The following is a 57671-nucleotide window of genomic DNA, read 5'->3' on the forward strand; positions in this document are numbered from 1 at the left end:
AGGCAGAACCCGAAGGGCAGCGCATGTTTGGCATTTATGCTGCGTTATCGCCTATTTATGGGGAGTAACCACACTTCATAGGCTCTGCCTTGCCTAAAAGCCAAACATACTGCTGCAAATTCAACCATCAAAGATCAACACGCCCTAAAGCCTAAAGACCGTTAATTACTAGATTAGACTTCACAAGCCTTAACATTTTAAGCGCAAAATTTGATATAGATCATAAAAAGTCGCAATTATAGTAACATTATTATTCAGTGCGTTGCCTTTACTTCACCTCATTAAGTTTACCCAATACAATAACAAGTTAATTAAAAAGGATGATTAAAACTAACATGCGTCATAATCAAAGCTTAATAAATGAAGAAGTCCACTTTAGTGATTCTCAACAATTAGTCTCTACTACCGACTTACGGGGAGTTATTACCTATTCAAATAAAGCATTTTGCGATGTAGCAGGCTTTAGTGAACAGGAACTCATTGGTAAAAATCATAATATTGTACGCCACCCTGATATGCCCAAAGCAGCATTTAAAGAAATGTGGAGTACGTTAAAAAGTGGCCATTCATGGCGAGGGATAGTCAAAAATCGTTGTAAGGATGGCCGGTATTACTGGGTTGATGCTTTTGTAACACCTATTTTTGAAGGTAATCAATTAGTTGGATATCAATCTGTACGTACAAAGCCAGATAAAAAACATGTTTTAACAGCCCATAAACTATACGAGAAATTAAATAACGGTAAAGCCACTTTTAATTTTAAAGAGCACACAAGCTTACGCCAGATGCTTACATTAGCTGTTGTATTTAGTTGGGTAATTATGAGTGGGTTTGCTTTTTCGATTCTGGCAGCAGCTATCAACGTATTAATTTGCGTGCTTATTTTAGCCTTAAATTATCAAGAGCTTGTGGCAACCCCTGCTAAATTAAACGCCTATAAACAGCATTCTGACTCTATCTCGCGCTATGTTTTTTGCGATAACTCGCCGCTAAGTGTGAGTGACTATAAAGAGCAAATGTTACTTGCTAAGCTCAGAACCGTATTGGGGCGCGTAAAAGATGCCACCTATGCCTTTAATAACATTGCTGAAAATCTCGATGATAAATCGACGCTCACCGAAAAAGGTATTGAGGCACAAAGTACACAACTTGAACAAATCGCTACCGCTATGGCGCAAATGACCGCTACGATTGGTGATATTTCAACTAGTACAACAAATACTGCCGATAAAGTTAACTCTACTCAACATAGTTGCGCAGATATAAAACAACATATTGTTGATAACAAAAAAATGGTGTCTGAGCTGGCTACTCATGTAGATCACGCCGCTAATACCGCAAACAACCTCGCACAAGAAGCGGATAAAATAGGCCAAGTAATGAATGAGATTGAAGGCATTGCTGAGCAAACTAATTTATTAGCACTTAATGCAGCAATAGAAGCCGCAAGAGCTGCAGAGCATGGCCGTGGTTTCGCCGTGGTAGCCGATGAAGTACGTGCACTGTCGTCTCGTACGCAAACTGCTACAGGGCAAATTCACAGCTCGATTAAGGATATCCAAGATACGTTAGTTAATTGGTCTAAGGTAATGCAAAATACAAGACTTCAAGCAGAGGGCTGCGTTCAAACAACCGAGCAAACACACCATGAGCTCGATAGTATATTCAATCAAATTAGTGAAATAGCATTACTTACAAACAGTATATCAACGGCTGCAGAGGAGCAGCAGATGGTGAGCCATGATATTGCTAATAATGTAGATAATATAAAAGAGGTAAGTAACGACAACTTAGCGTTGAGCTTTGACGTTGCTAAAGATGCCGCAGAATTAGTTGCCGGCTCACAAAAAGTAAACAACTTGCTTTATACATTTAAAGTATAAAGCAATAAGCCGCCTGCTTGGCGGCTTATTGTGCGCCTATATTAGCGTTTTGAAAAAATCAGGCCTTGCTCGTTTGCATCTATCACAACAATATCGCCAGGGTTATAATCGCCCCCTAATAGTTGCTGCGCCAATGGGTTTTCGATTGTTTGCTGAATAGCTCGTTTTAATGGCCGAGCACCGTAAACAGGGTCAAACCCGCTGGAGGCAATTTTTTCAAGCGCCGCATCACTGATCTCTAATAAGTAGCCCATTTCTGTTAAACGCTCACGCAATTTAACAAGCTGAATATCGGCAATTTCTTTAATATGCTCATTGGCAAGTGGATGAAATACGACGGTTTCATCAATACGGTTTATAAATTCTGGCCTAAATTCGTTAACAAGCACATTCATAACCTTGCTCTTAAGCGTTGCGTAGTCGTTTGTGCCCGCTTGCTCTTGAATAATGTCTGAGCCTAAATTTGAGGTCATAATAATAACCGTATTTTTAAAATCAACCGTACGCCCTTGCCCATCAGTAAGGCGGCCATCATCGAGTACTTGCAATAAAATATTAAATACATCGGGATGCGCTTTTTCTATTTCGTCAAGCAAAATGACAGAGTAAGGCTTACGGCGAACGGCTTCGGTTAAATAGCCGCCTTCTTCGTAACCAACATAACCGGGAGGTGCGCCCACTAAACGTGCTACAGCGTGTTTTTCCATAAACTCAGACATATCGATACGCACCATGGCATCTTCTGTATCAAACATAAAACCTGCAAGCGCTTTAGTAAGCTCTGTTTTACCCACCCCAGTAGGCCCTAAGAATAAAAACGAACCTATGGGCCGATTAGGATCGGCAAGCCCTGCACGAGAGCGGCGTATCGCATTTGCTACTGCAACAACTGCCTCATCCTGCCCTATCACTTTGCTGTGTAGTTGCTCTTCCATTTTTAGCAGCTTTTCTCGCTCACCTTGCAACATGCGCGATACTGGGATCCCAGTCCAACGAGAGAGTATTTCTGCAATTTCGTCTTCGCCTACTTGGTTTTTTAGTAAGCTCATTTCTTGCATTTCAGCTTGCGAGGCTAAATCAAGTTTTCGCTCAAGCTCTGGTATTCTTCCGTATTGCAGCTCCGACATACGCTGTAAATCGCTTGCTCGGCGGGCAACCTCTAAATCAAGGCGCGCTTGTTCAAGCTCAGCTTTAATTACTTGCGTGCCTTGTAACGAAGCTTTTTCTGCGTTCCATACTTCATCAAGCTCTCGATATTGCGCTTCTAAATCGGTAATAAGCTGCTGCATTTCGCTGCGCCGTTTTTGGCTTGCATCATCTTTTTCTTTGGCTAAAGCGTTATCTTCAAGTTTTAATTGAATAATACGGCGCTCAAGCTTATCTAAAGACTCAGGCTTAGAATCTATTTGCAGACGAATTGACGAGCCAGCCTCATCAATTAAATCAATGGCTTTGTCGGGTAATTGTCGGTCGCTAATATAACGATGCGATAAATGCGCAGCAGCAACAATGGCTGGGTCAGTAATATCCACCGAATGATGTAACTCATAGCGCTCTTTTAAGCCGCGTAAAATGGCAATCGTATCTTCAACTGAGGGCTCTTCAACCAATACTTTTTGAAAACGACGCTCAAGTGCAGCATCTTTTTCTATGTATTGGCGGTACTCATCAAGCGTAGTGGCGCCCACACAGTGTAGCTCGCCTCGAGCCAGCGCTGGCTTTAACATGTTGCCAGCGTCCATAGCGCCGTCGGTTTTACCGGCGCCCACCATGGTATGAATTTCATCAATAAACAAAATCACTTGGCCTTCTTCTTTGGCCAGTTCGTTAAGCACCGATTTTAAACGTTCTTCAAATTCACCGCGGTATTTAGCACCCGCCACCAGCGCGCCTAAATCTAGCGATAAAACACGCTTACTTTTTAGGCCCTCTGGCACTTCACCATTTATAATGCGCTGGGCTAACCCCTCAGCAATGGCCGTTTTACCTACCCCTGGCTCACCAATAAGCACGGGGTTATTTTTGGTACGGCGCTGCAAAACTTGAATCGTGCGGCGAATTTCGTCATCGCGCCCAATAACGGGGTCGAGCTTACCTTGTTCTGCGCGCTCGGTTAAATCAATGGTGTATTTTTCAAGTGCTTGTCGGGTTTCTTCGGCGTTAGGGTCATCGACCTTTTGGCCACCGCGAATTGCTTTTATGGCACTTTCTATTTTAGTTGCAGTGATATTAAGCGCTCTAAAAATATCACCTAAAGGGCCTTTGTCGTCACAGGCCGCTAGTACAAATAATTCGCTCGAAATATACTTATCTTTACGCTTTTGCGCGTACTTATCACATAAGTTAATAAGCGAAGCCATATTATTAGAAAGCTGTACGTCGCCTCCTACTCCTTCAACTTTAAACAGCTTTTCTATTTCTTGAGAAAGCTTGGTGTTGAGCTCATCTGCACTCACGCCTGCTTGAGCAAGCAAAGCACGCACACTAGAGCCATTTTGCTGTAAAAGCGCATACATTAAATGTACAGGTTCAATAAATTGATGATCGCGCCCTAATGCTAGCGACTGAGCATCTGAAAGCGCAGATTGAAATTTACTTGTGAATCTATCTAGACGCATGAGGGTTTACCTATTTAATAAACTAATTGCTTAATAAATGGGTATGTTAATAGAATTGTTCAAGGTGTTAAGATGAATATTGTGGGGAAATAGTGTTTATTTGCGCCAGATCAAACTTGCCATGCGCCCTGTTTTGCCTTCTCGCCGGTAAGAAAAAAACAGTGACCGCTGAGAAACAGTACAATAATCGCCACCGCTAATATTTATAACGCCTAATTGCTCAAGTTCGATGCGAGCGATTAGGTAAATGTCGCACAAATATTTTTTATTGCTTTGCAATTTAAACGCCTCTTTAAACAGCGGGGATTTTGCAATAAACCGCGAAGCGACCTCGTCGCCAACTTCAAATCGCTCAGCACCAATAGCAGGCCCAAGCCACGCATATATTTGCTTACTAGGCGCGCTAAAACAGGCAAGCGTATTTTTTATGATCCCTTTTTCGAGACCACGCCAACCACCATGCACTGCTGCAACTTCACGGCCATCATGGCTTGCAAGCAAAATAGGTAGGCAATCTGCACTCATAATAGCAAGAGGCTGATTTTTAACTTGGGTATACAACGCATCAGCAGTGTGTAATGTTTGAAAATCAAAATCTGCATCAACACAGAGCACATCGGCACTGTGCACTTGATTAAGCCAAAGTGCCGGTTTTGGGAGGGATTGCTCTACCAAAGCACGGTTTTTTAGTACGTGCTCTGGAGTATCATCAACATGTAAGCCTAAATTTAAGCTGTTAAAAGGCGGCTTTGACACGCCGCCTTCTCGGGTGGTACTGCACGTACCTACCGAGGTTAAATCAGGCCATGGTGCTGACAAAAAAGTCATTAATACTCTATGTCAGGGTTAGCTTTTGTATCTTCTCTAAGCACCTGAGTCATTGCCACCATGTCATCTGGAATAGGCGCTTGCCAGGTCATCATTTCGCCCGTAATAGGGTGCGCGATACTTAATTTTACTGCATGTAGAGCTTGACGATTAAATGTACGTAACATTTCAAATAGCTCTGGCGTAGCACCTTTAGGTGGACGAGGACGGCCGCCGTAGGCTCTATCACCAATTAACGGGTGGTTTATATGCGCCATATGAACACGAATTTGGTGTGTACGTCCGGTTTCTAGGCGGAGGCGTAAACGTGTATGAGCACGGAATTTTTCAGCAACACGGTAATGTGTAATGGCAGGCTTACCCATTTCGTGAACTGCCATGTGTGTACGCTGCGTAGGATGGCGGCCAATCGGCTTTTCAACCATGCCACCTGCTGTCATAGTGCCATTACATAGAGCTTCGTATTCACGCGTGAAGTTTTCACGTTTTTGCAGTGCTTTAACTAGATGTGTTTGCGCCTGAATAGTTTTAGCCACCACCATTAAGCCTGTAGTGTCTTTATCTAGACGGTGCACAATACCAGCACGCGGTACGTTAATAATATCCGGAAAATGATGTAACAGTGCATTTAACACTGTGCCATCTGGGTTACCTGCACCAGGGTGGACGACTAGGCCCATAGGTTTGTTGATAACCAAAATATCGTCATCTTCATAAACAATGTTTAATTTGATATCTTGTGCTTCGTATTCGCGTGGTGCTTCAATGCTGGTTTCAACATTTACAACTTCACCTCCGAGTAGTTTTTCTCGCGGTGTGTTATAGATTTCACCGTCAACGGTGATTTTATCATCCAATATCCATGTTTTTATACGTGAACGTGAATAATCAGGGAACAATTGCGCTAATACTTGGTCTAGACGTTTACCACCTAACTCGGTAGGAACCTCGGCTTGAAGTGAAATTTGTTCTGACATTAGTAACTTTACCCAATTTACCAGTGCAAGCTGTGCCTGACTGGGTTAGAATCGCTTTTAATAAAAGCATAATATAATACGCATAGTTTACTCGGTTTTACCGCCGTGGCCTAGCCGAAGACATCGAAGGTAACAAATAAAATGATAAATAAAATAGGGAAACGTGCATTCGCCATTGTTTTTTCAGCTTCTGTACTTACTTTAGGGGCCTGTTCTTCTGCGCCTGACCAAGAAGATATCCAACGCGTTCCTAACAAATCTGCACACGCTTTGTATGAAGATGCAAAACAAACACTTGACTCTGGTTTATACGCCCGAGCAATTGAGTTATTAACCGCTATTGATTCACGCTACCCATTTGGGCCTTTCTCAAAGCAAGTACAAATGGATTTAGTGTATGCCCATTACCAATCAGGTAATACAGAACAAGCATTAGCGACTATCGACCGCTTTATTCGTTTAAACCCAAATCACAAAGATTTAGATTACATGTACTACATGCGTGGTTTGGTTAATATTAAAGCTGATAAAAATGCTTTCCAAGAGTATTTTGGCATAGACAGAGCTGACCGCGATGCCAACCGTACCCGTGTTGCATTTACCGATTTATCAACGCTTGTAAAACGCTTTCCAAAAAGTGATTACGCACCAGAGGCTAAACGCCGCTTAGTGTGGCTATTAAACCGCATGGCGCGCTACGAGCTAAAAGTAGCAAACTACTATTACGAACGTGAAGCTTACCTAGCGGCCGCTAATCGTGGTAAGTACGTTGTTGAGCATTACTCGCAAAGCAGCTATTTAGATCCAGCCCTTGAGATGATGGAAAAAAGCTACGAAAAGCTTGGCTTGAAAGATTTAAGTGAGCACGCAAGACTAACGCGTGAATACAATAAGTCGAATAAATAAGTTTGATAGCGGTTTTTAATCAAACCTAAATTGTTTAAAGCCCTCACTGAGGGCTTTTTTATTACCTAAAAACAAGGTTACCTGATGCTAATAGTGCTTTATATTACTTAGTGGTTAGCCTTCGCACCACACCGGTCATATCAATAGCACAGCACTACACGCATGTTACAAAGAGGTGCACCGTGTGGCCCTAAGCTTGACTTTTTACTGGCGCAAAAACAAAAAAGGTAAGCCTAAGCTTACCTTTTAGTTAACTCATTATGGGTTATTAAAGTTCAAAGTCTTTTTTGAATTTTAAACCAAACTCGCTACGGTCATTACTGCGCATTACACCAACAAAACCTGACTGCTGCAAACGACCTACATCGTAAACCTCATTTAATACGTTTTCACCGTATAAGGTTACTTCCATATCGCCATACGGGTTAGTGTAAGAAACATTAAAACCAACTAACTCACGCGAATCAATAGTTTCACTTTCATTGTAAACTGACTGGCCTTGCATTTCACTTCTGTAAGAATAGTTAGCATTAAATGCAACGGTTGCACCGCTGTCTAAATCCATAAAGTAAGAAGGGGCTACCATTACAGTCCAACGTGGCGTTAATGCTGGCGAATCACCTTTACCAATACCTTGTACGCCTGCATCAACTTCTGTGATTTCAGAATCTAAGTAACCGACAGAGCTGCGAATTGTAAAGTCGTCTGTAATGGCAACAGTGGTTTCAAGCTCAATACCTTGCGCTTTAGACTCACCGGCATTTTCAACAATCGTTACAAAACCACCGCCTGCAGTAGGGTCTGAAAATGGTAAAGCAAGGTCAGTATAATCTGTTACAAATACAGCCAACATCATAGATACATTTTCATGTACTTGGCCTTTTAAGCCCATTTCGTAGTTAATCGCTTTGGTTTCATCAAACGATACAAACTGATCTGGGCCACCAAAAGGACGCGGAGGGAAGCCACCGGTTTGGTATCCTTTTTGAATTTGACCATATACATTCATGTTATTGCTGATTTGATACGATGCGTTTACATCCCACGTTACAGCGTCAAACTCTGCACTTACGTATTTACGTTCAGCAAATGTAGGGAAAATCGCATCGGCATCTTTCTCATCTTTTGAATAACGAAGTCCACCGCCAATACTTAAATCATCTGTTAAATCATAACTTGTATTAAAGTATACAGCGTATGAGTTTGTTTCTTGGTTAATTTCAAATTCGCCATAACCACCAAATGAAGGTGTTACACCATCGTTTAATAAACTATTTGGTGTATTAAATGGGCTAAATACAAATGGACCTGAACGTGTAAAGCCATCCTCATTAAAGAAATAAAGGCCTGATACAAAGTCCATATTGTCATAGGTAGCATTTAGTTGAATTTCAAACGAGTATTGGTCTGCACCACCCTCTTCTGGGAACTCAGATAAGTTAAGTGGTGACGCATCATCATCAAGTCCACCTTCGTATTCAGAAGTACGGTAACTTGAAATAAATTTAGCCGTGTACGTATCATCAATTGCCCAATCAGCGGTAAATGACGTCCCCCACCCTGAGTAAGAGGTAGATTCAATACCCGCAACAGTAGTGCCTAAATCATCTGGGTCAGAAGGAATTAGATCCTGTGTTAATAGTGGGAAGTCACCATTAAATACATCGTTTGCATCAAGCGGCTCAGTTAACTCAATAGTGTAAGGTGATTGACCTGATTCGTTATCAACACCGTCAAGTGAAAAAGTTAACGCTAAATCACTAGTGGCCTGCCATTTAAGGGCTACGCGGCCACTAAACTCTTCTTCTTCACCAATTTCTTTTTCTGGGTTAGCTAAATTAACTGCTTCACCCACACCGTCGCGTGTTTTGTAAGATGCACTTGCAGACATGCTCACGTCATCAGTCAACGAGTTATTAAAGTAAACATCGCCAGCAATACGTCCGCGACTACCAATTTTAGCCGAGGTTGTAACAATCCCTTCGTCACCGGGCTGCTTAGTAATTACATTTACTGCGCCACCTAATGTATTACGACCATATAATGTACCTTGTGGACCACGAAGAACTTCAACACGCTCTACATTTGGTAACGATAAGTTTGACCCCATTTGACGGCCTAAGTAAACACCATCTAAATAAACACCTACACCCGGATCGGTTGTAATTATGTGATCTTGCAGACCAATACCTCGAATAAACACAGAGGCATGCGCCGCATTACCTACACCGTAGCGAGTAATATTTAAGTTTGGAACGTATTTACCAATATCTTCTAGGTTGCTCATATTGGCTTTATCAATTAAGTTAGCACCAATTGATGTGATAGCGGTTGGAGATTCAAACAAGCTCTCTGTACGTTTACGAGCTGTAACTTCAATTTTTTCAAACGCGTCTTGTTTTGCTGTTGTTTTAACTTCTTCAGCATTTACAGAGGTAGTGAGTGCAGCAACAATTGCTAGGCTTAACTGTGAGAGTTTGCGTAGTTTCAAAATATTCTCCAAAGGATACCGTATAATTTAATTATGCGAACTTATTGGCTAAGGCAATAAGTTTTGGGCATAAAAAAAGACGCTTAATAGCATCTTTCCTCTGGAAGGGCATTATATTACATATTTGTGAAGAAATGTATAAAACTTTTCATTTAGTAAACATAAAAGTACTAATTAATTATAACTTTTGATTTTTATTGGATAACTTACGTGAAAAAACTCCCTCTATAAAATGTAGACGCTGCTATTTTTTATATTAACTATGTTACCTCTGCTGTTCACATACAAAGCCTTCATTATTCCATAAAATACACCAATCTACGCTAGGTATAGCTTATCGGACTATGCACTATGATTGATATTAACCAAAAATAGCAATATAGTATTACTATTGCATCTATGGACAGAAATTATGGATATTAAAAATACTCCAATACACTATATAAAGTGCTTTAATAGTCCAGACTATACTTCACTTTTCTGTGTAGCAGCTAACTACAATATTTTATTAGTTAATTACCAAGCACTTAACGTAATAACGACCTATGAACTTATCAACAAGTTTATGCAGGACAACGGATATAAAAGTTTAGTTATATTTGATGTACCTAAAAATAGTGACGTATTAGCTTTAAAAGAATGGCCTAATTTAAAGGGCCTTTTCTATGAAAGTTCAGATGATTCACTTTTTCAACAAGGTCTTGAAGCCATTGAACAAGGTAAACTTTGGTTTCCACGTGATGTCACTGACAGCTGGATGAGGCAAATGTTAGCCTCTGAACAACAAACCACCTTGCAATCTAGTAATCTCACTTGTAAGGAAATTAAAGTATTAAATTTGCTTTTCTCCGGTTTACACTCTAGCGCCATTGCAGATAGTCTATTCATTAGTGAAGCCACTGTAAGAGTGCATTTACATAAAATTTATCAAAAAATATCTGTAAAAAATAAGCAACAAGCATTACTTTGGTGTCAAAAAAACCTAAGTAAAGTCAATAGTTAAGCGGGCTTATTTGAAAGCGTATTACATCTGAATACTCACCAGCAGCTTGACGTGTAAAGTCCTCCAACTGAATACTAAGCGGTATAAAAAACTCCGTCTGCCCAGAGTAAGAGAAGTTTAAACTTGAAGGCTTTGCTAAGTTAATTTCTTCTGCGCCTAACTGCAATGTATAGTTAATACCATATTTAGTACTATAAATAGCATGTATTAAACGACTTTTATTTTCTGAAGCTACATTAAGTTGGACATCAGTGTTGGTTACTATTTGTAGACTGGGTAACATTGAATAGGTTTGTGCAGGCTTTAACTCCCCCAAATAAACTGTGTTAGAAAAAGTGTTATAGCCTAATAAAGATAAACTAGTACGTGGTTGGATGTTCGTTTCAATTTCAATCTCTTTCTCATCCATAATTTGTTTACTTTCGTCATAGAGTATCAACTGAAGCCTATCATTGTAGTTCCCCGCTTTCACGGGGGTCCCTGCAGGTATTACCAAGCTAATATCAACTACGTTATTGCTTAATTTCACATGACTAATTGTCCTGCTTAATAACTGGTTTTCTAATAGAATTTGATAATCGATAACTTGAGAGTTACTTTTGAAGTAGCCTTGATTTTGAGAAGAAATACCAAAATACAAGGTACAACCCGCTGTATTTACTGTACTTATTCGAATTACTTTCTCAGCATCGACTCGTGATCTTATGTTGTAAAAAGACAAGTCATCAAACAAATATTCAACTTCACCAATACTTGCATCACACTGAGCATTAACTCTACAAGCTAAAGATAGCGTAAATATACTTATTGCTAAATACACAATTTTAATGAACATAAATAACCCCTTTTCTTTGAAGTTGTTCTGCATCACGAACGTCTATAAAAAATTTAGTATTGACTTTATTTTGCAAGGTTACTTCATAGCGACAAGGAGCAAGGCCTGTTATAGCAAAGCGGCCTCGCTTATTTGTGAAAAAGGTATACTCTTTACCAGATGCATCACTTGAACAAATGGCCTTTCCAACCATTAAGGCTAAGGGAGCCTCGTCCTTGCTTCGAAGAGTTGCAATAACAGAAATATTTGCTGCAGTGCCAATTATTGCTTTGTGCCCAGTTTTATACTGCGGGTAAAAACTAAGCATGCCAGAGCCTATGTCATAGCCGGGGGCTAAATCATCAATATCAACAGGAATGTTTATGCTGTCATATGAGCTCAAGTCATTGAGCAATATAGTTTTAAAGTCGCTATTATCGGCTCTATACTCGTCCTCAACTCGGCCTAATGTAATTACTTTATTTTCTAAGCTTTTATGGGCGTTAACGAGTGCAAAACTATCGTATATAGGTTTTCCGAATGCCCACATATCGTCTGCAAAAGCGACGCTCGATGCTACACTTAAACGACTTTGATGATAAGCAGAACGGGCATTTAAATCTTTGTAAAAACTTGCATGCTCTAGGTTAGCAGCAAAACGATTTGCGTTATATTGCATGTTTAGATCAAAGATAGTTTTATTTAAATCATTATTTTCGAGCCCTGCTCGTAAGTTCAACGCACCAACAAACCGTTGGTTACTATCTTGAGTAAACTCTAGTCTTGTTTTATCACGTTTGGAGCGATGAGATAATTTAATCCTGTGCTGATTATTGAATTTATAGGTAAATGACAAGCTGAGCCCCCACTGCTTTTCACCTCTGAGGTCATCCCATTGCGCGCCAGCTGTATACCTCCACTGACTGTCGGCTAAGTCTCCTGAAATATTTAAACCCATAGATTGATCAAATTGTTCACCCTCATGTTCACGAGAGATGTTTGCAAAGAAAGATGCTAATGTCCTACTGTTAACATAGTAGCTATAACTCGCTTGCGCATAGTGCTCTGTGTAACGGTTATTGAACGCTTCCTGGGTCCTAAACCCCAAAGCTGTAAAGTATTTTGAAGTGTATTCATAACCAAACGTAAACTCACTTCCTAGGTTGCTCATATTATAGCTACTATAAACTGTACGATAGGCATAACCTTGGTGTTTAGCGAAGCTAAGTGCTCCCTCAAAAGCGAGCTGACCCACCTTAGCAGCATAAATTTGTTTAGTGCCTATTTGCTGAGCGTATTTATCTCCTTGGACTGTAAAGCCTGCAGTCCAACTTGGAGTGAGACCATAATCTAGGTAAGCACTAAGGAAGGGGGAATTTTCCTCATATTTGAGCCTATCGCCAGCTTGAGCCGGTACACCTAAGTGAATTTCATATTCAAGCTGTCCTTTAGCAAATAAATCTAAACCAGTTGCAACATCAAAGTTTACATAGCGAACAACGCCTGCTATATCAGTAATTTTTAGAGAAATATTATTACTACCTTCGCTTATAGGTATATCATCTAAAGAATAAATGCCCGCAACTAAATTAAGACGCTGAATAATACGGCCATCTACATATACCTCCACACTTGAAGGGCTCTGCAAGGTAAAGCTTTGTGAAGCAGTCGGTCTTATAGGCCTATCTGATAATAGAGAAAAGTCATGTGCTAATGAAAAGCCCAATAAACGAGAGGAATTTTGAAAATAGCCACCTGAACTAAAGTTATCCCCAATAGAAAGGCGCATACCTAAGTTTGGTAAATCATGAATTAACCGAGTGCCCCGGCGTTTAAAAATTGAAGAGGAAGGCTGAGATATTTTGTTATATTCAAGCTCATTTTCTACCACCCAGCCTTGCCAACTAGCCACGATTTCGGAGCGTAACGCGTATTGCTCTTGAATTTGCTGCTGTTCTTGATCATCTTGATGAACATAGCTTGCATAAGCGTTGACAAACCCACTGGCTTTTGCTGGTTCAATAGCCTTTAATTTTTTTCTACGTTTTTGCGCACTTAATTTTTGAGGACGAGTTAACTCTACTGGAACAATAATATCCAAGCTAAAATCACTCATATCAAATACAACACTAAAACCCAATTCTTTTAGTGAAGTTACCGCTAATGAACTACCTTTTAACACCTTGAACAGTTCCTCCTCTTTTTCTTCAAGTAATACTTGGCGAAAATGAGGCTCTAACTCATTCCACTTTAAAAAAAGCGCATCATCTTTATCGACTTTAAGTAAAACCTGACCGATTGGACTTTTATTCAGTTGAGCAGACACATTAAGCTCAATTGTCCTGTTAGAAGGATTAATTTTTGAAAACACAGTAAGTGGAAAAAAGAACATAGCGAATAAAAACGCAGCTGTAATTTTCATTGCACTAAATCTAAACTTAAATGCTCCACCTTGCCTCTTTCAATATTTTCTGGGAGCTTAATTTTTATGGTTTGTGTAGCATACGGCGCAAAAAAAACATCGTATCCATTTTCTAATAAAGCTTGCTTTTCAAACGTAGTCACAACTGATTTATTAGTAGTCACTTTAACTTCGTAATCCCTGAGACGAGTTGCGCCTCTTCCTTCATTTTTTACTTGAGTTAAAAGCTCCCCACTTTCAATTGTTGATGTGAGTATTTTTAATTTTGGTAAATACTCATCCATGTGCACGTGAACAACTAAATTTACATTCATTAATATTTTAAGTTGCGAGGTATCGCTATCGATATTAGAAGCCAAAGGCTGCTCAACTAAACTTACTTGATAGCTTTTATCATATTTCGGAAAACTCTCGGCAATCCACCTAAATTGAATTTTCTGGCCTTGCCCCTCTTGTAAAAATAAAGAGGGAGGAAAGACCCATAACGGAGAGTCTTCCAGCTTTTTTAAAGATGGGTTGGGTGTGGAAAAATCAATTTCGTGTACTTCAATATCAAATGCAATTTCTCTGGGTAATTGATTATAAACCAGACTAGATGGTATTTTTGAAGGCTCCTGCGGGGATAGTGTAACCACCATAGGTGTTACTTCAAGTGCATCAACCGAAATAGTAATACTCCAAATTAATATTACTAAACATCGACTGAGCCACTGAATACTAAACATTAGAATACAACCTCTAGCTGACTATCATCAGCTTGAAATTCTTTAGGTATCGATATTGCAATATTGCTTTTTGAATTGGGTAGTAGAATTTTCCCTGAAAGAGCTTTGCTTAGCTCCATACCTTCTAAAGTTAATACTTTACCTTTAGATTTAATATTCCATTGACCTTTAGAAAGACGTAAGTATTTATTTCCTCGATTTTCTAACGACACACTCCATTGATTTTCTGCTAATTGTTTTTTTTCTTTAACTATAAGGTTAGCTTTAGCATTTTCAGGCACAACATTAAATAGGGTTCTAAAACTAAGTGACATACCAACCCCAGACTGCGCATTATCATTTAGATCTACCGACACTTGTTCTACGGTAATTCTGTACGACTTGGAATGTTTAATAATAGGCTCCCCGATATATCTAACGATAATCGATTGACTATTTCCAGGTGGGATGATTGTTGTCATAGGAATAATTAAAAAATCGTCTTCATTTTCCTCTAAAGACTCGACTCCTGTATCACTTATACTCATATTATATGCAGAAACATCGATAGTTAACGGTTTATCTGACGGGTTAATAATTCGAAGCGTCTGCTGTGATTGACTACCCTGAGAGCTGAGATCAGCTACCATTGGCCTCACTTGAAAGGCGTTAGCCGAAAAAGAAAACAAACAGAATATTAATATAAGTAAAGCATGCATAGAATTCCCTCCTAAATAAAGGCAGTGGTTATTCACTGCCTTTTTAATTTAACTTTAGTTTGCTGTTACTGTTAGCATTAATGTATCTGCATACGTACCAGCATATACAGGTGCTTGAGTAACTTCTAAATCAATCATCCCTGCTACGCCTGAAGTTGCTAAAGTATTACTTCCGCCACTGCTTTGAAATGCACTTTGATCATTCGTTCCATTCTCGGCTGACAAAGTAAAGTCATATGGGCCTGCTGTTAAATGAGCAGTGTATCCTACACCTCTGTCTTCATGATCAGCGTTTTGAAGGTGCCCTTCAGAAGTAGTTAACGTAAGTGTTGCACCATCTACATCATTACATTTCAAATCAAAGTTAACTGTTTTTGTATTGCCTAGTGCAAGTGCTGGAAAGTAATGAGTTGTTGCGATATTGCTTACTTCACATATAGACTCAACTGCACCACCTACGTTTAAGTTTTCTGCTAATGCTGAACCTGAAGATAGTGCCGCGATTGCTGATATTACGATTAGTTTATTCATTGTTATATTCCTTATCCATGTGACATATAGTTTGTTATGTTTAATAAATGTGCGCTTAAAGCACCCCACCTGATACTACTGATGGTGTCATTTCTATGCGGATCACATCCTGGTAACTTCCTGCATAGATTAAGGGGTCATCTAGAGTTAACTGAATCTGAGCAACACTATCAAAAATAATTTCATTAATATCAAAACTGTAGGTCGATTTGATTGCCTGTGCCGATACAGACACAACGTTTTTGGCACCTTCCAGTGACCAGTTAATATTATATGAACTTATATTATTGCTTTGCTCATGACTTAAGCCGCCATTGAGAGATTGCATTGATATTCGCATTGGCGAATTACAGTTAATTACTAATGTTGTATTAGCAATGCCATTAGAAGAAAACGCTAGGTTATTACTTTGTGGAGTAAATTCACACACTGGAGCGATATAGCCCAGCAATGTAATACTTACTTCATCGTTGCTATATGCATTGGATGCTAAGCAACATAATACTAACCATGTTAGCCTCTTCATCATTGCCACTTCCTTTGAACTACCTTGCTAATACAGGGGTAATGTTAAGCTAAAATTCAGGTTTAGGAAGTTGTTATTTGATTACAAAACAAGAAGGTGAACTAAATAAATAATGTGAATATATAGCGCCTATTATAAACATTTGAGTGGCTATGAACCTTTAGAGATAATCATATTGTGACTATCTTTCTCTTTAAGTCCGCTGTAGCGCTATGTTTAGTGTTTATAAACTATTAAAATATAAAAAAATCAAGCATAAACAGCAAAATAAACAGTAATTACTATTTCCTAAATCATTAGCTAAACAAACTCAATAAATTTAAAAGTTTTTTAACTTTAATAAAATCAATAACTTCGTTCTAGTAAAAACCCATGAGTTAACAATTGTAAACTCGAAATAAACTAAATTCTCAGTTCTTTTTTAACTAACTAGCTAAAATTATTAGATAAATACTAAATTCACTTCTATAATCCCCCTGAAATCAACATCTAAATAACAAATAGGAAATACATATGAAAAAGCTATCTGTAGCAGTAGCAATATGTGCCGCACTTGCAACAAGCGCTGCAAGCGCTGAAGTTCGTATAAATGGTTTTGCATCTATAGTAGGTGGTAAAACCCTAGACAGTGATCAGACTTTATACGGATATGATGATGACATCTCTTTTAAAAACGAGAGCAAGTTCGCCTTACAACTCTCTGCTGATCTTCAAGAAAAACTAACTGCGACAGCGCAAATTATTGCGCGTGGAGAAGATGACTTTGACGCAACATTTGAATGGGCATATGTTACCTATGAATACAGCGATGAACTGCAATTAAGCGCGGGTAAAATGCGTGTTCCTTTTTACAAATACTCAGACTTTTTAGACGTTGGCTATGCTTATCGTTGGGTTCGTCCACCGCGTTCTGTATACGGTATTCCATTTTCTACTTATGAAGGACTTAGCGTAGTATATAACAGCCAATTAGGTGACTGGGATTCTACATTACAAGGGTTTTATGGCGCTTTTGATGGCGATATAGATGTATTTGGAAACGAGCTACCTGCAGAATTGAATAACTTAGGTGGTATTAACTGGAGCGTTTCTTACGACTGGTTTAGCGCAAGAGCTGCATACATTGTGGCCGACACTAGCATTTCTATAGATAACAGTGATTCAAGTAACTTAAGTGCCCTAAATGGTATTATTGATGTACTTAATGCAAGCGGTTTAACCAGCACAGCGAACGACCTTATCACTGACGAAGATGAAACAACTTTTTTCGGGATTGGTTTCTCTGTTGACTATGATAACTTTTTATTTGATGCCGAATATACTCAGTTTGAAGTCGAGGGAAGTATTTTGGCTGAGCAATCACAATACTATGCCTCAGCTGGCTACCGTATAGATAATGTTATTGTTCATGTAACTTATGAAAAAAATGATGATGAACATGATTCATCACGCTTTAATACACTCGAATCAATTCCATTATTAAATACAAACGTAAACCTCGCCCTTGATAGCATGCGAGCAGAGAGTAACGTATACACCATTGGCGCGCGCTATGACTTCCACCCTTCAGCTGCATTTAAAATTGATTTTAGTCGATTTGACGATGACGTAACGAACCTTGAAACTGATGTAGTAGCTGTTGGCGTTGACTTAGTATTCTAATTGGAGCGAAATATGAAAAAATTAATCCTAGCAAGTGTACTGTCGCTATGTACGTTTAGCGCCTCAGCTGAAGTAGCGGTGATAGTAAACCCAGGCAATGCAAGTGCACTTGATGCCGATACAATTAAAAAGATTTACCTAGGAAAAGCAAAATCATTTGCTAACGGTAATAAAGTTAGCCCTGCTACTCAAAATGGTACCGCTGTGGCTGATGAATTCAATTCTAAAGTAGTTGGTAAATCAAGCAGCCAATTAAATGCCTATTGGTCAAAACTTGTTTTTACAGGTAAAGGTACACCACCAGAAAAATTTGATTCTGACCAGGCTGTTATTAATTTTGTTGCTAGTAATGGCGACTCAATTGGTTACATAGACAGCAGCAAGGCAACAGATAAAGTTAAGGTAGTTGCTACGTTTTAAGTGCGGTAGCTAGATATAAAAAACCACCGATTAGGTGGTTTTTTTATATCTAAATATTACGGCTATATACTAATATGCTTAAACAAATGAGCAATTGAGTGGCGGACAAGTGTGTAGATAGCGAGGCAAAAAAAACGTTATTTAGTTGCTCTAAATAACGTTTTTTGAATGCAACTAGCACTTGGCTTAGCCTCTAAAATGTTTAAGTATTATTACAGATTAATATTACTCAATTTTAAACTTCGCAGTCGCATCTAATAGGTTATCTGAAAGGTAGTGCAGGTTTTTCGCTACATCCCTTACCGCCGCGAGTGAGTCCATTGTATCTTCAAACGATTCATGCATATTCGTCACATTTTCTACGACCATCGCAGCAACGGATGTTTGCTCCTCTGTAGCAGCGGCAATTTGTGAATTCATACCATTTATTTCTAGCATTTGCTCTGCAATTTTTTCTATCGACACACCAGTTTTCTCTGCGGCTGTTGCATTATCTGTGGCCATATCACGCGCAGATGTCATCGCCGTTACCGACTCATTTGCAGCCTCAGTCAATGTGCTTAGTAACTCACGAATTTCATTTGTAGAGTGGGCAGTACGTGATGCAAGCTCTCTTACTTCATCTGCAACCACAGCAAAACCGCGACCATGCTCACCCGCACGGGCCGCTTCTATAGCAGCATTGAGAGCTAATAAATTAGTTTGCTCAGCAATAGATGTAATTACATTAAGGATTTGAGACACATTTTTTGTATCATCCGCTAGCTTATTAATTGTTGAAGCTGCTTGATTTATTTCATCACTCAACGTTCGTGAGGCGCTGACTGACATTTGAACTTGAGTTCTGCTTTGCTCTACCTCTTTTTCTGCGGTTTGCGCTGCATTTGATGCACTTGCCGCTGATTGAGAAATATCACCCACACTTTGCTTCATCTCTTCCATAGACTGTTTAACCACCTCAGCCTCAGTTGTTTGCTTTGTGGTTGCGCGCTCAGCCTGCTCCATACCTTGCACTAAGCGAGTTGAATTTTCCATTAGTGGCTCACATACCGCGATTACCTCAAGAACTGTTTTTTTCAACAGAGCGATAAATGAGTTAAAGTTAATCGATACTTGACCAATTTCATCCTCTGAATTAACGCTCAGATTAGTGCTCAGTGACCCTTTACCGTTCGCCAGTAAACTCAGGTTATTAGCCGCATCACTCGCAGAAGCAGCAATACGTTTAGCAATCCAAATAGCCATAAATAGCAGTAAAATTAACGAAACAATAGATACCACTAGCATAAGCGTAAGGGCGTGATCAGAACGCTCTTTTGTACTTGCAACTAGCTCAAAGAAACGAGCGTCTGCTTTAGCTTGCGCGGTTTTAAACTTTTCAAGTACATCATTATAAAGGGCTGTTTTTTTCTGCGCTTGTTGTTGGATTTTACTAAAATCGGCTGTCCCATTAACCATACCATTCGCAATGCTGGATGATATTTTTTCGTAATTGGCTAATTGTACTTTTGTATCGCTATGAATATACGACGCGTTTATTTGCTCAACCGCATTTATGTTGTTACTTAGTGCATTGTATGTATCTGCTGCTTTTTCTACTAACTCCTGCTCACCAAAAGTAACAGCTTGCGTATAAAGCTCATCGAGCTTTTCTAAAAGGCTTACATTTGCCGATGTTAATTTAACCACCTGATACGAAGACTTTTCCATTTCATCAAGTGCGATTCTATTATCATTCATTGCAAAGTAATTAATCAAAACGATCGCTAGAAATGCTAGAACCGCAATGCTGGTAATAGCATGAATTTTTTTACTTATGCTGAGGTTTTGAAAAGAGAAGCCTGAAGCCATTGTGTATACCTTATTTTGTTGTCTATATCTATTATCGGCTTATTACCTATAAGTGTTAACTAAATTTGTAATATTTCTAGTTTTTTTTACAAATACAGCGAGTATTCAACAACTGGTAAGCTCAAAAAGGACAAGGTGGTTAATAAGCAAGCAAAATGAAATTTTTCCATAAAAAAACCAGTAGCATTACTGCTACTGGTTTTATAATTTGGTGCGGATGGGGGGACTTGAACCCCCACGCCCGAAAGCACTACCCCCTCAAGGTAGCGTGTCTACCAATTCCACCACATCCGCATTTTTAAGCTTTCGCTTAGGTGTTAAACTTATTGACTTATTTGAGGAGTATAAATCGTTTAACGTTAGCTTTACGCTAAATTAGTTTGGTACGTCAGAGCTCTGCTGTTGAGTAACAGGTACATCTTCTTCTGCTGGCGCTACAGTTTCTACTGCAGGTGCCGCTTCAAGGTTTTCCCACTCATCGGTCTTTTTAATTTGACCGGCAGTTAAGTTACCTAACACAATACTTAAAACAAAAAACACTGTTGCTAAGCTTGTTGTTGTTTTGGTCATAAAGTTACCTGCACCTGATGAGCCAAAAACTGTGCCCGAAGCACCGGCGCCAAATGAAGAACCCATGTCCGCGCCTTTACCTTGCTGGATTAAAACCATACCAACTAAAGCTAAAGCAACAACTAAATAAACTACTAATAAAATTTCGTACATCTTATACGGTCCCTTTTGCACTGTTACAGATTGCAGTGAACGAATCTGCTTTTAGACTAGCACCGCCAATAAGGCCGCCGTCTATATCTGGTTGTGCAAATAATAATTCGCTATTTTTTTCGTTAACGCTACCACCATATAAGATGGTAAGCCCTTGTGCTAAATCGCTGTCTAAAGAAGCAATTTTACCACGGATAAATTTATGAACAGCTTGTGCCTGTTCTGGCGATGCAGTCTTACCTGTGCCTATGGCCCAAACGGGCTCGTATGCTATCACAGAATCTTTCAGTGCTGCTACACCTAATTTCTCAATTACCGCATCAATTTGTGCAGCAACTACGTGTTCGGTTTGACCGTTTTCTTGCTCGCTCTCGCTTTCCCCAATACACAAGATTGGTGTTAGTCCTACTTGCTGTGCACGGGCAAATTTTGCGGCTACGGTTGCGTTGCTCTCTTTGTAGATACTGCGTCGCTCTGAGTGGCCTACGAGTACGTACTTAGCTCCTAAATCTTTAATAAGCTGAGCATCCACTTCACCGGTAAAGGCGCCTGGGGTATTTTCGCTTAGCGTTTGAGTCCCCGTGGTTACACCGCTTTCAACCAGTGCTGGTACTAATGGGAATGGAGGAAATAAAACAATGTCTATCTCATTTGATTTAACACTGTTAATGGCATCAGACAGTTGAGTAACAAGCCCTAAAGAGCCATTCATTTTCCAGTTGCCTGCGACCATTGCCTTACGTATTGCCATTTTCCACTCCAGATTAGAAAGCGGGCGAGATATTAACTTTTCTCGCCCTAAGTTACAAGAGGTTATTGTTATCAACCAGTTTATTTGCTCATAGATTCGACAACTGCTGCAATTTTTTGCGCACTGTCTATGACTATTTTTTCTTGTTCGGCTTCAACCATAACACGTACTACCGGTTCAGTGCCTGATTTACGAAGTAAAACACGGCCTTTGTCGCCTAAAGCTTGCTCTACTTGCGCAACCGCATCTTGTACTTTTGGTGCTTGTGTGGGATCTGTGCCAGGTGTGTAGCGTACATTAATCATTTTCATTGGGTACTTTGTGAAACCTGCCCCTAAATCTTGTAATGTACGATTTTGAGCCACCATTGCAGCCAATACCTGAAGGCTCGAAATGATACCATCGCCTGTGGTGATTAAATCAAGATTTAATACATGCCCTGAGCTTTCACCACCAATTTTCCACCCTTTTTGCTGCAGCATTTCCATAACATAACGGTCGCCAACTTTACTGCGTGCAAATTCAATGCCTTTTGCTTTTAATGCATTTTCGAGCCCCATGTTCGACATAACCGTGCCAACAACGCCACCACCAAGCATGTGATCTTCAGCCGCTTGGCAAGCAATAATGTAAACTAAATCATCACCGTCAAATACACGACCGTTATGATCAACCATCATTACGCGGTCGCCGTCACCATCGTAAGCAATACCTACATCGGCTTTGTGCTCTAGCACTTTGCGCTTTAACGTATCAACGTGTGTAGCACCACATTCATGGTTTATATTCACCCCATTAGGCTCGCAAGCATGAGTAATCACTTCAGCGCCTAGCTCACGCATCACCGACGGTGCAATATGGTAGGTTGCGCCATTGGCACAATCTAGTACAACTTTTATACCTTCAAGTGATAAACCTTGAGGGAATTGGCTTTTACAAAATTCAATATAGCGCCCATCAGCACTTACTAAGCGCGAGGCTTTACCAAGCTTATCGGAGGCAACACAGGTCATTGGTTCATCAAGCATCGCTTCAATTTGTAGCTCAACGTCGTCGTCCAGTTTTAAGCCTTGGCCATTAAAAAACTTAATTCCGTTGTCGTAATAAGGGTTATGCGATGCACTAATTACGATACCCGCTTCGGCCCTAAACGTCTGCGCTAGGTAGGCAACTGCAGGCGTCGGCATTGGCCCAAGCAATACAACATCTATTCCTGCGGCGATTAAACCAGCTTCAAGCGCGGTTTCTAACATGTAACCTGAAATACGGGTATCTTTACCTATAATTACTTTTTTTGTTCCACTAAGTGACAAAACTCGGCCAGCGGCCCAGCCTAATTTCATTGCAAACTCAGGGTTAATTGGCGCTGTGCCCACTAAACCACGTACCCCATCGGTACCAAAATATTTTCTTTCGCTCATTATAAAGCTCCTTTTTCGCATGCCTGGAGGACACCAAGCACATCTGCCGTTTCTTTTACATCGTGTACACGAATAATTTTTGCGCCATTTTGCGCGGCAATTAGCGCACCGGCTAAGCTGCCCGCTAATCGCTCATCTGCTTTTCTGTTTAGCAAATTACCTATCATCGACTTGCGTGAAAGACCCGCTAAAAGTGGTAGTTCAAACTTATTAAATGCATTAAATTTAGCCAGTATTTCAAAATTATGCTCAAGGGTTTTGCCAAAGCCAAAGCCCGGGTCGAGGATAAGTTGCTCTACCTTAATACCCGCTGTTTCGCATGCACTTATGCGCTGCTCAAAAAAGAGGTTAATTTGCGCTAACAAATCAGTATAAGTGGGTGCACTTTGCATTGTGCGAGGCTGCCCTTGCATGTGCATCAAGCACACTGCAACATCAGGGTATTTAGCGAGTGTACTTAGTGCACCTGGTTCTTGCAATGCACGCACATCGTTAACTATATCTGCACCTGCTAAAATGCCCTGCTCCATAACCTGCGCTTTACTGGTATCTACCGATATAACACAGTCACTTTTAGCTCTAATGGCTTTTATTGCAGGTATCACACGTTTAAGTTCATCGTCTAAACTAACATCTGGTGCGCCCGGGCGTGTAGATTCACCGCCAATATCAATAATAGTTGCACCCTCGTCTAACAACTGCATTGCCTGCCTTACCGCGTGCGCTGTATCTAAAAACTTTCCGCCATCAGAAAATGAATCCGGAGTCACATTTAAAATACCCATCACACATGGTTTTTCTAAATTTAATTTACGTCCGCGGGGAAGGTTTATTGTGTTAGTCATCGCCAACCTTTGAGTTATTTGATACAAAAAAGCCCCGAAGTACGGGGCTTTTAAAACATTATTTTAACGATTATTCAGCTTTATCATCAAGGTTTGTTTCATCTTTTTTCGATGAATCATCCGGTTTTTGGCTTTCATCAACCGGCTTTTCTTGAGGTGCCACTGTTTTAGTTGGCTTATCGTCTAAACGGTCATGTGCATCTCGTGGTTCACGCACAGGCTGACGCGCCATTAAATCATCAATTTGTTTAGCATCAATTGTTTCGTATTTCATTAATGCATCTTTCATCGCATGAAGAATATCAATATTTTCTTTTAATATATCTTCTGCTCTTTGATAATTGCGGTCAGAGAATAAGCGTACTTCAGCATCAATGACTTTAGCTGTTTCATCAGACATGCTCATTGCGCGACCACCGCCGCCGCCCATGTACATCTCGTTTTGATCTTCAGCGTACAGTAACGGACCTAGTTTTTCACTCAAGCCCCACTGCGTTACCATTTTACGTGCAATATCTGTTGCACGCTCAATGTCGTTACTCGCACCCGTGGTTACTTTGTCTTCGCCATAAATAAGTGCTTCAGCAATTCGGCCACCGTAAAGGCTAGAAATCATTGACTCTAAAAGCTCTTTAGAATGGCTAACACGGTCCTGTTCAGGTAAGTACATGGTTACACCAAGGGCACGGCCACGTGGAATAATCGACACTTTATAAACTGGGTCGTGCTCTGGCACCATACGGCCAACAATAGCATGTCCTGCTTCATGGTAAGCCGTCATTTCTTTCTCTTGCTCACTCATCACCATGGTCTTGCGCTCTGCACCCATCATGATTTTGTCTTTAGCAGCATCGAATTCAGCCATACTTACAACACGCTTATTACCACGTGCGGCATAAAGTGCAGCTTCGTTTACAAGGTTTGCTAAATCAGCACCAGAGAAACCAGGTGTACCACGTGCAATAACTGCCGCTTCTACGTTATCCCCTAATGGCACTTTACGCATATGTACTTTAAGGATTTGCTCACGGCCACGAATATCAGGTAAGCCAACCACTACTTGACGGTCAAAACGACCAGGACGAAGCAATGCAGGGTCTAGTACGTCAGGGCGGTTAGTTGCCGCTATAACAATTATACCTTCGTTACCTTCAAAACCGTCCATTTCTACTAGCATTTGGTTTAGTGTTTGTTCACGTTCGTCGTGTCCACCGCCCATGCCAGCGCCACGCTTACGCCCTACAGCATCAATCTCATCTATAAAGATAATACAGGGTGCAGCCTTTTTAGCTTGCTCAAACATATCGCGTACACGAGATGCACCAACACCAACGAACATTTCAACAAAGTCAGAACCTGAGATAGTGAAAAACGGTACTTTTGCTTCACCGGCTACGGCTTTAGCAAGTAATGTTTTACCCGTACCAGGAGGACCTACCATTAGTACACCCTTAGGAATACTACCACCAAGTTTTTGGAACTTAGAAGGGTCACGTAAAAAGTCTACTAACTCTGTTACGTCGTCTTTTGCTTCATCGCACCCTGCTACATCAGCAAAGGTTGTTTTAACTTGGTCTTCGCTCATCAGGCGCGCTTTGCTTTTACCAAACGACATTGCGCCTTTTCCGCCACCGCCTTGCATTTGACGCATAAAGAATATCCACACCCCTATAAGCAGCAACATTGGGAACCAAGAAATAAAAATACTTGCTAAAAACGATTGTTCTTCAGGCTGAACGCCTTTCACATTTACATCATTTTTAAGTAAATCATTAATTAAGTCTTCATCGTACATTGGCATTGTGGTTTGAAAACGCTCACCACTGCTTTTAGTACCGGTTATATTACCCGTTCCACGGTCAATAATAACTTCTTGTAAAGAGCCGCTACGCACGTCTTTTACAAATTGAGTGTAACTTGTTTGACGATCAACTTGATCGCCACCATTAAAGCTCTGAAATACTGACATTAGCACAACTGCAATAACCAGCCAGAGTATTAGATTTTTCGCCATATCGCTCAAGGGGTTAACCTCTTGTATCCAATTAATTTAAATTCAACTAAACGCCAAGCAACTGTACTACAGTTTGTAGCCGGTCGCTACTATATATACTTCCCGAGAACGGGCACGTGAGGCATCAGGTTTGCGTATTTTCACTGCTTTAAAACTATTACGAACGTCTTGCAAGTATTGATCAAAGCCTTCACCTTGAAACACTTTAACAACAAATGCACCATTTTTCTTTAATACTTGATGACACATATCAAGTGCTAATTCTACCAAATACATGCTACCCGCTTGATCTACCGAGTTATTCCCGCTCATATTTGGTGCCATGTCAGAGAGTACCACATCAACATTTTTACCATCAATGCGTTTTAACAATGCATCAAGTACGGCTTCTTCACGAAAATCGCCTTGTAAAAAGTCGACCCCCGCAAGTGAGTCCATGGGTAATATGTCACACGCAACAACCTGACCTTTATCAGATACTTTCTCGGCTAAGTATTGTGACCAGCTGCCAGGTGCAGCACCTAAATCAACAACGGTCATACCAGGGCGAAGCAGTTTATCTTTATTTTGGATCTCATCTAATTTGAAAACAGCTCGAGAACGCCAGCCTTTTTTTTGCGCTTGCTGAACATATTGATCATCAAAATGTTCTTTCAGCCATCGCTTTGAACTGGCTGAATGTTTTTTATTTGTCATAAATTAACACGCAACTAATTAGTAATATTCTTTAGATGGCGTTAGAATACCCTTAATTCAAGCCATATTCAGCAAAATTTGTATAAACATGACATTATCAAACAAACAAAAGCAGTTTTTAAAAGGCCAGGCGCATAGCCTTAAGCCTGTAGTTTTACTAGGTTCTAACGGTTTAACCGAGGGCGTAGTCGTTGAAATTCAAAGTGCATTAGAGATTCACGAATTGATTAAAGTAAAAGTACCTACTGACGATCGTGAAACAAAAGCACTTATTTTTGATGCAATCGTTCGTGAAACCGGCGCTACTAAGCTACAAACAATAGGTCACACTGTTGTATTGTATCGTCAAAGTGCAGAAAAAAAGATTCAATTACCACGTGCATAAGTTAATTGTGCAGTGAGCTTTTTATAAAAAAACCAGCATTAAGCTGGTTTTTTTATTATAGGTGCTTAATTATACTTTTTACTTTTAAAAAATAAATTTAAAAGTACGGCTCTGTTTAAGCAATTTAAGGCCTGTTTTATTTAGTGCGTTTGTATTTTAATAAACGGTCTAAAAATTCAGTGGTTAATTCATTTATAACGCCGGTCTCCGCGTTTACAATCAAGCTAAACCCCACATTTAAATGCGGTATAACAACCAAATCACTACGATAGCCTTGCACCCAACCACTATGATAGTACAGCGTTTCATCGTTATAGTTATAAATACGCCAACCTAAACCATAATAAGCTTGTTCTAATTTCCTTTTCCATACGCGTCTATAACGTTCTTTTTTTGTAAGTGTATAAGGGCGTGCTTGTGTAGCAAGTGCTTCTAAAGAAAGTACATCTAGGTTTTGCCCTAATTGCGCTTTTAACCATTTTGCCATATCGGTTGCGCTTGCATTTACGCCCGCAGCTGGGCCAACTTTATAATAGTTTTTTTTCAACTTGGCTGTGTACCAACGTTTTTTTCCTCTAACGTGCGGCAATGCATAATTTTTATCCTGCACCATTGCATCATAGCCTAAGCTGGTATCTCTCATTTTTAATGGTGTAAAAATCCCCTCTTGCAGCCACTGATCATATTTTTTATTGGTACTGCGATAAATTACATCATCAATTAAACTAAACATCACATTCTGATACCCATAGCATTGGCCGGGTTCGCAAATGGGCTTTACTGTTAATAGCTTTTCGACAATATCGGGGTAACTCATTCTTGATTCGATTAAATTGTCATATGCATTAGGGACCAAACCGCTGGAGTGGCTTAATAAGTGAAACACTTTTAAATTGTCTTTATAAACAGTGTCTTTAAAGGCAGGTATATACTCGCTTACCGGTTTAAATAAATCGATTACCCCTTCACTTGCAAGCTTTGCAGTTAACGATCCAGCAAAGGTTTTTGACACCGAAGCCAACCTAAAGCGGGTGTGGCGATTAACCTGTGTACCACTTCTTGCCTTAGTGCGGCCCATGGTGTGAATATAATCAGCGTTACCAATACTCACTATAGAGAGCGCAGCGCCAGGTATACCTTTACTGTTAAGTTTTTTTTCTGCGTAGCGTCCATACTGTTTTACGAATCCATCCCAGTTTGAGTCTGCTTTAGCTATTGCCTTAAGCGGAAGAGATAGACAAATAGCGACCCAAACATACATAAAATTAGTGAGATACTTCATTCGTTACAAATTTATTCTTTTTTAACTACATCTATGAGCATAATATCATGAAGTTTTAGTGGGACTAACGTACAATGTTGCGATTATTGGCTTTTTAAGTGGATGTTAAGTAGTTATGCGTTTTATAGTTGTATCACTTTTTATATTATTATCAGCAGGTTGTGCAATTACCAAACAGCCGGCCGAGCCTTTGGCTTTACCGTTAAAGCCAACATTAAAGAGCGAAACTTACCAGCTTGAGTATAAAACAGAGCACGCATCGCCAAAAGTTAAGTCTGTACAGTTACCGGCGCACAAAGTAACACGCGGCCAAACAGTGCGTATTACAACAGATAAAGCAAGCGTAACAGACACACTATTAAAACAAATAACACAAGCCTTAAACGATAAAGGCTTAGAGGTAACTGATAATAAAAGCAGTGATTACACGCTCGCTATTCATCAGTTAGACCTAGCATTTACTGACGATACCAAATATGCGTTAACCCAGCCTGAAAACCCTTACCCTTTATTTGCAAAAGTAGCGCAGCAATACCCTACTCAGCAATGCGCCACCATACTCGCGCAAGTAAGTATGCGCATTACGCACCGTGCTTCAGGCGATGTGGTATGGTTTGCAAAATCATCAATAGACAGCGCAAGCTTCCACCGTGAGCCTTTATTGTTTAGCTTTGCCCAAGAGCAAAAAATTACTAATGAGTTAGAAGTCGCAACATTTGTACATCAGCAAAATACCGAGCAAGCCCGTATAGCGCGCGCAGGTAAAGAAGTAACTGTACCGCCTTTTAAAACCATTACTAAATTAAGCAGCTTAACTAAATTACAAGGTCCATGTACGCGTACCGAAGTGAGCGCCTTAACACCTATGATGCAATATTACTTAAGCAGTATTTTAATTGACAAAATAAAAGTGCGATAACGTAAAAAACTACATTTTTTTACAGATTCAAGGATTCACTTACTAATATACTACGTTTAATAACACATAATAATTAGGTCCCCAGGGATGAAAATCGCTTTCTTACAGCATACTTTAATTAATAGCGTATTGCTTTGCGCCAGTTTTTTGAGCTTTCAAAGCCAGGCAAGCAATCGATACTATGCTGATAACACGCTAGAGCCTACCCAAGGTTTTGCGTGGGATTGGAGCGCTGGGGCTGGTTATTATGTAGAAGACTCTTACCTAATTGGCCTTGACTCATACGACGATGGTATTGAACTCGATTTAAGCCTGGCCATTTCCTACGAAAACTTTTACCTCGACTTTGATCATAACCAGTTAAGCGGCGGTTTAGTCGTCGGTTACAGCCTTATAGATAAATTTGATTGGGGCCTAGATATATTGGGCACTAATACACAAGCCGGATTTGACGAAAAAGGCTTAGGTTTTTACAACCATGGTGTAATAGAAGAGCTTGCGGGTATAAAATCGCGTAATTACGATTTTGATGCCGGACTTAGATTAACGCGCCGCTTTGAAAACTCGCAAATTTCGTTTGAGTTTTTACATGACATTACAGGTACACATAACGGTTGGGTATTAAACACCTTTTTTAGCCACATTTTGCCATGGCGTAATTGGGAGTTTAGATCAGGGGTGGGTATAAGCGCTTACTCGGGCAGTTTTACAAACTATTATTTTGGTATAGACGCCGACGAAGCCACCGCTAATCGCCCTATTTACACCCCGAATGGCAGCACCAGCATTATGTTTGAATTTCATGCTGAGTACCCTATATCTCAAGATTGGGTATTTTTGTCTGGCTGGTTAACAACGTGGTTTTCAAAAGAAATAGACGATAGCCCTATTATTTCACAAGGGTATCAGCATAAAGCCAAGGTAGGCCTGCGTTATGTATTTTAAATGGATCTGTTTATTATTGATCTTCCCTGCTATTTCATCTGCTAAAACAACAGATAAAACAGCCCCCTTAATTGCGCTTCCAGACACCTGTGTAGCACTGCGTGAGGGCCGCAATTGCTATGCTGATATTACACTTAGTTGGCAACAGCCGACTATTGGAAACTACTGCTTACGAGACGCAACATCAAAATATATTATGCAATGTTGGTTAAAACAACAACAAGGCGTATTCGAATATACATTTGACTCCCAGCACAGTATTTCTTTTGAACTGTTTGATAGTAATACAGCCCAAATTATTGCCACCACTGAAGTTAAACTTCAGTGGGTTTATCAAAATAGACAAAAAAAACGCCGTTGGCGCCTATTCTAATCTACTAAGGAAGCTTTATGGATAATTACGGCACTATTTTATTAGTCGAAGATGACGCCTCTCTAGCCCAATGGGTGGCAGAGTACTTAACCGAACAAGGCTATACGACCCATGTTTGCCACCGCGGTGATGAAGTTATAAGCCAAGTAAAAAACTTAAACCCTACCATTGTGCTACTCGACATTATGCTACCAGGCCAAGACGGTATAAGTGTGTGCAGAGAACTACGTAGTTTTTACACTGCCCCCATTATTATGTTGACCGCCCGCGATGATGAAATGGATGAAGTTATTGGCTTAGAAGTAGGGGCAAGTGATTACATCATGAAACCAGTGCGTCCTCGCGCATTATTAGCCCGTATTAAAGCAGCGCTGCGCCTGAGCAGTGAACCAACTAAAGTGCCTAATGACAGTGTGATAAAAGTAGGCGAACTCAGTATCGATACTCAATCTCGCAGTGTAACATTTAACAAGCAAGATATTACTATTTCCAGTGCTGAGTACCTGTTACTACACTATTTAGCAAGTAATGCAGGCCAAGTGGTTTCGAGGGATGCAGTGTTTAAAGCAACGAAAGGCCGTGAGTATGATGGACTTGATAGAAGTGTGGATGTATTAATCTCCGCGCTTCGCAAAAAGTTTCATGATGATCCTCAAAACCCAGAAAAAATAAAAACAATTTGGGGGCGTGGTTATTTACTTGTTGCCACTGCGTGGGAAGAGTGACCGTGGCGCTTTAAATGAAAAAATTTTACATTTCACTACTCGGTAGTGCGCTACTATCTATTGTTGTATTGGGCTGGCTAATTGATGCATTTAGCCAACAAACACAAACACCCCATGATGAATTTAGCCTACAAAGCCAAATGATCAACGGCTTTAGTAAGCATTTAGCTAATGTAGCTACCTCTGAACGCGCAGCTTATGTAAAGCAATTGGCAAGCGACTTTAATGTAAAACTCGATTATAAAAGTAATGAATCTCTTGCATTAACCCCGCCCTTAATACTACAGATGCATGCCCAAAGCGGGCTTATTTTAGAAGACCAACAAGGTTTTTATATGCTCTACAGCAGTGAAGTGTTGTCGCCTTATCATCTTTCTATGCGCCTAGATAAAGGGGTTGAGGCAGATCAACGCAACGATATAATACTTACTTTGCTGTTTTATGCAGGGCTATGCGTTTTTATGGGCTTTATTATTGCCCCACTTGCCAAACGCTTAACTGTGTTAAACGAAGCGGCTAAAAAATTTGCCGCAGGTGATGTGCAAGCGAGAATAAAGGTCTCACACTTTACCTATATAAGAGACGTTGAGCTTACATTTAACCGCATGGCGAGCCAAATAGAAAAGCTCGTGGCGGAGAATAAGTTAATGGCATCGAGCTTATCGCACGATATCAGAACCCCTATCGCTTGTTTGCGCTTTGGCTTAGATGCCGCTTTAGAGACGGAAGACTTGCCTAAAATTCAGCAGTACCTTGGGCGTATGGAAAACGACCTCGACCATATGGAATCGATGCTTAAAAGCTATTTAGCCTTTGCAACACTTGAGCAAAATGCCAATCAACTTACCTACTCGCAAACTCATTTATCGCACTATCTTGAGGACTTACTCACCCAGCTTTCGCCAAAAATTGAAACCAGCCACCTCAAAGTACAATTAAATAGCAGTGACGATATAGTTTTTGCTGATTTACATTGGCTTGCTCGGGCTATTAGTAATTTAATTGGCAATGCCTGCGACTTTGCAAAAGACACTATTTATGTCAGTGCAAAGCGTGATGAGCATTATTTATATATTACGGTTGAAGATGATGGGCCAGGCATTGCACCAGAGAACTTTAATAACGTTTTTAGCCCATTTTTTAGAGAAGAGAGCCACCGTAACCGTGCTGATAAAAGTTATGGTTTAGGCTTAGCAATCGTTGCTAAAGTGGCAGATTGGCATCACGGCAGTGTAAGTGTTAGTAAAAGTACGCGACTTAACGGGGCCTGTTTTACCCTTAAAATTGGTCAGCACCACGATACGTAAAAAATATTTACTAACATTTATTACACAAAATCAACTCCTTATTCTAAACCTTTTGATAACATTAATTAAATGCATCGCGCGACAGACACATCAGACGATAATTATTGTCACAATTGGGTAAATAAGTGCTTTTTATTTATTTGCAATTCCAGTAGATTGTCAGCGCCGTCAAAAAATAGAGAAGTATAACAATATGAGCGCAGTTAGAGGTGAGTTTAGCTCTCGCTTTGGATTTATAATGGCCGCCGCAGGCTCTGCAGTAGGTCTAGGTAATATTTGGGGGTTTCCGACCCAAACAGCAAGTAATGGTGGTGCAGCTTTTTTAGTCGCTTATTTGATACTAGCGTTTTTTTTAGCATACCCCGCACTTATGGCTGAGCTTATAATTGGCCGACACGGACAAGCTAATGCGGTATCTTCTTTAACAAAAATAACATCACACACGTGGCAAAAGCGCTTTGCTTTTATAGTTGGTTTTGGCGGAATTTTATGTGCGGGCTTTATTTTAAGTTTTTATGCTATTGTGGCAGGCTGGATGCTCAGCGCTACAGTCGAGCCTATCACTACGTTGGCTGGCGCAAACGGTGCTTCAACGTGGTTAAGTGAGCAGTCACTCTCACGAAATATCTTATTTACAGTTACATTTATTATACTCACCGTGGCGATTATTAGCCGTGGCGTGGAAAACGGCATAGAAAAATGGTCTAAGCGCCTAATGCCCGCTCTTTTAGGTATTTTATTTGCCCTAATTGCCTACGTTATGACTCAAGAAGGTGCTATGCAAGGGCTAAAAGCCTATTTAGTGCCTGATTTCTCATCGATATTTGATGCAAACTTACTCGTAAGTGCACTCGGCCAAGCGTTTTTCTCATTGTCGCTAGGCACCAGCGTGATGATTATTTATGGCTCTTACATAAGTAAAAAAGAAAACCTAGTTACACTGGGCGCTTATGTAACGTTAATAGATGTGTTTATCGCGTTTGTAGCGGGCCTTTTAATTATACCCGCCATGTATGTAGCACAAGCACAAGGCGTAGAAATTTTTTCATCTACTGGCACACTTCTTTCTGAAGACACATTAGTATTTCAGGTATTGCCAGCTTTATTTGATGGTATGGGCTCAGTAGGTTTATTTATTGGTTTTGCATTTTTTGCCCTAATGAGCATAGCCGCGCTTACCTCTTCTATTTCAATGTTAGAGGCGCCCGTGTCGTATACTGTGGAGCGCTTTGCAATGAGCCGCCTGCAGGCAACATGGTTAATTGGTGCGCTAATAAGTGCAGTGAGCATTACCATAGTATGTAACTTAGGCAGCTTATTTGGTTTAGTGATCACCTTAACAACTAAAGTCGCTCAGCCTTTACTTGGCTTAATGTGTTGTATTTTTGTTGGCTGGATTTGGTACCGTGGCTCGCTGCTAAAAGCAATACAACAAGGTAACCCTGAGGTTCATAACACGCTTTTTTGGAAAATATGGCCTGTATACACAAAGTTTGTGTGCCCTATAGCCATTGGCGCTGTGTTTTTACACTCAGTGTTAAGTTAAAACGTTTTTTAACTAACCTGAGTTCAGGTTAAATACTACATTAAGCAAAAAGCCCATGCATTAAGTGGGCTTTTTAATAGCTTAAATTTATCCCTAATAAATTAGTTTAGAGTATTTAACACCATATCCTGATGGGGGATGCCATCTTCTAGGTATTGTTCTCCTACTTCTGCAAACCCAAAAGAGCGATAAAATGCTAACAAATAGGTTTGTGCACCTATATAAATAGGGCGCTGTGGCCACTGCTTTTTACAACATGCTATAGCCGCATTGACAAGCTCAGTAGCCCGCCCTTTACCACGCTCACTTTTACAAACCAGTACGCGACCTATAGCACTGTACTGCTCACTTTTTTCATAGCACCGAGCATAAGCTAATAAATAATTATCTGAAATTGCATATAAATGCTGAGTACTAGCGTTAATGTCTACGTCATCGAGTTCAGGGTAAGGACACGTTTGCTCTACTACAAATACGTCAACGCGACCGCGCATTATCGTAAACAAAGTACGCGAATCAAGCGCATCAAAATGCGCACATTTAAACGACATACAAAATCCTAAAATAAAAAACCCAGCTTGAGCTGGGTTTAATTAAACTACGGCATCACTTAGGCAAACAAACGCTCTAATTGGTCGCACAACTGCGATAAATTAACATGGTCGTGCTCTATGGTTAAATCAACATAACCATCGCCTCTAAATGCTCTATCCAACTCGATTAGAACATGTGTTTTGTGTGCTTCTGGTACAAACGATAATTCAATTTCTTGAATACCAAATAAGCTGCGGCTATTGGGCTTATACTCTAACTCTTGATAACACCCAGAAACCGACTGAAAAGTAGGCGCGCGTAAATGGCCTTTTTCAACATCAGCTTTTAATAAACTAAACCCTAATTTATCCATTGCTTGCATACAGGTTTTAACGGCTTCGTTAGGGTAAATATGCAAATGGTCTTTATCTGTTGGATCTAGTGCTAAATCAATATCAAGGCCCGTTTCAATCCATACATGTGATTGGTTGTAGCCGGCATTAATTTCGGTAATTGGCGTTTCTGGATGAAGGCGCGCTTCAAATGGAATACTTTTAACTTCGCCTGGCTCAACAGTGCCTATGTCGGTTATACGCCACTGATCAATCACGTGGTTAGCAAAGTATTCACCATCTTCGCCATCAACTTTAACGCGTGTCATTAAAAACAAATCAAGACCCACGATTTCTTGAGCCACATCGCCTGCAGTTATAACGATATTAGCGTTAAAAAGTTGCCCCGGCTGAAGATGCTCAGTTTCTAAAATTGTATCTACTTTTGCAGCGCCAATACCAACCGACGCTAAAATCTTTTTAAACATATCTATCTCCTTAAGCTGAGCGGCTCAGTTTGTTGCTCAAGCTTAAACTCCTTCGTTAAGGCATCTTAACCATATTTAAAAGCCAATGTCAGTGAAAAAATGTTATTTACATGCTATTTACTATTAAATACACGCTTAATGTGCATTTTTTATACATGGCTAGACAAGTAATTGATTAAAGGCGCTCAATTTTAGGGCTATTTTTATTTTCAATGGTATAAAATTTTCGCTACACTGCAATCCCAAATGAAGTGATATTAAGAATTATGGAACTAATCTATTTTGCCACCGCATTTGTGTGTGGATTTGGTGTTTATCAATTAAAACTTCCCCCTCTTATTGGCTTTTTACTTGCTGGTTTTGCATTAAATTTATCTGGCTATAAAAGCACCGAGCTACTCGATACCATTGCCGCCCTAGGTGTAACACTTCTTTTATTTAGTATTGGTTTAAAACTTAAAGTAAACAGCTTAATAAAGCCCCAAGTTTGGGCACCTGCAACCCTGCACATTATTTTTAGCAGTGCTTTATTTAGTGGTTTTATGTTACTCCTCGGTATTTTTGCTGTGCCTATGTTTGTTGATTTAAGCTGGCAAAGTGCGTTATTAGTTGGTTTTGCACTAAGCTTCTCGAGCACTGTATTTGCCGTAAAAGTACTTGAAGAGCGAGGCGAAATGGCAAGCCTGCACGGAAAAATAGCCATTGGCATCTTAGTTATGCAGGATATTTTTGCGGTTATATTTTTAGCCATTAGCACCGGCAAAGTACCTAACATGTGGGCACTTGTTATAATTATCTCACTTCCTTTAATACGCCCGCTTATGTATGCCGTGCTTAACCGCTCTAAACATGGAGAGCTATTACCCTTATTCGGCTTTTTCTTTGCATTGGTAGCCGGTTATAACGCATTTGATTTTGCAGGTTTAAAAGGTGATTTAGGCGCACTTATTATGGGGATGATGTTTGCACCACATAAAAAGGCGGGAGAGCTTTCTAAATCACTCCTTAATTTAAAAGATATTTTGCTCGTCGGTTTTTTCTTAAGTATTGGTTTGAACGCAGAGCTTACAGCTAATTCATTAATTGTCGCGTTAATCCTTATACTTGTGCTGCCAGTTAAAACCTTACTTTATTATGTGTTTACGAATACCTTTAAGCTCAGAGCGCGCACCTCGTTACTCACTGCGTTTAGCCTTGCCAATTTTAGTGAGTTTGGCCTTATTGTGTGTGCTGTGGCAGCCTCTACAGGCATGATCACCTCAGAGTGGCTGGCGGTAATGGCTATTGCGGTGTCTATTACGTTTGTTATTGCATCGCCACTTAATAAACGCTCAAACGAGTTATACGTAAAAATTGAGCGCTGGTTATTAAAGTTTGAAAGCAAAACCCGCTTAGCTGAAGAGCTACCCGTTAATCTAAACGACACTAAAATCGTTATATTTGGCATGGGACGCATAGGTACAGGTGCCTACGAAACAATAAATGCGACTCACCCTAATGTAGTGGCGGGCATTGATATAAAACCAGAGGTGGTAGAAAAACATATTAAACGCAATAGAAAGGTACTCCTTGCCGATGCCACCGACCCTGACTTTTGGCAGCGCGTTAATCACTCCCATGTAGAAATGGTGATGTTAGCTATGCCAAAACATATGCAAAATATTTTTGCATTAGAACAATTACAAGCCTCAGGCTATAACGGTCAAGTAACAGCTATCGCCAATTACCCAGATCAGCAAAAAGAGCTCGAACAAATGGGCGTAAACTCGACCTATAACTTTTACCTAGAAGCAGGAAGTGGTTTTGCGGAGCACGTAAAGCAAGAGCTATTTGAAAAATAATTCTTTAAAACTAAAAAATAGAGTAAGCAAAATAAAAAAGCCTTATTATTAATAAGGCTTTTTTATTAGTTTTTGTTTGAAAACTCATTTTATTTACATTCCTTTACATTACTTCTCTCTATCAACAAGAAAAACAGATAAACTACCGGTGTTGCTTAAATAAACGCCTTCGCACCTCTGTCAGTTAATTAGACTCCAGCTAGTTAATGTAAGGTAAGCATTTATTTATCAACATAAATTTATTCAATCAGAGGGCCTACTCCCTCATTCAATAGGCTGTTTCTTGCCCGTCACAGCCTATTTTATTTATTTTTTCTCGCCCATTTTAAAAACCACAATTTAATGCGTTTTTAGCCAAAAAGCAGTAGTATTCCCTCCTACTTTTTATCAATGACTGACTCATTATGGATACAGCAGAACTCAAGCTCGCCATTAATACAATCATGCCCTTCGGGAAGTATGCTGGCAGGCCACTGCTTCTTTTGCCGGAGCCTTACCTAGTGTGGTTTAAACAACAAGGGTTTCCAGAAAGTAAACTCGGGGCGCAGCTGGCGATGATGTACGAGGTTAAATTAAATGGACTTGAGCAAATGCTGATGCCTTTACTTAAAAAAAATGAAAAATAATTGAGAACTTTTTCCACGTAGCTGGGTCTATTATTATGCTACTTGTTGATTTTGGTTTTTAACCGCAAAAAGCGCCTTAGGCGCTTTTTTTATGCCTGGCGTTTATAGGTAAATTGCTTTTATACCAATCCGCGTAATTAAGTGATCTATCTTGAGGATAGACAAACGTGTTGATAGCTAGGCAAAAAATTGGCTATTTAGTTGTTCTCGGCAATTGCTTCTGCATTGCTCTACCTTCTGCATCCATGCAGTCGTAAATGATGATTTTTTAACGTAGGTAGCGACACATTTGCCCCCACAAAATGATTAAGTATTATTGTGGATAGGTATTAGGTAAGGTAACTATAAACTTTGCCCCACCAAGCTGTGAGTCTGTTATTGCATAGTGCCCTTTATGCCAAGATACAATTTTTGCCACTATGGCTAAGCCTAAACCAAAGCCCCCTGTGCTTTTATCACGGCTTTTATCTAAACGAGTAAAAGGTTTAAATACGCTTTCTCTGTCGTTTTTTAAAATTCCTTCACCGTCATCTTCCACAATAAAGTAAATTGCATCACCCTGCGCTTTGAGTGTCACATCAACACGACTAACCGCGTACTTTAACGCATTGCCCACCAGATTTTGCATTACACGCGCAATAAAGTGTGCATCACACTTGTACACTAGAGCCGGTGGTAACACCGCATTAAATTCTATGCCGCTTGCAAAATTTAGTTTATCAATGACCGATTGCGTAAGGGCAGCCAAGTCAACGTCGCTTGTCGCTAAACTTGGTTGCTGCGAATCAAGCCGAGCATATTCAAGCATTTCACACACAAGCGCTTCAAGTTCGCTTATATCTGCCTGCATATTAGTTAGGTAATGCCGCCCTTTTTGTGATTGCAGTGTTTCTTCTAGCATAGCTATGCCAAATTTTAATCGTGCAAGTGGCGTTCTAAATTCATGAGATACAGAGGAAGTCAGTTCTTGCTGCGCACTAAGAAGATGCTCTATGCGCTGCTGCATTACTTTTAGAGTATCAGTAACAGGTAAGAAAAACGATTTAGAAGGAGTACTTAAAGTAAAGTCTTGCGAGCCATCTACCGCTTCGCACGCATGGCGTAACTTAGAAAAATCACGCCATAGTAAAAAGCTCCAAAGCCCCACAGGTAACCCTACAATAGCCAGTAACATTAAATACGGGATAACAGAGCTTTCAGGTGCTTTTAAAACGCCTACAGGACCAATTTGAAGTAGCTTGTTATCACCAAGCTCAACATACCATACTATGCGCTGCTTTTTATCATACAGGTACAGGTAATGATTTTTATCTAATGAGGCTTGCTGCTTAAGGGGTAAAATAAGATCTTTACGGGCAATAACATGGCTTTCAAAACTGTGTTTGAGCTTATCTAACCCATCATCAGTTTGCGATAATAACCAAAGTGCTTGGCCAAACTCATCATCTAGCAGCACTTGCTGCTGCGTCTCTTCGTAAGGCCAAATTTGTTCTATAACACCACTAACAATAAATAAAGAAACAATGATATAAACATATAAACTTATAAATAGTTTGCCCATTATTCCTTATTTACCTTCATATATTATTTTTCCCAAGCATCAGATACAAACAAGTAACCTTGTCCCCACACGGTTTTTATACGGTAAGGTTTATCACTATTATCACCTAACTTTTTGCGAATGCGTGATACACGTACATCAACAGTGCGGTCAAGCCCATCGTATTGGCGACCAATCATATGTTGATGAACCTGTTCACGGCTTAGCACTTCGCCTGCATTTGAGGCAAGTAACCATAATAGCTCAAACTCATGGGATGTAAGTACTATTTCGTTTTCATTTAACTTAACAATTCGGCTAGTTTTATCAATGACTAAATCACCAAATTGAATCTCTTCGGCCGCTTTAACTTCTGGTTGCCCGCGACGCAGTAAAGCATTTACACGCGCCAGTAAAACACGCGGCTCAGCAGGCTTTACAACATAATCATCTGCACCTAGTTCTAATCCAATCACTTGGTCAAAATCTTCACCTTTTGCAGTAAGCATTAAAATTGGCAACGAAAATTTATCACGGACTTGACGACATACGCTAAAACCGTCTTTACCTGGCAACATAATATCTAAAATCATTAAATCAGCAGCGTTATTCTCAAGATAACTAAATACTTCATCACCACGGCTCAATACATCTACTTCTAAGCCATTATGTTCAAGATAATCTTTTGTTAATTGTTGTAATCCTAGGTCATCTTCAACAAGTAAAATTTTTGGCATGAGTTGCTCCTAAATTAAAAATAGCTCCATGGAGAGCGAAGTCTGCGCCTACTTTTTTTAGCATCAGCACTTTGCACTTCAACGTGTGTTTTAGCAATTAACACACCGGTATGAGGATTGATTAAGGAGTATATGGTCTCTACCTGAACACGCGCTTTATACTTAAACTCACCAATAGCCTGCTGTTGCCAGCATTTAATAAGTTTACTTTGTTGGTACAGACATACATCGCTTGGCGATGGCTGCTGCCAATCAAACGTTAAATCGAGATCGCAAAATGCTTGCTGCTTAGACACAACGCACACTTTAGGGGAAACCTTTAAAAACGCATTTTGCGCTACAACGGGAGGGCTAAACAGAAAAACTGTAAGCACAATCAACATTAAATACTTCATATCAAAAAGTATGATCGAATCCTATAAAAGCAGTCATTGAATAGTTACGTTCAAAAAGCGGACTGCTATCCATAGCTGAATAGTCATAATATGCTACATGAAAACGAAGACTGTTAGCCTCACTTAATGGCCAACTGGCGTCGATTTTAGCATAAGGTTGCCAGCTACTACCAACGTCAATTTTACCTAATGAAGTTTCGTGTGCTTTTAAACCATAAAAGTGGCTGTTTAATTCAGCCGATTTGTAGTTAACACCCAGTGTTGGTTTTAACTTTAAACGCCCTATTCTACTGTGGTACTGCCATTGTACGGCGCCGCGAATACCATTATAAACATTACTTATATCGTGTAATAACTGTATCGATAGCACATGGTTTTGCTGCACATAATGATAGCTACCCCCGGCATCTAAGGCTAAATGGCGTTTATCAATATTATCGACATGTATTTTTTTAGGCTGGGGCTTGTTTTGCGCTTGCGCGAAGGCTGCTCCCCCCGTGGATGCCGGTAAAACAAAAAGGTTATTAGGATGCCAATTAATAAAAAACCGAGACTCTGCATTGAGTTCTGAAACAATATTAAAATGATGTTGTTGATTTTCTTTAAGTGTATAGCCTAGGCGGCCATTATCAAAAAACCAACGTTCACCATAAAAAGCAATTCGCGGTATCAAAGGAAGTGGGACATTTTTGCCGCCATGCAGTGGGTTGGTAATAACACCCACGCCAGCGCTAAGATTTACATGCCATTGCTTAACAGTAATATGTTGCTGCGCATATTTTTGCTCACTATTGGCCTGTGACGCTTGGCTGGGCAAACAAACGAAGCAAACAACAAAGTAAAAAATATAAACTAAAAGTTTTAGCCGCATTAAACTAATCTGAGTGAGTAAAAATAAGTAAGTGACTCATACTAGCAAGGTAAGCACAAATGTGCGCCACCTGATTACAATCATTCACAAATTTTACACACCTAAATAACATTTAAATATCAGGCGCTATTTCAATACGGTTACGACCATGGGTTTTAGCAATATACAAAGCACGGTCGGCACGCTCAATAAGCACCGAACCTTTGGTAAAGGGGCGTAAAATTGCAAGCCCAAAACTTGCAGAAATTGCACGTTTAGAATTTATATCGTCTTTTTTACGGATAGTTAATGAGGCAATATCTAAGCGAATTTTATCAGCAAACACCATAATGTCGTTAATGCTGTCAAAATACCCGGTAATACAAAATTCCTCTCCGCCATAGCGGTAAACATTTAGGCTATCACTGATATTTTGCGACACTTTTTTGGCAACCAATTTAAGTACTTCATCGCCCTTTTGATGACCAAAATCGTCGTTAAAACGCTTAAAGTGATCAATATCAAACATGATGAGTACCGCCAAAACGCTGTCATCAGCTTGCTCTGAATAGTTTTGACAGAACTTCTGAATATCATCATCAAACTTTCTTCGATTAAAAAAGCCTGTAAGAGGGTCTGTATCTGCCGCTTCTTGAGAAAGGTTTAAAGCTTCTTTTAAATCTTTAATTTCGTTATAAGCTAGAGCAAGCTTAGTTTGGAACTCACGCGCATACTCTTGCATAGCCACTGACTCATCTGTCAAACGCTCAACACAACCAAGTATCTCATTAAATGAATTTACATTAACTAAACTTGCCAGCTCATTTTGAGAATCTACCAACGAGGTGGTAAAGCTTTTAGAATGATCGAGGGTTACGCTTATATCATGCTGTACTTGCTGCATAGTGCCATGGAAGCGATCAGCCATCTCTTGAAAAAACACTAAGTCATCTTCGCTTAAATGCTTATCAAAAATTTCTTTCGCCCTATTTTGAGTACATGTTTGTTGCTCAGCAATGACGTGATCGAGCTCAGCATTTAATGCCGGCTTACTCCCTTGCACATAGCAATACCAAATTGCGTAGTTGATAGGCGTTACCGGCATCCGGTACTTTACCATCAAAGGAATTGCTTTTTTTAAACATTGAGCAGAATGAGCGAGCGATACAGCATGATCCATAATTATTATAAACTCTCGTGCGTCATTATTTTTTATTATTAAGCTTTCATGTTAAGTAATAGTAAACTCATACGCAACTGTTAATCATACTATTTACTGAATTATATTAACCGTTAAAATATTAAATAACATTTGCGCCTAAAGTTTGCGCAATATTCCATAATGCACTGATTGCAGGGTCGTTAAGCTCTTTTTTAAGTACCGCTAAACCAATATCAAACCCTTCTGGTTGGTAATTTTTGCTCGGCAGCACGTGTACCTTATCTTGCAGTGGACTATTATCTAGCACTATTTTAGGAACCATGGCGACACCTAATCCCAAACTCACCATAGACACCATTGCTTCGTGCCCAGCCACCTGCGCATAAATTTTTCCATGTACATTGTTTTTTCGCCACCATTGCTCTAATCGCTGCCTAGAAAACCCTTGCTCTGGAACAATAAACTCCAATTCTGACCAATCAATATCAGGGGCATTTTTAGCTATGTTTTCACTGATCGGACAATGAATTTTAGGGCCTATAAGAACTAATGGAGAGTGGCCTATATTCACAAATGCAATTTGGGCAGGGAGTTTACTAGGCCGTGCAGCAATCGCCATTGACTCATGAGCATCCAGCACTCGGTTTATTGCCAGCGCTGGATCGCCTGTATTTAGCGTTATTTCAATATGCTGATGCTGTGCGCGGAGTTGCTCTAATATTTGGTGTAAAAAACTATATGAGGCAGTGACAGAGCAATAAATACTCACATTGCCGTAAATATGCTGGGTGGGATCTTTGACATTCGCTTTAAAGCGCTGCCAATTGGCTAACGTAGAGGTGGCGTAATCAATAAACGACTCCCCTTCTTTAGTTAACTTTACACTTCTGTTATCACGTATGAATAATGCAACACCCACTTCATCTTCAAGCTGCTTAATATTACGACTTAATGTAGGGGCGCTTATATGACAAAGCTCGCTTGCGCGGGCAAAATGGAGCGTTTTAGCTAACGCTAAAAAGTAATTTAAATGCTTATGATCCATAACCCCTTCCACGTTTCATTTTTTGAAATACTTTAGTGCAAATATATCATTTTACGCAAGCAAAGTTTTTTTTTATGGTGTGTTTAAACAAAGCAAATAGGCTTTGCATCTAACAAACACGAATTATAGGACACTAACATGGCGAATTATTTTAACACTTTACCTTTACGCGAGCAGTTAGCGCAGTTAGCTCAATGTGAGTTTATGGACCCAAGTGAATTTACCGACGGTGTAGATGCACTAAAAGGTAAAAAGCTAGTTATTGTTGGGTGTGGCGCACAAGGTCTTAACCAAGGTTTAAACTTACGTGATTCAGGCCTAGATGTATCATACACGTTACGTCAATCAGCAATTGATGAGCGTCGTCAGTCATACTTAAATGCATCTGAAAACGGCTTTACTGTTGGTACATACGAAGAGCTAATCCCTAGTGCTGACGTAGTATTAAACCTAACTCCTGATAAGCAACATACGGCCGTTGTTACTGCCATTATGCCTTTAATGAAACAAGGCTCTACACTTGCTTACTCGCACGGTTTTAATATTGTTGAAGAAGGCATGCAAATTCGTGAAGACATTACGGTAATCATGGTTGCACCAAAGTGCCCAGGCTCTGAAGTACGCGAAGAATACAAACGTGGCTTTGGTGTACCTACGCTTATTGCAGTACACCCTGAAAACGACCCACAAGGTCACGGCTTAGCACAAGCTAAAGCCTACGCTGCGGGTACCGGTGGTCATCGTGCCGGTGTACTTAAATCATCGTTCATTGCTGAAGTTAAATCAGACTTAATGGGTGAGCAAACAATTCTTTGTGGCATGTTACAAACGGGTTCTATTTTATGTTTTGATAAGATGGTTGAAAAAGGCATTGATGCAGGTTATGCATCAAAACTAATTCAATACGGGTGGGAAGTAATTACCGAAGCCCTTAAATACGGTGGCGTAACGAACATGCTTGACCGTTTATCAAACCCAGCAAAAGTAAAAGCATTTGAACTAAGTGAAGAACTTAAAGTTATTATGCGCCCGCTTTATAACAAGCACCAAGATGACATTATCGACGGTACTTTCTCGCGCGTAATGATGGAAGATTGGGCAAACGACGATGCAAACTTACTAAAATGGCGCGCTGAAACAGCCGAAACTAACTTTGAGAAAACCCCTGCTGGTGATGTAGAAATCTCGGAGCAAGAGTTTTTCGATAACGGTATTTTAATGGTTGCTATGGTTAAAGCGGGCGTTGAACTTGCATTTGAAACCATGACTGCAGCGGGCATTATTGACGAGTCGGCTTATTATGAGTCGTTACACGAAACACCGTTAATTGCCAACACAATAGCACGTAAAAAGTTATTCGAAATGAACCGTACTATTTCTGATACTGCAGAATACGGCTGTTACTTATACAACCATGCGTGTTTACCATTATTAGCCGATTTTATGAAAAACATCGACACCGATGTTATTGGTAAAGGCTTAAATGAGCAAAGTAACCAAGTAGATAACCAAACATTGATTCAAATTAACACGGCATTACGTGAGCACCCTGTTGAAATTGTAGGTGCTAGACTACGCGGCTACATGTCAGCAATGAAGAAAATTGTATAACTAGTTTCGCTTGTTAGAAACCAAGCCCACATGCATTCGCTGTGGGCTTTTTCGTGCTAGTAAAAAAGTAACGAGCATACCCTTTTAGATATATTGCAATAATTAGCGCTTAATTAATAATGTGCTAACATGGCTATCTACCTAGTTGTAAAGTTAAATAATATGACGATAAAAAACCTAACTATCACTCAAAAAATCACCATTTTAGGCAGTACCATAGCAATTTGTGTCGCTGCATTAATTGGTTTAACGTCTTTATATAGCTCTGAAGATATTATAGAGCAACGTATGATTGAATCGGAGCTACCCAGCAAATTACATAGCATTAGCAATCAAATTGGTGGCGGAATAAACGAACTACTAGGCGCTGCACAGCAACTATCATCAAATGAATTTATCTTAGCGTGGGCACGCTCAAATAACCAAGACGACACACTACTGCTCAAAGAATTAAACCGCGTAGCAAAGCAGTTTGATTTAGCAACGGCGTCGTGGGCAAACCGTGATACAGCGCAATATTGGAACCAAGACGGTTTTTTACGCGTACTTAAAAACGATGCGGCGGATGGTTGGTTTTTTGGCTTTACCAATTCAAATAATCCGTACTCAATCAGTATTTATCAAGAATCCCCGACTGATGTAAAAATGTTTGTAAATCATCAACAAACAAATGGCCTTGGATTAGCGGGGCTTGCAAAAAGCATCACCGACATGCAAAAGCTATTACAACAATTTAAAATTGAGCAAACAGGTTTTGTATTTATCGCAGATAAAAGCGGCCTAATCCAGTTACACAAAGATGCAAATAAAGTGGCTAAAGTAAACATAGACACACTTTATGGCCGTAATGTACATAGCAATTTGTTCAACCCCTCTGGCTTTGCAATTACAGAATTGACACTAAATAACGAAGCCACATTTTTAGCTGCAATGCCAATAGCCAATACCGACTTATACGTATTAGCTCAAGTACCAAAAAGTGAAGTTTTTGCAACTGTAAGTAAATTGGAGTGGCAAATTTTTACCTTTACGCTCGTTATTGCACTTGTGGCTAGTATTCTAAGCTACTTGTTAGCTCGCTCTTTAGCGTCGCCGCTTTCTGATATGGCTGAACTGTTCTCACGTTTAGGATCAGGCGATGCTAATTTAGCCTACCGTTTGCCAGAGTCTAATCAGCCCGAACTAAATAATTTAAGCCATGGCTTTAATCAATTTATTGATAAAATTGAAACTGCCATCAAGCAAGTGGCTAACGAAAGTACCGAAATACGCCAAAGCTCTAACCATGTATTTGAACAAGCAAAAAACAACTCGCAGTCTATTGATAATCAAAAAGAGCAAACCATTTCGGTGGCTGCAGCCATCAACGAAATGGGCGCCACCGTACAAGAAATAGCACAAAGCGCAGCTAATGCAGCCAAGCTCACTCAAAGCAGCCAAGAAAACACCAGTCAAAGCCATCAGCAAGTACTGCAAAGTCAAGCCACTATTTCAGCGCTTGCCACTGACATTGATGGTATTACCGAGCAAGTAACACTGCTTTCTAAAAAAACAATTGATATAGCGAGTATTGTTGATTCTATCCGCGGCATTTCAGAGCAAACTAATTTACTGGCCTTAAACGCAGCCATTGAATCGGCTCGTGCTGGAGAGCACGGTAGAGGTTTTGCCGTAGTGGCCGATGAAGTACGCGCACTTGCTAATCGTACCTCGCAATCAACCACCGAAATTCAGTCTATGATTGAAGAGTTAACCACTATTTCTGAAGATGTGGTTAACGATATTAGTCAATCAAAACAAAAGGCCCAACAAAGTGTAGGCGCAATGCAGAGCTCTGTTGAGCTGCTTGATGCGATAAGCGAAACAGCAAATCAAATAAACGATATGGCTACCTTAATTGCCACCGCCACTGAGCAACAAAGTAACGTGGTTGCCGATGTAGGACGTAATATTGAGCAAATAAGTGAAATTAGCGACCGTGCTATGAATGAGCAAATAAACACAGAGCAAGCAATTCGCGATTTAGCAAATAGCGCTCAAGCGCTCGATGCACTCGTGGCCACCTTTGAAAAACACCACTAAACACGTTTTGTAACACTTTAATAAACTACCTTCACATATTGCATCTACACTTATAGATGTAATATGTTGGAGGTGGTTTATGAGCATATCTTGTTTTAACGCATTATTACTCAGTAGTTGCTTATACTTAAGCGCATGTAACAGCACAGTGCGTGAGCCGCCACCGCTGGCCCTTGCAAACCATCCAAGCTTTAACCGTATTAACGTTGAAACCGAGCAAGACATATTTAAGCTCGATAAAACAATCACCTCCCAACTTGATGCCCACCTAACCAGTAAGCGAAGCGCGCATTACTTAGCAAACAGTATTTTAAGTTTTTTATTAAAAAACGGCGATAGCTCGTTAACTTATCAAAGTGGCGCCACGCTGAGTGCATCTCAAACCTACGCTAATTTAAACGCTAATTGCCTGTCGTTATCGATATTAGCGTATAGCTTAGCCGATTATTTAGGCATAAAAGCGCGCTTTCAAAAAGTTCATATTCCTGAATATTGGGCAATGAATAAAGGGGTTAATTTACTAACAGGACATATTAATTTATCAATTGACAATGCGCTTATGCAAACAATACCAGCCACAATGGTTTATCAACGTGATAAACAGTTAACCATAGATTTTGACCCGAACATAAGAAAACAACGATTTAAAACCAGCCCATTAAGCAAAGAGTTTGTTACAGCTATGTTTTATAACAATAAAGGCGCTCTAGCTTTAGTAAATAAAAATTATAATTTAGCTTATAGCTACTTTAGTGCCGCAGTTGAAGCCGCCCCATTATACAGCGGTGGCTGGGGGAATTTAGGCATTGTATTTAGGCAGCTTAATTATTTAAAAGAAGCCGAACAGGCTTATAACTATGCTTTATTGCTTGATAAAAATAACCACACTGCCATAGGTAATCTCGCAGTGTTGTACACCTTAAGTAACCGCGCTAAACAGGGCCAACAAATGCTAAAACAGCTCAATAAAAAGCGCCAAGCTAACCCGTATTACCATATATCACTGGGTAATAGTGAGCTGGCACTTAAAAACTACTCTCAAGCGATTAAGCATTTTAAAAGCGCTTATAAAATTGACGCTAAACTACACGAAAGCCATTTTGGCCTTGCACAAGCGTATTATTTTACCGGCAATATAAAGCAGGCAACACATTATATGCGCTTGGCGGGTATAAATGCCGAATTTAATTATGACAAAGCCCGCTATCGTAATAAATTAAATGCATTAAAAAATGCCACAGCCTTACTTAATCATTAGCTGCTGGACGTAATGCTCTTTTTGTGCCCTGCTTAATTTTTTAATTTGCCACTCTAGCTTACTGGCTTCACTCTTTGTGCCTACCTTTTGTTGATGAATTAAAACCAAAGGGCCTTTGCCTTTTAGGTTTTTTGCACCTTTACCAGCTTGATGTGCAGCTATGCGCTTATCAACATTTGTTGTTATACCTGTATACCAGTGGCCTAAACGCGTTTGCACTATATACAAATACCACGTTGAGGGTACTTTGTGTTCTTTGCTTATATTTATACTTAAACTTTTGTGTATGTTTGTGGTCAAAACCTTGCCCTAACCCTCGTAACTAAAAACAATTTCTTAAAAGGGTTTTACCTTCAGTGACTAATCGGTATTATGCAGATTATAAAAAATAAGGATCACAACTAACAATGCAGTCGTTAAAAACTTTTTCTCTTTGGCTTATCGTTGCTCTCACATTCAGCTCTTTAGCAGGTTGTTCTAGCTGGGTATATAGAATCAATATCCCACAGGGTAACTTTTTAGAGCAATCAGATGTAGATAAGCTTCGTGTAAATATGACGCGAGAGCAAGTTATTTATGTACTAGGTCGTCCTATTGCAGAGGATGCCTTTGATAATAGCACCTGGCGTTATGTGTATAGCTTTAACAAAGGCCGCGATAATGAGCAGCATAAAGAGTTGGTGATTAAATTTGAAAATGAAAAACTGGTTGCTGTTTCGGGTGATTATGATCAACCCGAAAACTTTGATACTCCTTTAGAGCAGTAAACGCTTTAGGTATTAAAAAGGTGAGCATGGCTCACCTTTTTAATACCTATACTGGTTACTTTTATAAAGGACGACCACCGGTAATTTTATTTGCTCGACCTTCCTCTTTTGCTTTTTCTGCACGCTTTCTTCGAGCATCTTTAGGGTCTGCGATAAGTGGGCGATAGATTTCAACTCTGTCTCCATCTTTTAATTCGTAATGCGCTTTTACTGTTCTATTCCATACCCCTAGTGTAAGCGCAGTTGGGTCTATTTCAGGGCACTTTTCAATGATCCCCGATTGAATAACAGCTTGTTCGGCTGTGGTTCCTTGCGCTACTTCCACCGTTAATGTGGTTGCTTTAGTCGGTAATGCAAAAACTATCTCAACCCTAATCATTATCTTGCTCCGTATACATCTTTTGCACGCTGCGTGAATGCACTAACCATATTTTTGGCTACATCATTAAATATTTTACCAAACGCCAATTCGATAAGCTTGCTAGAGAATTCAAATTCAAGCTTAAGCTCAACTTTACATGCCTTATTATCTAACGCTTGAAAATGCCAACGCCCCTTTAATGTTTTAAACGGGCCATCAACTAGCCTTAATTGAACAGTTTGTTCATCTATAAAGGTGTTTTCAGTGGTAAACCACTTTTTTATACCGGCCTTAGATATTTCTAAACTCGCGGTCATGTTATTATTGTGCTGCGAAACGATTTTAGAGTCTGAGCAATTAGGTAAAAACTGCGGATAAGCTTCTACATCATTAACTAGGTCAAACATCTCTTTAGTGCTGTACATAACCAGCGCACTTTTTTCTATTTGTGGCATACTCACTCCCAACTGTGTGGGCGAATTTTAGCAAGCTTTGCGCGTTTCCCCAAATTTTCATGGTCTTAAGTTCACTTGATTATTTTAAAGGCGCATGTAAAAAATCGATGTAAAACATCTCTTAATACGTATATTATAGGGCACTATGGCTAAGAAAAAATCATCAAAATCGAACAGTAATACCATCGCGCTTAACAAAAAAGCGCGTCATGAGTATTTTTTACACGACAAGTTTGAAGCAGGTGTTGAACTACAGGGCTGGGAAGTAAAAAGCATCCGAGCTGGTAAGGTAAATATCTCAGAAACTTATATTCATCTTAAAAATGGCGAAGCTTTTTTGTTAGGCAGTCAAATCCAGCCTTTAAATAGCGCTTCAACCCACGTTATCTGCGATCCTATGCGTTATCGTAAGCTACTATTAAGCCGCAAAGAGCTTGATAGATTAGTCGGTGCCACTGAGCGAGAGGGCTACTCACTTGTTGCCACTGCCATGTATTGGAAAAAATGTTGGGTGAAACTTGAGTTTCACTTAGCTAAAGGTAAAAAAATGCATGACAAACGTGAAGATGGCAAAAATAAAGATTGGTCGCGTGAGAAAGAACGCCTCATGAAACACAAAGTATAAGCACAACGCCTAATTTACTTTAGGCGTTTTTTTTAAGTTTTCATCGGTTGAATTTAAAACAACCTGATCAAATTACCCTCAGCTTTATTTAATTCATCCCCGTGCGTTGTATAAATAAATTATTACATTTTATTTTTATTTTTAATCTCTTTAGATACTCGCCCATTTTAGTGCGCAAATTTTATGGTACAAAGCGAGTAATTTAGGCTTGTCTATCCTTTTTCTTTGTTTCTATTATTGAATATTTTTCCCTCAATACTCTACAAAAACTCATACTAAAATCGCAAAGGGTGAAGATTGATAACACTTAAGTTACATGATATTAATGTCAGCGCTTGTTAAGCAACTAAATTTATAACATATCAACAAGGACTTAAGGATGAAGCAATCAATTGCATTTACACCTAGCATAATTGCAGGTGCTACAATCGCACTCTCAGCAGGGTTTACAACAACAACTTATGCTGCTGAAGAAGCAAAAAAAGTAGAACGCATTGAAGTAACAGGTTCGCGCATAAAACGCACCGATATCGAAGGACCTTCGCCAGTACAATCTATTGGCAAAGCAGATATCGAAAACATGGGTTACGATAACCTTCAACAACTCCTCGAAAGAATGCCAGTGGCAGGCAGCGGTACTTTCTCTACTCGCGGCAACAATCAAGATTCAACTGCAAATGGATCTGCGGCGGTCAGCCTACGCGGTTTAGGTGCAGATGCTACCTTAGTATTGATCAACGGCCGTCGTGTGGCTATTAGTGCCTTTGCCGAAGGTATTACAAACTCATTTGTCGATATTAATAGTATTCCGGTATCGGCGATTGAACGCATTGATATTTTAAAAGATGGCGCATCAGCAATTTATGGCTCTGATGCAGTAGCGGGCGTTGTCAACGTTATTTTGAAAAAAGACATAGATGGCGTTGAACTAAACTTAGGCTACGGCGGTACCGATGGCCCTAATTACGAAGAAACAACAGCAAGTTTAGTATGGGGTACGACTAGCGAAAAAAGTAGCGCCTCAATTATTATTGACTACTTTAAAAACACCTCGCTTTCATCAGACGAAATGGGCAGTTTAGGCACCGCTAATCAATCGCCTTATGGCGGCGAAGACTTTCGCTCTTCTCGTGGCTTTCCAGGCTACTTTTATGTTGATGGTGTAAAAACAATTGACCCTGATTGTCCCGCAGAAAACGCAACAGCAAGCGGCAGTTGTTTATTTGATTACGGCCCATTTGGTTATATTGCCCCTGAGTCTGAGCGCGTAGGTGCTATTTCTCAATTTGAATACAATTTTGATAACGACATTACTGGCTTTTTGGAAATGGCAGTACAGCATAATACCTCTGTTGCAGCCGGCGCCCCTACGCCACTTGATGAAGACGCAGGTTTAACTGTACCCGCTAGCCACCCAAATAATCCGTTTGGTGAAGATATCCAAATTGGCCGCTACCGCACAGTGGATGCAGGCGCTCGCCAATGGAATATTGAGTCAGACACACTACGATTTGTGGCCGGTCTAAGAGGTGAAATAAACGAATGGAGCTGGGAAGCAGCTGTTCAAAAAGGCCGTAGTAAGTCGATGCAAACGGGCGATCGCTCACAAGGCTGGGTACGCACTGACTTTTTACAACAAGAAATTGATGCCGGTAACTACAACCCATTTGGTGGCACCTATAACAGCCCTGAAGTCATTGATAGAATTACCACAAGCCTAGTACGCCGCGGTGAGTCTCATATGACCTCATTCGACGCTAACATCTCTGGTGAAGCATTTAGCTTTGGTGATGATGTGGTTATGATGGCCGCGGGTATTGAATACCGTGAAGAAGATGTAACCGATACACCGGATGACCAATTTCAGCGCGGTTTAATTTTTGGTACGGAGTCTGTGTCTGCTGCAGCAGAGCGCGACCAATACGCAGCCTATGTGGAATTTTCAATCCCACTTGCTGAAAACCTAGAGCTACAACTCGCTGGACGTTACGATGATTACAGCGACTTTGGTAATACAACAAACCCTAAAGTCGCTTTACGTTGGGCACCTACTGACGAAATAACCATTCGTGGTTCGTGGGCACAAGGGTTTAGAGCGCCATCGCTTGCACAAGTAGGTTTGGGTCCATCACAGGAGAGTCAGTTTTTTGTAGATACATACCGCTGTGAAGCAACCGGACTTGATTGTGACGCGCTAGATTACAACATTGAATTTGCTGGTAACCCTGACCTAGAAGCCGAAGAGTCAGAATCGTGGAATGTTGGCTTTATTTGGGCGCCTTCTGCTGAGTTTGGTTTAAGTGTAGATGTGTGGAGTATCACACAAGATAATAAAATTGATGAGCAAGAATTTGGCCCAATTTATAACTCTGAGTGTAATAACCAAAATAGCACTGTATGTGTACGCTTAGCCCCTAGTGGCGGTAATAGCTTAGGGACTATTCAAAAAATATACAGCACCTTTGAAAACGTCTCTTCGCAAGAAGTGTCTGGTGTTGATTTATCAGCAAATTACAACCACTCATTGGATGATTTAGGCTTACTTAAATTTAACTTAGAATGGGCATACCAGAACAAGTTTGAAAAAGATGGTCGTGATTACACGGGTGAATACTATTATCCAGAGCACCGTTGGATTTTCTCTACTAACTGGGAAATTGGCCAATTTAATACCAACGTAAATATTAGCTATGTAGGCGAGTTTGAAGATACCCCAGATATAGACTTTGACGGTAACTTAGACTTTGATAGTAATACATCACGAATGGTTGACTCGCAAGCACTGGTAGATTTACAAACATCTTACCGTGTAAGTGATGCAACGAAAGTGTCGCTTGGTGTAAATAACGTGTTTGACGAAGAGCCACCATTTGCCATTGGTGATGGCGATGCGGATCTCTACGGTTATGCGTCGGGAGTGCACAACCCACGTGGTCGTTACTTCTACACTAAAGTAACCTTCTCGTTTTAATTTAATATAGCCCATTATTAAATGGGTCATACTAAAAACAAAAAAACCGCCAATTGGCGGTTTTTTATTAAAAACGTAGGGCTAGATTATAGCTCGCCTTCGTTTTCAGATAGGAATTTAGCAACACCTTCAGGGCTTGCGTCCATACCTTTTTTACCTTCTTCCCAACCAGCTGGGCATACTTCGCCGTTTTCGCTGTGGAATGCTAGTGCGTCAACCATACGAATCATTTCGTCGATGTTACGGCCAAGTGGTAAGTCGTTCACTACTTGGTGACGTACGTTACCTTCTTCATCGATTAGGAAAGAGCCACGAAATGCAACACCCGCTTCTGGGTGCTCAACGTCGTACGCTTTACAAATTTCGTGCTTAACGTCTGCAACTAGTGCGTATTTAACTTTACCAATACCGCCGTCTGCTACAGCAGTGTTACGCCATGCGTTGTGTGAGAACTGTGAATCGATAGAAACACCAATTACTTCTACGCCACGCTTTTGGAATTCTTCATAACGCTTATCAAATGCGATAAGTTCTGAAGGACATACAAACGTGAAATCTAGTGGGTAAAAGAAAATTACTGCTTTTTTACCTTTAATTGTTTCATGAAGGTTATAGCTATCTACAATTTCACCATTACCTAGAACAGCTGCAGCGGTAAAGTCTGGTGCCTGGCGGCCTACTAATACACCCATTTTATTCTCCAAATATTTTGAGTTTGTTGTCGATTGCATACGCAATGCTGATACTTATATGGGCACTAAAAATTAAAAAACAATAGCGCCAACACATAATTACATGGCATTTTAAATTTAATAAGGAAAAAAGAACAATCGTATTTAGCGATGTATACAATCGAAAATACCGAACAGATATTAAAACTTTATTACGGCTATAAAAAAACCTGCAAATGCAGGTTTTAAAAAGTATTTAATCCATGATATCGGAAGGCATATCACCCTTAATATTTTGCCAAATTTCACCCGTTTGATGGCCAAACTTACGCATCATCGAAATCGCACCATCGTGCTCACGTTTTTCAGCCAATACGGTTAGGTCTTTATAAAATTGGCGTGCTAACTGGCGAGTGCCTGCGTCTGAAAAATAATGGCAACCAATTTTAAAGTAAAACCCTCTAAAACCGTTAAGTATAAGTACGTAAATGCGGTTATTACCCGCAACAGCTAATTCGTGGTGAACTTTATAATCGTAATCAGCAAAAGCTTGTGCTGTGTCTTCGAGCTCATCGCTTTTAGATAAAATTTCAATAACACGCTCAGGGTTATATTTAATAGCAGCACGAGTATAAATGGCACTAATATTGGTGCGTGCAGATAGTAACTGATCTGTTAGCTCAGGCATTTTGTCTTCATCTAAACGCGCTAGAGTTTCAAGTATATTCAGCCCTGATGTTTCCCAAAAGTTATTTACTCTTGTAGGCTTACCGTGCTGAATCGTTAACCAACCGTCACGGGCTAAGCGTTGCAGTACTTCACGTAAGGTTGTTCTGGTTACACCAATTAACTCAGAAAGCTCACGCTCTGCAGGTAGAATTGAACCTGGAGGGAAATCGCCGTTCCAGATAGATTCAACTATATACTCTTCAGCAAATCCTGCTGGGCTTTTAGCTTTAAAAATTCTCATTCAATTCCCACTCGAATTAATCACAACACATCGTTTTATACGAATAACTGACAGATTGTACCAGATGAAATATAACTAACAAGTAAACTCGTTGATATAAGTGTCAACCATCAGCTGAAAATTTCGTAATAATAAATTGTAAAATTCAACATGCTTAAATTTGGCCAAATTTGCTATATAAATTTACCCTATTCATAGTAGGTACATTAAGGTGTGTTGATCTTTTTGAATTGAATTTGTTCAATCTAGGGGGGATTAAATCGCGCCGGGAGGTTTGTAACTTAGTGGGCACTATAACTGCTGCGTTACTCTCATCACTTGCATCTATGTAATACTATTACTGTATTACTTCACCATTACGTTACTACAAAAGCTCAAGTGCGCAGCACCTTGTATGCAAGTACATTCAAGCATGCATACAACAGAGCATGTAAACTGTAACGTTTAAATAAGCCTTTTACTTTTATTTAATGTCTTATTTAGCAAAATAACCTTTATCTAAATAGAATGGCAATAACCTCTTATTAATTTCATCTTAAAAAATGCCCCTTCGGTAGCTTTTTTACCCTTTTTGTTGCTCGTTACTTTATCCTAGTACATAATTCAACGTCTTAATTCAATGCGGATTTTTTATGAACTGGCTAGCAAACCTCCCTACTAAACGCACTCCATGGCTACTATTTACAGGCATTGTATTTTTATTAGAAGTCACCGCACTGTTTTTTCAATATCAAATGGGCCTTGCACCATGCATTATGTGTATTTACCAGCGAACTGCGGTATTAGGGTTATTAGGGGCGGGTGTTATTGGCGCAACTAAACCGCAGAGTAAATTAGTACGTACTATTGCTTATTTAGTGTGGGGTATATCAAGCGTATGGGGCTACTTTATTGCGCGGGAACACATAGAAATGCAAACAACCACCGATCCCTTTGCATTTAGCTGTGAATTTAAGCCTAACTTCCCAGCTTTTATGCCACTGCATGAATGGATCCCTAGTTTTTTTCAAGCCACTGGGGATTGCGGAAATATTGATTGGCAATTTGCAGGATTAAGTATGCCAGCGTGGATGGAAATTCTTTTTGCGTTATTTACTATCACGCTTTTTGTACTTGTTATCACTCGCTTACTTACTAAAAAGTCTATTTAATATGTTTACATTTTTTACCAGTCAGCTGCCTGAATTAAAGCACCTTAAAGTGAGACAGCGACAAGCCGTTGTTGCGATTGCGCTAAGTATGCTCCCCGCAACCGATAGAGTGTTATTGAGAATAGTAAAGCTGCTATTGCTCAGCCCATTATTTTTATTATTTACTGTTTTTAAAGGATGGGAACTCATCCCCTTCTTAATTTTAGGTGGACTGTGTTACCCACTTTTAACAGCACCGATTGAAATAAACTTTGCTAAAAAGTATTTAACAAAAGCACTTGAGCAATATTCACAGGGCGCTTAGCGCCCTGCCTAACCTATAGAGATACTTTTCCTTCTAATTTAGCTACCAACTTTTTGCCTATTCCTTTTACGTTAGCTAAATCACTTAGCTCAGTAAACTCACCATTTTCGGCTCTGTAATCAACAATAGCCTGCGCTTTTTTCTTACCAATACCGGGAAGCGTTGATAGCATTTCTGAATCGGCACTATTAATGTTAATAACTGGGGGCTGTTGCATTTCAGCCATAGGCTTATCAACCACAGGGTTAGCGTAGGTGAGCGCGCTAAAACCTAAAAAGCTAATAATAAGTAGCGTTAAAAGATTTTTCATTTGTTATTCCTTATTTTTGTTTATGCCAAAGCGTTATGGTTAAACGGCTAATTTGGCTTTAAGCAAGGGCTTAGTTTTTATTAGAGGAAATAATCTAAAATAAGGATCGACTTGCATCACTTATATTATTTCCAGTGCATAATCACCCAAATCCGAAAACCTAAAATGCAGCTGGTACAACAAAGTGATTATCTAAATAAAGTAAAGTTACGCTTTTTTGTCAAATTTATGACAATCTAAAATGTCGTGAATACTTGCAATTTATTTCGCAAACATTTACTGTATATAAAAACAGTGA

54 protein-coding genes and 1 tRNA gene are annotated in these 57671 nt (G+C 39.9%); 22 read left to right on the top strand and 33 right to left on the bottom strand.

Features of this window, described 5'->3' with window-relative positions:
- Positions 1-335 precede the first annotated feature (335 nt).
- Positions 336-1883 (top strand): methyl-accepting chemotaxis protein, encoded by a 1548-nt coding sequence (locus CWC17_RS02315; RefSeq protein WP_138540796.1) that lies wholly within the window; start codon positions 336-338, stop codon positions 1881-1883.
- A 41-nt stretch (positions 1884-1924) separates the two neighbouring features.
- Here CWC17_RS02315 and clpB read toward each other — a convergent pair whose 3' ends face one another.
- From clpB to rluD, 3 genes are all read right to left on the bottom strand, one after another.
- Positions 1925-4501 carry an ATP-dependent chaperone ClpB gene (gene clpB / locus CWC17_RS02320; RefSeq protein ID WP_055017178.1) on the bottom strand — a complete coding sequence of 859 codons (2577 nt, stop codon included), beginning with the start codon at positions 4499-4501 and terminating at the stop codon, positions 1925-1927.
- Positions 4502-4597: 96 nt separating this feature from the next.
- Positions 4598-5329, bottom strand: coding sequence for a peptidoglycan editing factor PgeF (gene pgeF, locus CWC17_RS02325; protein ID WP_138611985.1), 732 nt, complete (start codon positions 5327-5329; stop codon positions 4598-4600).
- Positions 5329-6306, bottom strand: coding sequence for a 23S rRNA pseudouridine(1911/1915/1917) synthase RluD (gene rluD, locus CWC17_RS02330; RefSeq protein WP_138611986.1), 978 nt, complete (start codon positions 6304-6306; stop codon positions 5329-5331). The genes pgeF and rluD overlap by 1 nt, the downstream gene beginning before the upstream one ends.
- A gap of 141 nt (positions 6307-6447) precedes the next feature.
- Between rluD and CWC17_RS02335 the strand changes: the two genes are divergently transcribed.
- Positions 6448-7212 (top strand): outer membrane protein assembly factor BamD, encoded by a 765-nt coding sequence (locus CWC17_RS02335; protein ID WP_055017177.1) that lies wholly within the window; start codon positions 6448-6450, stop codon positions 7210-7212.
- Positions 7213-7480: 268 nt separating this feature from the next.
- Here CWC17_RS02335 and CWC17_RS02340 read toward each other — a convergent pair whose 3' ends face one another.
- Entirely contained in the window at positions 7481-9703 is a 2223-nt protein-coding gene (locus CWC17_RS02340) for a TonB-dependent receptor (protein ID WP_138611987.1), read from the bottom strand.
- 412 nt (positions 9704-10115) lie between these two features.
- Between CWC17_RS02340 and CWC17_RS02345 the strand changes: the two genes are divergently transcribed.
- The gene (locus CWC17_RS02345) at positions 10116-10706 is read left to right on the top strand and encodes a LuxR C-terminal-related transcriptional regulator (protein ID WP_055017176.1); all 591 of its coding nucleotides are present in this window, start codon (positions 10116-10118) and stop codon (positions 10704-10706) included.
- Here CWC17_RS02345 and CWC17_RS02350 read toward each other — a convergent pair.
- Genes CWC17_RS02350 through CWC17_RS02375 form a run of 6 tightly spaced genes read right to left on the bottom strand, consistent with a single transcriptional unit; the run spans position 10696 to position 16425 of the window.
- A complete protein-coding gene (locus CWC17_RS02350; protein ID WP_138540793.1) occupies positions 10696-11541 on the bottom strand; it encodes a hypothetical protein in 846 nt (281 codons plus the stop codon). The genes CWC17_RS02345 and CWC17_RS02350 overlap by 11 nt on opposite strands.
- Entirely contained in the window at positions 11531-13942 is a 2412-nt protein-coding gene (locus tag CWC17_RS02355) for a fimbria/pilus outer membrane usher protein (protein WP_249935876.1), read from the bottom strand. The genes CWC17_RS02350 and CWC17_RS02355 overlap by 11 nt, the downstream gene beginning before the upstream one ends.
- On the bottom strand, positions 13939-14667 hold the full coding sequence (locus CWC17_RS02360; RefSeq protein ID WP_249935877.1) for a fimbrial biogenesis chaperone: 729 nt from the start codon (positions 14665-14667) through the stop codon (positions 13939-13941). Before CWC17_RS02360 ends, CWC17_RS02355 begins: the two co-directional genes overlap by 4 nt.
- Positions 14667-15365 carry a fimbrial biogenesis chaperone gene (locus CWC17_RS02365; protein WP_055014050.1) on the bottom strand — a complete coding sequence of 233 codons (699 nt, stop codon included), beginning with the start codon at positions 15363-15365 and terminating at the stop codon, positions 14667-14669. The genes CWC17_RS02360 and CWC17_RS02365 overlap by 1 nt, the downstream gene beginning before the upstream one ends.
- A 54-nt stretch (positions 15366-15419) precedes the next feature.
- Positions 15420-15896 (bottom strand): hypothetical protein, encoded by a 477-nt coding sequence (locus CWC17_RS02370; protein WP_138540792.1) that lies wholly within the window; start codon positions 15894-15896, stop codon positions 15420-15422.
- Positions 15897-15951: 55 nt separating this feature from the next.
- Positions 15952-16425, bottom strand: coding sequence for a hypothetical protein (locus tag CWC17_RS02375; RefSeq protein WP_249935878.1), 474 nt, complete (start codon positions 16423-16425; stop codon positions 15952-15954).
- Positions 16426-16935: 510 nt separating this feature from the next.
- Between CWC17_RS02375 and CWC17_RS02380 the strand changes: the two genes are divergently transcribed.
- Together CWC17_RS02380 and CWC17_RS02385 are read left to right on the top strand one after the other, a co-directional pair.
- Entirely contained in the window at positions 16936-18084 is a 1149-nt protein-coding gene (locus tag CWC17_RS02380; protein WP_055014052.1) for a porin, read from the top strand.
- A 12-nt stretch (positions 18085-18096) separates the two neighbouring features.
- Positions 18097-18504 (top strand): type 2 periplasmic-binding domain-containing protein, encoded by a 408-nt coding sequence (locus CWC17_RS02385; protein WP_138611988.1) that lies wholly within the window; start codon positions 18097-18099, stop codon positions 18502-18504.
- Positions 18505-18729: 225 nt separating this feature from the next.
- On the opposite strand, the gene CWC17_RS02390 is transcribed toward CWC17_RS02385, so the two are convergent.
- From CWC17_RS02390 to rlmE, 8 genes are all read right to left on the bottom strand, one after another.
- Positions 18730-20355, bottom strand: coding sequence for a methyl-accepting chemotaxis protein (locus CWC17_RS02390; RefSeq protein WP_055014054.1), 1626 nt, complete (start codon positions 20353-20355; stop codon positions 18730-18732).
- Positions 20356-20564: 209 nt separating this feature from the next.
- Positions 20565-20649, bottom strand: a tRNA-Leu gene (locus tag CWC17_RS02395).
- 81 nt (positions 20650-20730) lie between these two features.
- Positions 20731-21078, bottom strand: a complete 348-nt coding sequence (gene secG / locus CWC17_RS02400) for a preprotein translocase subunit SecG (protein ID WP_004587340.1) — start codon at positions 21076-21078, stop codon at positions 20731-20733.
- Position 21079: 1 nt separating this feature from the next.
- Entirely contained in the window at positions 21080-21829 is a 750-nt protein-coding gene (tpiA, locus tag CWC17_RS02405; protein WP_138611989.1) for a triose-phosphate isomerase, read from the bottom strand.
- A gap of 80 nt (positions 21830-21909) precedes the next feature.
- Entirely contained in the window at positions 21910-23250 is a 1341-nt protein-coding gene (gene glmM, locus CWC17_RS02410) for a phosphoglucosamine mutase (protein ID WP_138611990.1), read from the bottom strand.
- On the bottom strand, positions 23250-24095 hold the full coding sequence (gene folP / locus CWC17_RS02415; RefSeq protein WP_138611991.1) for a dihydropteroate synthase: 846 nt from the start codon (positions 24093-24095) through the stop codon (positions 23250-23252). Before folP ends, glmM begins: the two co-directional genes overlap by 1 nt.
- A 70-nt stretch (positions 24096-24165) precedes the next feature.
- The gene (gene ftsH / locus CWC17_RS02420; RefSeq protein ID WP_004587344.1) at positions 24166-26109 is read right to left on the bottom strand and encodes an ATP-dependent zinc metalloprotease FtsH; all 1944 of its coding nucleotides are present in this window, start codon (positions 26107-26109) and stop codon (positions 24166-24168) included.
- Between the two features lie 66 nt (positions 26110-26175).
- Positions 26176-26805 (bottom strand): 23S rRNA (uridine(2552)-2'-O)-methyltransferase RlmE, encoded by a 630-nt coding sequence (gene rlmE / locus CWC17_RS02425; RefSeq protein WP_004587345.1) that lies wholly within the window; start codon positions 26803-26805, stop codon positions 26176-26178.
- Positions 26806-26893: 88 nt separating this feature from the next.
- Here rlmE and yhbY point away from each other — a divergent pair, with 88 nt between their 5' ends.
- Positions 26894-27190: a ribosome assembly RNA-binding protein YhbY gene (gene yhbY, locus CWC17_RS02430; protein WP_004587346.1), complete on the top strand. Its 297-nt coding sequence runs from the start codon at positions 26894-26896 to the stop codon at positions 27188-27190.
- A 136-nt stretch (positions 27191-27326) separates the two neighbouring features.
- Here yhbY and CWC17_RS02435 read toward each other — a convergent pair whose 3' ends face one another.
- Positions 27327-28472 carry a serine hydrolase domain-containing protein gene (locus CWC17_RS02435; RefSeq protein ID WP_138540785.1) on the bottom strand — a complete coding sequence of 382 codons (1146 nt, stop codon included), beginning with the start codon at positions 28470-28472 and terminating at the stop codon, positions 27327-27329.
- Between the two features lie 115 nt (positions 28473-28587).
- On the opposite strand from CWC17_RS02435, the gene CWC17_RS02440 reads away from it, so the two are divergent.
- From CWC17_RS02440 to CWC17_RS02465, 6 genes are all read left to right on the top strand, one after another.
- A complete protein-coding gene (locus CWC17_RS02440) occupies positions 28588-29391 on the top strand; it encodes a hypothetical protein (protein WP_138611992.1) in 804 nt (267 codons plus the stop codon).
- An 87-nt stretch (positions 29392-29478) separates the two neighbouring features.
- On the top strand, positions 29479-30336 hold the full coding sequence (locus tag CWC17_RS02445; RefSeq protein ID WP_138540783.1) for a MipA/OmpV family protein: 858 nt from the start codon (positions 29479-29481) through the stop codon (positions 30334-30336).
- On the top strand, positions 30326-30709 hold the full coding sequence (locus CWC17_RS02450; protein ID WP_138540782.1) for a DUF3019 domain-containing protein: 384 nt from the start codon (positions 30326-30328) through the stop codon (positions 30707-30709). The genes CWC17_RS02445 and CWC17_RS02450 overlap by 11 nt, the downstream gene beginning before the upstream one ends.
- Positions 30710-30726: 17 nt before the next feature.
- Positions 30727-31434 carry a response regulator gene (locus CWC17_RS02455; RefSeq protein WP_138611993.1) on the top strand — a complete coding sequence of 236 codons (708 nt, stop codon included), beginning with the start codon at positions 30727-30729 and terminating at the stop codon, positions 31432-31434.
- A gap of 14 nt (positions 31435-31448) precedes the next feature.
- On the top strand, positions 31449-32741 hold the full coding sequence (locus CWC17_RS02460; protein WP_138611994.1) for a sensor histidine kinase: 1293 nt from the start codon (positions 31449-31451) through the stop codon (positions 32739-32741).
- A 193-nt stretch (positions 32742-32934) separates the two neighbouring features.
- Complete coding sequence (locus CWC17_RS02465; protein ID WP_138611995.1) at positions 32935-34287, top strand: sodium-dependent transporter; 1353 nt, start codon at positions 32935-32937, stop codon at positions 34285-34287.
- Positions 34288-34388: 101 nt separating this feature from the next.
- On the opposite strand, the gene CWC17_RS02470 is transcribed toward CWC17_RS02465, so the two are convergent.
- Positions 34389-34838, bottom strand: a complete 450-nt coding sequence (locus CWC17_RS02470) for a GNAT family N-acetyltransferase (RefSeq protein WP_138540778.1) — start codon at positions 34836-34838, stop codon at positions 34389-34391.
- 59 nt (positions 34839-34897) lie between these two features.
- Complete coding sequence (locus tag CWC17_RS02475) at positions 34898-35641, bottom strand: sporulation protein (RefSeq protein ID WP_138611996.1); 744 nt, start codon at positions 35639-35641, stop codon at positions 34898-34900.
- Between the two features lie 266 nt (positions 35642-35907).
- On the opposite strand from CWC17_RS02475, the gene CWC17_RS02480 reads away from it, so the two are divergent.
- Positions 35908-37482: a cation:proton antiporter domain-containing protein gene (locus tag CWC17_RS02480; RefSeq protein WP_138540777.1), complete on the top strand. Its 1575-nt coding sequence runs from the start codon at positions 35908-35910 to the stop codon at positions 37480-37482.
- Positions 37483-37886: 404 nt separating this feature from the next.
- On the top strand, positions 37887-38108 hold the full coding sequence (locus CWC17_RS02485) for a DUF3820 family protein (protein ID WP_004587357.1): 222 nt from the start codon (positions 37887-37889) through the stop codon (positions 38106-38108).
- 313 nt (positions 38109-38421) lie between these two features.
- Here CWC17_RS02485 and CWC17_RS02490 read toward each other — a convergent pair whose 3' ends face one another.
- The 6 genes from CWC17_RS02490 to ilvY form a co-directional block, all read right to left on the bottom strand.
- A complete protein-coding gene (locus CWC17_RS02490) occupies positions 38422-39669 on the bottom strand; it encodes an ATP-binding protein (protein WP_138611997.1) in 1248 nt (415 codons plus the stop codon).
- A 23-nt stretch (positions 39670-39692) separates the two neighbouring features.
- Positions 39693-40385, bottom strand: a complete 693-nt coding sequence (locus CWC17_RS02495) for a response regulator (protein WP_055014070.1) — start codon at positions 40383-40385, stop codon at positions 39693-39695.
- A 14-nt stretch (positions 40386-40399) separates the two neighbouring features.
- A complete protein-coding gene (locus CWC17_RS02500) occupies positions 40400-40780 on the bottom strand; it encodes a DUF3019 domain-containing protein (RefSeq protein ID WP_171042066.1) in 381 nt (126 codons plus the stop codon).
- 1 nt (position 40781) lies between these two features.
- Positions 40782-41597: a MipA/OmpV family protein gene (locus CWC17_RS02505; protein ID WP_249935879.1), complete on the bottom strand. Its 816-nt coding sequence runs from the start codon at positions 41595-41597 to the stop codon at positions 40782-40784.
- A gap of 166 nt (positions 41598-41763) precedes the next feature.
- On the bottom strand, positions 41764-42810 hold the full coding sequence (locus tag CWC17_RS02510) for a GGDEF domain-containing protein (RefSeq protein ID WP_171037626.1): 1047 nt from the start codon (positions 42808-42810) through the stop codon (positions 41764-41766).
- A gap of 121 nt (positions 42811-42931) precedes the next feature.
- Positions 42932-43837 (bottom strand): HTH-type transcriptional activator IlvY, encoded by a 906-nt coding sequence (gene ilvY / locus CWC17_RS02515; protein ID WP_055014073.1) that lies wholly within the window; start codon positions 43835-43837, stop codon positions 42932-42934.
- 138 nt (positions 43838-43975) lie between these two features.
- Here ilvY and ilvC point away from each other — a divergent pair, with 138 nt between their 5' ends.
- From ilvC to CWC17_RS02530, 3 genes are all read left to right on the top strand, one after another.
- A complete protein-coding gene (gene ilvC, locus CWC17_RS02520; protein WP_055014074.1) occupies positions 43976-45448 on the top strand; it encodes a ketol-acid reductoisomerase in 1473 nt (490 codons plus the stop codon).
- 162 nt (positions 45449-45610) lie between these two features.
- Positions 45611-47530: a methyl-accepting chemotaxis protein gene (locus CWC17_RS02525; protein ID WP_138611999.1), complete on the top strand. Its 1920-nt coding sequence runs from the start codon at positions 45611-45613 to the stop codon at positions 47528-47530.
- A 79-nt stretch (positions 47531-47609) separates the two neighbouring features.
- Positions 47610-48788 carry a tetratricopeptide repeat protein gene (locus tag CWC17_RS02530; protein WP_138612000.1) on the top strand — a complete coding sequence of 393 codons (1179 nt, stop codon included), beginning with the start codon at positions 47610-47612 and terminating at the stop codon, positions 48786-48788.
- Here CWC17_RS02530 and CWC17_RS02535 read toward each other — a convergent pair.
- Positions 48774-49088, bottom strand: a complete 315-nt coding sequence (locus tag CWC17_RS02535) for a GIY-YIG nuclease family protein (protein ID WP_138540771.1) — start codon at positions 49086-49088, stop codon at positions 48774-48776. The two genes, CWC17_RS02530 and CWC17_RS02535, sit on opposite strands and share 15 nt — an antisense overlap.
- A gap of 107 nt (positions 49089-49195) precedes the next feature.
- Between CWC17_RS02535 and CWC17_RS02540 the strand changes: the two genes are divergently transcribed.
- Positions 49196-49555, top strand: coding sequence for an outer membrane protein assembly factor BamE (locus CWC17_RS02540; RefSeq protein WP_055014077.1), 360 nt, complete (start codon positions 49196-49198; stop codon positions 49553-49555).
- A 61-nt stretch (positions 49556-49616) separates the two neighbouring features.
- Here CWC17_RS02540 and CWC17_RS02545 read toward each other — a convergent pair whose 3' ends face one another.
- Positions 49617-49934 (bottom strand): RnfH family protein, encoded by a 318-nt coding sequence (locus CWC17_RS02545; protein ID WP_138540770.1) that lies wholly within the window; start codon positions 49932-49934, stop codon positions 49617-49619.
- Positions 49934-50371: a type II toxin-antitoxin system RatA family toxin gene (locus tag CWC17_RS02550; protein WP_055014079.1), complete on the bottom strand. Its 438-nt coding sequence runs from the start codon at positions 50369-50371 to the stop codon at positions 49934-49936. Before CWC17_RS02550 ends, CWC17_RS02545 begins: the two co-directional genes overlap by 1 nt.
- A 145-nt stretch (positions 50372-50516) precedes the next feature.
- On the opposite strand from CWC17_RS02550, the gene smpB reads away from it, so the two are divergent.
- Positions 50517-50996 (top strand): SsrA-binding protein SmpB, encoded by a 480-nt coding sequence (gene smpB / locus CWC17_RS02555; RefSeq protein ID WP_055014080.1) that lies wholly within the window; start codon positions 50517-50519, stop codon positions 50994-50996.
- 379 nt (positions 50997-51375) lie between these two features.
- Positions 51376-53967, top strand: coding sequence for a TonB-dependent receptor (locus CWC17_RS02560; RefSeq protein ID WP_138612001.1), 2592 nt, complete (start codon positions 51376-51378; stop codon positions 53965-53967).
- Positions 53968-54053: 86 nt separating this feature from the next.
- On the opposite strand, the gene CWC17_RS02565 is transcribed toward CWC17_RS02560, so the two are convergent.
- Together CWC17_RS02565 and fadR are read right to left on the bottom strand one after the other, a co-directional pair.
- Positions 54054-54659: a peroxiredoxin gene (locus CWC17_RS02565; RefSeq protein WP_138540691.1), complete on the bottom strand. Its 606-nt coding sequence runs from the start codon at positions 54657-54659 to the stop codon at positions 54054-54056.
- 235 nt (positions 54660-54894) lie between these two features.
- Positions 54895-55608 (bottom strand): fatty acid metabolism transcriptional regulator FadR, encoded by a 714-nt coding sequence (gene fadR, locus CWC17_RS02570; RefSeq protein WP_055014083.1) that lies wholly within the window; start codon positions 55606-55608, stop codon positions 54895-54897.
- A 632-nt stretch (positions 55609-56240) separates the two neighbouring features.
- Between fadR and dsbB the strand changes: the two genes are divergently transcribed.
- Both dsbB and CWC17_RS02580 read left to right on the top strand, forming a co-directional pair.
- Positions 56241-56759 (top strand): disulfide bond formation protein DsbB, encoded by a 519-nt coding sequence (dsbB, locus tag CWC17_RS02575; RefSeq protein ID WP_138612002.1) that lies wholly within the window; start codon positions 56241-56243, stop codon positions 56757-56759.
- Position 56760: 1 nt separating this feature from the next.
- Complete coding sequence (locus tag CWC17_RS02580; protein ID WP_138612003.1) at positions 56761-57063, top strand: DUF6170 family protein; 303 nt, start codon at positions 56761-56763, stop codon at positions 57061-57063.
- A 13-nt stretch (positions 57064-57076) separates the two neighbouring features.
- Here the strand turns inward: CWC17_RS02580 and CWC17_RS02585 are convergent, their stop codons facing one another.
- Positions 57077-57373 (bottom strand): ComEA family DNA-binding protein, encoded by a 297-nt coding sequence (locus tag CWC17_RS02585; RefSeq protein WP_055014086.1) that lies wholly within the window; start codon positions 57371-57373, stop codon positions 57077-57079.
- Positions 57374-57671: the final 298 nt, after the last annotated feature.

Origin of the sequence: Pseudoalteromonas sp. S3785 (assembly GCF_005887365.1) — a bacterium.
Taxonomy (GTDB): Bacteria; Pseudomonadota; Gammaproteobacteria; order Enterobacterales; family Alteromonadaceae; genus Pseudoalteromonas.

Bases quoted from the DNA above. Each gene is read 5' to 3' on its own strand.
- CWC17_RS02585 (WP_055014086.1), bottom strand. From the start codon at position 57,373: ATGAAAAATCTTTTAACGCTACTTATTATTAGCTTTTTAGGTTTTAGC.
- ilvY (WP_055014073.1), bottom strand. From the start codon at position 43,837: ATGGATCATAAGCATTTAAATTACTTTTTAGCGTTAGCTAAAACGCTC.
- ilvC (WP_055014074.1), top strand. From the start codon at position 43,976: ATGGCGAATTATTTTAACACTTTACCTTTACGCGAGCAGTTAGCGCAG.
- smpB (WP_055014080.1), top strand. From the start codon at position 50,517: ATGGCTAAGAAAAAATCATCAAAATCGAACAGTAATACCATCGCGCTT.
- tpiA (WP_138611989.1), bottom strand. From the start codon at position 21,829: ATGGCAATACGTAAGGCAATGGTCGCAGGCAACTGGAAAATGAATGGC.
- CWC17_RS02540 (WP_055014077.1), top strand. From the start codon at position 49,196: ATGCAGTCGTTAAAAACTTTTTCTCTTTGGCTTATCGTTGCTCTCACA.
- CWC17_RS02380 (WP_055014052.1), top strand. From the start codon at position 16,936: ATGAAAAAGCTATCTGTAGCAGTAGCAATATGTGCCGCACTTGCAACA.
- dsbB (WP_138612002.1), top strand. From the start codon at position 56,241: ATGAACTGGCTAGCAAACCTCCCTACTAAACGCACTCCATGGCTACTA.
- CWC17_RS02470 (WP_138540778.1), bottom strand. From the start codon at position 34,838: ATGTCGTTTAAATGTGCGCATTTTGATGCGCTTGATTCGCGTACTTTG.
- fadR (WP_055014083.1), bottom strand. From the start codon at position 55,608: ATGAGAATTTTTAAAGCTAAAAGCCCAGCAGGATTTGCTGAAGAGTAT.
- CWC17_RS02455 (WP_138611993.1), top strand. From the start codon at position 30,727: ATGGATAATTACGGCACTATTTTATTAGTCGAAGATGACGCCTCTCTA.
- secG (WP_004587340.1), bottom strand. From the start codon at position 21,078: ATGTACGAAATTTTATTAGTAGTTTATTTAGTTGTTGCTTTAGCTTTA.
- glmM (WP_138611990.1), bottom strand. From the start codon at position 23,250: ATGAGCGAAAGAAAATATTTTGGTACCGATGGGGTACGTGGTTTAGTG.
- CWC17_RS02385 (WP_138611988.1), top strand. From the start codon at position 18,097: ATGAAAAAATTAATCCTAGCAAGTGTACTGTCGCTATGTACGTTTAGC.
- CWC17_RS02460 (WP_138611994.1), top strand. From the start codon at position 31,449: ATGAAAAAATTTTACATTTCACTACTCGGTAGTGCGCTACTATCTATT.
- CWC17_RS02440 (WP_138611992.1), top strand. From the start codon at position 28,588: ATGCGTTTTATAGTTGTATCACTTTTTATATTATTATCAGCAGGTTGT.
- CWC17_RS02565 (WP_138540691.1), bottom strand. From the start codon at position 54,659: ATGGGTGTATTAGTAGGCCGCCAGGCACCAGACTTTACCGCTGCAGCT.
- CWC17_RS02500 (WP_171042066.1), bottom strand. From the start codon at position 40,780: ATGAAGTATTTAATGTTGATTGTGCTTACAGTTTTTCTGTTTAGCCCT.
- CWC17_RS02510 (WP_171037626.1), bottom strand. From the start codon at position 42,810: ATGGATCATGCTGTATCGCTCGCTCATTCTGCTCAATGTTTAAAAAAA.
- CWC17_RS02335 (WP_055017177.1), top strand. From the start codon at position 6,448: ATGATAAATAAAATAGGGAAACGTGCATTCGCCATTGTTTTTTCAGCT.
- CWC17_RS02480 (WP_138540777.1), top strand. From the start codon at position 35,908: ATGGAACTAATCTATTTTGCCACCGCATTTGTGTGTGGATTTGGTGTT.
- CWC17_RS02355 (WP_249935876.1), bottom strand. From the start codon at position 13,942: ATGAAAATTACAGCTGCGTTTTTATTCGCTATGTTCTTTTTTCCACTT.
- CWC17_RS02450 (WP_138540782.1), top strand. From the start codon at position 30,326: ATGTATTTTAAATGGATCTGTTTATTATTGATCTTCCCTGCTATTTCA.
- rlmE (WP_004587345.1), bottom strand. From the start codon at position 26,805: ATGACAAATAAAAAACATTCAGCCAGTTCAAAGCGATGGCTGAAAGAA.
- CWC17_RS02465 (WP_138611995.1), top strand. From the start codon at position 32,935: ATGAGCGCAGTTAGAGGTGAGTTTAGCTCTCGCTTTGGATTTATAATG.
- CWC17_RS02435 (WP_138540785.1), bottom strand. From the start codon at position 28,472: ATGAAGTATCTCACTAATTTTATGTATGTTTGGGTCGCTATTTGTCTA.
- CWC17_RS02545 (WP_138540770.1), bottom strand. From the start codon at position 49,934: ATGATTAGGGTTGAGATAGTTTTTGCATTACCGACTAAAGCAACCACA.
- rluD (WP_138611986.1), bottom strand. From the start codon at position 6,306: ATGTCAGAACAAATTTCACTTCAAGCCGAGGTTCCTACCGAGTTAGGT.
- CWC17_RS02475 (WP_138611996.1), bottom strand. From the start codon at position 35,641: ATGTTTAAAAAGATTTTAGCGTCGGTTGGTATTGGCGCTGCAAAAGTA.
- CWC17_RS02345 (WP_055017176.1), top strand. From the start codon at position 10,116: ATGGATATTAAAAATACTCCAATACACTATATAAAGTGCTTTAATAGT.
- CWC17_RS02530 (WP_138612000.1), top strand. From the start codon at position 47,610: ATGAGCATATCTTGTTTTAACGCATTATTACTCAGTAGTTGCTTATAC.
- CWC17_RS02445 (WP_138540783.1), top strand. From the start codon at position 29,479: ATGAAAATCGCTTTCTTACAGCATACTTTAATTAATAGCGTATTGCTT.
- CWC17_RS02315 (WP_138540796.1), top strand. From the start codon at position 336: ATGCGTCATAATCAAAGCTTAATAAATGAAGAAGTCCACTTTAGTGAT.
- CWC17_RS02490 (WP_138611997.1), bottom strand. From the start codon at position 39,669: ATGGGCAAACTATTTATAAGTTTATATGTTTATATCATTGTTTCTTTA.
- CWC17_RS02370 (WP_138540792.1), bottom strand. From the start codon at position 15,896: ATGAATAAACTAATCGTAATATCAGCAATCGCGGCACTATCTTCAGGT.
- CWC17_RS02375 (WP_249935878.1), bottom strand. From the start codon at position 16,425: ATGATGAAGAGGCTAACATGGTTAGTATTATGTTGCTTAGCATCCAAT.
- CWC17_RS02360 (WP_249935877.1), bottom strand. From the start codon at position 14,667: ATGTTTAGTATTCAGTGGCTCAGTCGATGTTTAGTAATATTAATTTGG.
- yhbY (WP_004587346.1), top strand. From the start codon at position 26,894: ATGACATTATCAAACAAACAAAAGCAGTTTTTAAAAGGCCAGGCGCAT.
- CWC17_RS02495 (WP_055014070.1), bottom strand. From the start codon at position 40,385: ATGCCAAAAATTTTACTTGTTGAAGATGACCTAGGATTACAACAATTA.
- folP (WP_138611991.1), bottom strand. From the start codon at position 24,095: ATGACTAACACAATAAACCTTCCCCGCGGACGTAAATTAAATTTAGAA.
- CWC17_RS02390 (WP_055014054.1), bottom strand. From the start codon at position 20,355: ATGGCTTCAGGCTTCTCTTTTCAAAACCTCAGCATAAGTAAAAAAATT.
- CWC17_RS02525 (WP_138611999.1), top strand. From the start codon at position 45,611: ATGACGATAAAAAACCTAACTATCACTCAAAAAATCACCATTTTAGGC.
- CWC17_RS02560 (WP_138612001.1), top strand. From the start codon at position 51,376: ATGAAGCAATCAATTGCATTTACACCTAGCATAATTGCAGGTGCTACA.
- clpB (WP_055017178.1), bottom strand. From the start codon at position 4,501: ATGCGTCTAGATAGATTCACAAGTAAATTTCAATCTGCGCTTTCAGAT.
- ftsH (WP_004587344.1), bottom strand. From the start codon at position 26,109: ATGGCGAAAAATCTAATACTCTGGCTGGTTATTGCAGTTGTGCTAATG.
- CWC17_RS02485 (WP_004587357.1), top strand. From the start codon at position 37,887: ATGGATACAGCAGAACTCAAGCTCGCCATTAATACAATCATGCCCTTC.
- CWC17_RS02365 (WP_055014050.1), bottom strand. From the start codon at position 15,365: ATGCATGCTTTACTTATATTAATATTCTGTTTGTTTTCTTTTTCGGCT.
- CWC17_RS02550 (WP_055014079.1), bottom strand. From the start codon at position 50,371: ATGCCACAAATAGAAAAAAGTGCGCTGGTTATGTACAGCACTAAAGAG.
- CWC17_RS02350 (WP_138540793.1), bottom strand. From the start codon at position 11,541: ATGTTCATTAAAATTGTGTATTTAGCAATAAGTATATTTACGCTATCT.
- pgeF (WP_138611985.1), bottom strand. From the start codon at position 5,329: ATGACTTTTTTGTCAGCACCATGGCCTGATTTAACCTCGGTAGGTACG.
- CWC17_RS02580 (WP_138612003.1), top strand. From the start codon at position 56,761: ATGTTTACATTTTTTACCAGTCAGCTGCCTGAATTAAAGCACCTTAAA.